General features: G+C 43.1%; 47 protein-coding genes and 1 pseudogene (1 of these 48 running past the window's edge). 37 read left to right on the top strand and 11 right to left on the bottom strand.

The window, feature by feature from the left end:
- Together DMB71_RS01590 and DMB71_RS01585 are read right to left on the bottom strand one after the other, a co-directional pair.
- Positions 1–357: the 5' portion of a DUF4411 family protein gene (locus DMB71_RS01590; protein ID WP_111363079.1), read on the bottom strand. The gene continues 150 nt to the left of window position 1, outside the view; only the first 357 of its 507 coding nucleotides appear in the window; its start codon is at positions 355–357; the stop codon falls past the left edge of the window.
- Positions 354–1,532 carry an XRE family transcriptional regulator gene (locus DMB71_RS01585; protein WP_111363078.1) on the bottom strand — a complete coding sequence of 393 codons (1,179 nt, stop codon included), beginning with the start codon at positions 1,530–1,532 and terminating at the stop codon, positions 354–356. The genes DMB71_RS01590 and DMB71_RS01585 overlap by 4 nt, the downstream gene beginning before the upstream one ends.
- Positions 1,533–1,896: 364 nt before the next feature.
- On the opposite strand from DMB71_RS01585, the gene DMB71_RS01580 reads away from it, so the two are divergent.
- Both DMB71_RS01580 and DMB71_RS01570 read left to right on the top strand, forming a co-directional pair.
- A complete protein-coding gene (locus DMB71_RS01580) occupies positions 1,897–2,889 on the top strand; it encodes a hypothetical protein (protein WP_162614755.1) in 993 nt (330 codons plus the stop codon).
- 248 nt (positions 2,890–3,137) lie between these two features.
- Positions 3,138–3,980: a hypothetical protein gene (locus DMB71_RS01570; RefSeq protein WP_111363073.1), complete on the top strand. Its 843-nt coding sequence runs from the start codon at positions 3,138–3,140 to the stop codon at positions 3,978–3,980.
- A 54-nt stretch (positions 3,981–4,034) separates the two neighbouring features.
- Here DMB71_RS01570 and DMB71_RS01565 read toward each other — a convergent pair whose 3' ends face one another.
- A complete protein-coding gene (locus DMB71_RS01565; RefSeq protein WP_111363071.1) occupies positions 4,035–5,144 on the bottom strand; it encodes a DUF4238 domain-containing protein in 1,110 nt (369 codons plus the stop codon).
- A gap of 490 nt (positions 5,145–5,634) precedes the next feature.
- Between DMB71_RS01565 and DMB71_RS01560 the strand changes: the two genes are divergently transcribed.
- From DMB71_RS01560 to DMB71_RS01545, 4 genes are all read left to right on the top strand, one after another.
- On the top strand, positions 5,635–6,057 hold the full coding sequence (locus DMB71_RS01560; protein WP_111363070.1) for a single-stranded DNA-binding protein: 423 nt from the start codon (positions 5,635–5,637) through the stop codon (positions 6,055–6,057).
- A 29-nt stretch (positions 6,058–6,086) separates the two neighbouring features.
- Positions 6,087–7,148, top strand: coding sequence for a DUF932 domain-containing protein (locus tag DMB71_RS01555; protein ID WP_111363068.1), 1,062 nt, complete (start codon positions 6,087–6,089; stop codon positions 7,146–7,148).
- Between the two features lie 308 nt (positions 7,149–7,456).
- On the top strand, positions 7,457–8,980 hold the full coding sequence (locus DMB71_RS01550; RefSeq protein WP_111363066.1) for a MauE/DoxX family redox-associated membrane protein: 1,524 nt from the start codon (positions 7,457–7,459) through the stop codon (positions 8,978–8,980).
- Positions 8,981–9,073: 93 nt separating this feature from the next.
- On the top strand, positions 9,074–9,346 hold the full coding sequence (locus DMB71_RS01545) for a DUF6520 family protein (RefSeq protein ID WP_111363065.1): 273 nt from the start codon (positions 9,074–9,076) through the stop codon (positions 9,344–9,346).
- A gap of 62 nt (positions 9,347–9,408) precedes the next feature.
- Here the strand turns inward: DMB71_RS01545 and DMB71_RS01540 are convergent, their stop codons facing one another.
- From DMB71_RS01540 to DMB71_RS01530, 3 genes are read right to left on the bottom strand one after another with little or no spacing between them, the layout of a single operon-like run.
- Positions 9,409–12,045 (bottom strand): alpha/beta hydrolase family protein, encoded by a 2,637-nt coding sequence (locus DMB71_RS01540; RefSeq protein WP_111363063.1) that lies wholly within the window; start codon positions 12,043–12,045, stop codon positions 9,409–9,411.
- 22 nt (positions 12,046–12,067) lie between these two features.
- Positions 12,068–13,471, bottom strand: coding sequence for a RagB/SusD family nutrient uptake outer membrane protein (locus DMB71_RS01535; protein WP_239452900.1), 1,404 nt, complete (start codon positions 13,469–13,471; stop codon positions 12,068–12,070).
- 10 nt (positions 13,472–13,481) lie between these two features.
- Positions 13,482–16,505: a SusC/RagA family TonB-linked outer membrane protein gene (locus DMB71_RS01530; protein ID WP_111363062.1), complete on the bottom strand. Its 3,024-nt coding sequence runs from the start codon at positions 16,503–16,505 to the stop codon at positions 13,482–13,484.
- Between the two features lie 485 nt (positions 16,506–16,990).
- Here DMB71_RS01530 and DMB71_RS01525 point away from each other — a divergent pair, with 485 nt between their 5' ends.
- A complete protein-coding gene (locus DMB71_RS01525; protein WP_111363060.1) occupies positions 16,991–17,302 on the top strand; it encodes a hypothetical protein in 312 nt (103 codons plus the stop codon).
- A gap of 157 nt (positions 17,303–17,459) precedes the next feature.
- On the opposite strand, the gene DMB71_RS01520 is transcribed toward DMB71_RS01525, so the two are convergent.
- Positions 17,460–17,636 carry a histone H1 gene (locus DMB71_RS01520; RefSeq protein WP_111363058.1) on the bottom strand — a complete coding sequence of 59 codons (177 nt, stop codon included), beginning with the start codon at positions 17,634–17,636 and terminating at the stop codon, positions 17,460–17,462.
- Between the two features lie 74 nt (positions 17,637–17,710).
- Complete coding sequence (locus DMB71_RS01515) at positions 17,711–19,408, bottom strand: helix-turn-helix domain-containing protein (RefSeq protein ID WP_111363057.1); 1,698 nt, start codon at positions 19,406–19,408, stop codon at positions 17,711–17,713.
- A 323-nt stretch (positions 19,409–19,731) separates the two neighbouring features.
- Between DMB71_RS01515 and DMB71_RS01510 the strand changes: the two genes are divergently transcribed.
- The 4 genes from DMB71_RS01510 (at position 19,732) to DMB71_RS01495 (ending at position 22,868) form a co-directional block, all read left to right on the top strand.
- Positions 19,732–20,424 (top strand): hypothetical protein, encoded by a 693-nt coding sequence (locus DMB71_RS01510; RefSeq protein ID WP_111363055.1) that lies wholly within the window; start codon positions 19,732–19,734, stop codon positions 20,422–20,424.
- Positions 20,425–20,448: 24 nt separating this feature from the next.
- Complete coding sequence (locus DMB71_RS01505; RefSeq protein WP_111363053.1) at positions 20,449–21,321, top strand: helix-turn-helix domain-containing protein; 873 nt, start codon at positions 20,449–20,451, stop codon at positions 21,319–21,321.
- A gap of 42 nt (positions 21,322–21,363) precedes the next feature.
- Positions 21,364–22,554: a hypothetical protein gene (locus DMB71_RS01500; RefSeq protein WP_162614754.1), complete on the top strand. Its 1,191-nt coding sequence runs from the start codon at positions 21,364–21,366 to the stop codon at positions 22,552–22,554.
- Positions 22,555–22,667: 113 nt separating this feature from the next.
- Positions 22,668–22,868, top strand: a complete 201-nt coding sequence (locus DMB71_RS01495; RefSeq protein WP_204251755.1) for a YqaE/Pmp3 family membrane protein — start codon at positions 22,668–22,670, stop codon at positions 22,866–22,868.
- A 366-nt stretch (positions 22,869–23,234) separates the two neighbouring features.
- On the opposite strand, the gene DMB71_RS01490 is transcribed toward DMB71_RS01495, so the two are convergent.
- Positions 23,235–23,414, bottom strand: coding sequence for a hypothetical protein (locus DMB71_RS01490; protein ID WP_111363050.1), 180 nt, complete (start codon positions 23,412–23,414; stop codon positions 23,235–23,237).
- Between the two features lie 257 nt (positions 23,415–23,671).
- Here DMB71_RS01490 and DMB71_RS01485 point away from each other — a divergent pair, with 257 nt between their 5' ends.
- From DMB71_RS01485 to DMB71_RS22145, 6 genes and pseudogenes are all read left to right on the top strand, one after another.
- Complete coding sequence (locus DMB71_RS01485) at positions 23,672–24,583, top strand: PorP/SprF family type IX secretion system membrane protein (RefSeq protein WP_111363085.1); 912 nt, start codon at positions 23,672–23,674, stop codon at positions 24,581–24,583.
- Between the two features lie 14 nt (positions 24,584–24,597).
- On the top strand, positions 24,598–26,541 hold the full coding sequence (locus tag DMB71_RS01480; protein WP_111363049.1) for an OmpA family protein: 1,944 nt from the start codon (positions 24,598–24,600) through the stop codon (positions 26,539–26,541).
- A gap of 45 nt (positions 26,542–26,586) precedes the next feature.
- Positions 26,587–33,666 (top strand): Ig-like domain-containing protein, encoded by a 7,080-nt coding sequence (locus DMB71_RS01475; RefSeq protein WP_111363047.1) that lies wholly within the window; start codon positions 26,587–26,589, stop codon positions 33,664–33,666.
- A gap of 813 nt (positions 33,667–34,479) precedes the next feature.
- On the top strand, positions 34,480–35,094 hold the full coding sequence (locus tag DMB71_RS01470) for a class I SAM-dependent methyltransferase (protein WP_239452899.1): 615 nt from the start codon (positions 34,480–34,482) through the stop codon (positions 35,092–35,094).
- A 122-nt stretch (positions 35,095–35,216) separates the two neighbouring features.
- Positions 35,217–35,795: a PhnA domain-containing protein gene (locus tag DMB71_RS01465; protein WP_111363045.1), complete on the top strand. Its 579-nt coding sequence runs from the start codon at positions 35,217–35,219 to the stop codon at positions 35,793–35,795.
- A gap of 59 nt (positions 35,796–35,854) precedes the next feature.
- Positions 35,855–36,256: pseudogene (locus DMB71_RS22145) on the top strand (DUF983 domain-containing protein).
- Here the strand turns inward: DMB71_RS22145 and DMB71_RS21920 are convergent.
- Entirely contained in the window at positions 36,188–36,463 is a 276-nt protein-coding gene (locus tag DMB71_RS21920) for a hypothetical protein (protein ID WP_162614753.1), read from the bottom strand. The pseudogene DMB71_RS22145 and the gene DMB71_RS21920 sit on opposite strands and share 69 nt — an antisense overlap.
- Before the next feature lie 291 nt (positions 36,464–36,754).
- Here DMB71_RS21920 and DMB71_RS01450 point away from each other — a divergent pair, with 291 nt between their 5' ends.
- From DMB71_RS01450 to DMB71_RS01370, 18 genes are all read left to right on the top strand, one after another.
- Positions 36,755–37,438, top strand: coding sequence for a Crp/Fnr family transcriptional regulator (locus DMB71_RS01450; RefSeq protein WP_111363042.1), 684 nt, complete (start codon positions 36,755–36,757; stop codon positions 37,436–37,438).
- A gap of 151 nt (positions 37,439–37,589) precedes the next feature.
- Positions 37,590–38,351, top strand: a complete 762-nt coding sequence (locus DMB71_RS01445) for a YoaK family protein (RefSeq protein WP_317048392.1) — start codon at positions 37,590–37,592, stop codon at positions 38,349–38,351.
- A gap of 147 nt (positions 38,352–38,498) precedes the next feature.
- Positions 38,499–40,046: an alkaline phosphatase family protein gene (locus tag DMB71_RS01440; protein ID WP_111363040.1), complete on the top strand. Its 1,548-nt coding sequence runs from the start codon at positions 38,499–38,501 to the stop codon at positions 40,044–40,046.
- 229 nt (positions 40,047–40,275) lie between these two features.
- Positions 40,276–40,719 (top strand): hypothetical protein, encoded by a 444-nt coding sequence (locus DMB71_RS01435; protein ID WP_162614752.1) that lies wholly within the window; start codon positions 40,276–40,278, stop codon positions 40,717–40,719.
- A 210-nt stretch (positions 40,720–40,929) separates the two neighbouring features.
- Positions 40,930–41,193 carry a DUF4134 domain-containing protein gene (locus DMB71_RS01430; protein WP_239452901.1) on the top strand — a complete coding sequence of 88 codons (264 nt, stop codon included), beginning with the start codon at positions 40,930–40,932 and terminating at the stop codon, positions 41,191–41,193.
- Positions 41,193–41,507 carry a DUF4133 domain-containing protein gene (locus tag DMB71_RS01425; RefSeq protein ID WP_111363035.1) on the top strand — a complete coding sequence of 105 codons (315 nt, stop codon included), beginning with the start codon at positions 41,193–41,195 and terminating at the stop codon, positions 41,505–41,507. Before DMB71_RS01430 ends, DMB71_RS01425 begins: the two co-directional genes overlap by 1 nt.
- A gap of 27 nt (positions 41,508–41,534) precedes the next feature.
- Positions 41,535–44,024, top strand: a complete 2,490-nt coding sequence (locus tag DMB71_RS01420) for a TraG family conjugative transposon ATPase (protein WP_111363033.1) — start codon at positions 41,535–41,537, stop codon at positions 44,022–44,024.
- Positions 44,021–44,704: a conjugal transfer protein TraI gene (locus DMB71_RS01415; RefSeq protein WP_111363032.1), complete on the top strand. Its 684-nt coding sequence runs from the start codon at positions 44,021–44,023 to the stop codon at positions 44,702–44,704. The genes DMB71_RS01420 and DMB71_RS01415 overlap by 4 nt, the downstream gene beginning before the upstream one ends.
- A 13-nt stretch (positions 44,705–44,717) precedes the next feature.
- A complete protein-coding gene (locus tag DMB71_RS01410; RefSeq protein WP_111363030.1) occupies positions 44,718–45,332 on the top strand; it encodes a hypothetical protein in 615 nt (204 codons plus the stop codon).
- Between the two features lie 11 nt (positions 45,333–45,343).
- A complete protein-coding gene (locus tag DMB71_RS01405; protein WP_111363029.1) occupies positions 45,344–45,979 on the top strand; it encodes a TerB family tellurite resistance protein in 636 nt (211 codons plus the stop codon).
- Between the two features lie 3 nt (positions 45,980–45,982).
- Entirely contained in the window at positions 45,983–47,194 is a 1,212-nt protein-coding gene (gene traJ, locus DMB71_RS01400; protein WP_111363027.1) for a conjugative transposon protein TraJ, read from the top strand.
- 12 nt (positions 47,195–47,206) lie between these two features.
- Positions 47,207–47,827: a conjugative transposon protein TraK gene (gene traK, locus DMB71_RS01395; protein WP_111363025.1), complete on the top strand. Its 621-nt coding sequence runs from the start codon at positions 47,207–47,209 to the stop codon at positions 47,825–47,827.
- A gap of 7 nt (positions 47,828–47,834) precedes the next feature.
- The gene (locus tag DMB71_RS21915; RefSeq protein WP_162614751.1) at positions 47,835–48,086 is read left to right on the top strand and encodes a hypothetical protein; all 252 of its coding nucleotides are present in this window, start codon (positions 47,835–47,837) and stop codon (positions 48,084–48,086) included.
- Between the two features lie 4 nt (positions 48,087–48,090).
- Positions 48,091–49,383, top strand: coding sequence for a conjugative transposon protein TraM (gene traM, locus DMB71_RS01390; RefSeq protein ID WP_111363023.1), 1,293 nt, complete (start codon positions 48,091–48,093; stop codon positions 49,381–49,383).
- Between the two features lie 12 nt (positions 49,384–49,395).
- On the top strand, positions 49,396–50,241 hold the full coding sequence (gene traN / locus DMB71_RS01385; protein WP_111363022.1) for a conjugative transposon protein TraN: 846 nt from the start codon (positions 49,396–49,398) through the stop codon (positions 50,239–50,241).
- Positions 50,242–50,271: 30 nt separating this feature from the next.
- Positions 50,272–51,408, top strand: a complete 1,137-nt coding sequence (locus tag DMB71_RS01380) for a hypothetical protein (RefSeq protein WP_111363020.1) — start codon at positions 50,272–50,274, stop codon at positions 51,406–51,408.
- Positions 51,409–51,430: 22 nt separating this feature from the next.
- Complete coding sequence (locus DMB71_RS01375; RefSeq protein WP_111363018.1) at positions 51,431–51,742, top strand: hypothetical protein; 312 nt, start codon at positions 51,431–51,433, stop codon at positions 51,740–51,742.
- A complete protein-coding gene (locus tag DMB71_RS01370; RefSeq protein ID WP_111363017.1) occupies positions 51,739–52,071 on the top strand; it encodes a helix-turn-helix domain-containing protein in 333 nt (110 codons plus the stop codon). The genes DMB71_RS01375 and DMB71_RS01370 overlap by 4 nt, the downstream gene beginning before the upstream one ends.
- A gap of 453 nt (positions 52,072–52,524) precedes the next feature.
- On the opposite strand, the gene DMB71_RS22140 is transcribed toward DMB71_RS01370, so the two are convergent.
- Positions 52,525–54,075 carry a helix-turn-helix domain-containing protein gene (locus DMB71_RS22140; protein WP_239452898.1) on the bottom strand — a complete coding sequence of 517 codons (1,551 nt, stop codon included), beginning with the start codon at positions 54,073–54,075 and terminating at the stop codon, positions 52,525–52,527.
- A 454-nt stretch (positions 54,076–54,529) separates the two neighbouring features.
- Here DMB71_RS22140 and DMB71_RS01360 point away from each other — a divergent pair, with 454 nt between their 5' ends.
- The gene (locus DMB71_RS01360; protein ID WP_111363015.1) at positions 54,530–55,222 is read left to right on the top strand and encodes a hypothetical protein; all 693 of its coding nucleotides are present in this window, start codon (positions 54,530–54,532) and stop codon (positions 55,220–55,222) included.
- Between the two features lie 13 nt (positions 55,223–55,235).
- Positions 55,236–57,671 (top strand): DUF7507 domain-containing protein (locus DMB71_RS01355; protein ID WP_162614750.1); only part of this gene is annotated, 2,436 nt, incomplete at its 3' end.

The raw sequence follows: 57,671 nt of genomic DNA, 5'->3' as shown, positions 1-57,671 counted from the left end.
TGCTTTATCATTTATTGCATGCGCAATAACCCATGGATCTGCTAAAGACCTTCCTTTGACATTGTCAACTAAATTTTTGTGTAGGGGATTGTTAGAATATATAGACTGTAGACATCTAGTGACAGGTTCATCAATTTTGCGAACAGTAATATTGCTTTTTTTTAGCCAATCAGATAAATCATCGTCAGTACGGATAATTTCTTCATAAACAAGCTCTGGAATAAAGATTCTTTTTTGAGTACCAAGCGTATTTAGCACCTCCCAGTAGCTAGGACAGAATTTAGGAGAATAATATTTTTGCCAAGCTTGAATAAGTACGTTGGCATCTAAACAATATATAGGAGCCGTTGAAATCATTTATATAGTAATGCTTCTAATGATGAAAATTTATTTACTGGTGTGTTCAATAAAGAGCTTGCTTGTGTTGGCTCAACAAAACCACCGCGAAAAGCATCTAAAACAATCTGAGTGAATAATCTACTGTTTTTGTTTAACTTAAGTAAATAAGGATTTGGACCTCCTGTGTTTGTCTTTTCTTTGTTTTTTAGTTTTTTCTCGGCTTCCTTTTCTAAAAATGCATGATAATTTATATCAGCTTCTTTTTTTAGTTTTTGATAATTACTTAGGTTAATAACATTTAAATTCAAGGCTCTAACTAAAAGCGCTAAGGAACTAACGCCTAAATTTTTCGAAACTTTAAAAACTTCTTTATAATCAATGAAAGTGGTGTTATTTAAGCTATGGATTATTTGTTCTGGCATTAATGCATTCGCTGCAACCTGATTGCAGAATAATTCAACCGGATGAAATTTATCTTTATTTTTTAACTCTGGTTCAATTTCATTCGAAATTCCTGTTTCAGCAATCCAAATATGAGCTAATTCATGAACTAATGTAAATAATTGTGGAGCGTTCCAGTCATCCGAATTGACAAATACAAATGGGGCATGAGGGTCAGCGATTGCAAATCCTTGAATTTCTTCCGAGTCTAATGTTAATCTTGAATGGATAAAGCTCGTTCTTGATATAAATATTCCTTTAGATTCCGCTTTATTAATCCATTCTTTAATTGGATTATCGGTACTATAGTTAGCCGGATTTATATTTAAAGTAGTCAATATGTCCTTTGCGACAATTGTGGGGTTGTCTGATAATTTATACTTACCTACAAACGTTAATTGGTTTTCTTTATTATCTATATTTAAATCTCTTATCCAAGATTGTTTTTGCTGAATTTCACGGATTATAAAAATTGATGCTGTCCCGAGGGTTTTAGAATCTTTTTTTCTAAAATCTTGAAGTGGCATAAAATCTCGTGGAATTTCTGGGAGAAAAAATAGTGCAAAAGGTCTTTTATATAGTTTTGCTAATATTTGTGCTTGACTTATTGTAGGTTGGCTTGAACCAATTTCCCACTCTCTTAATCTATCAGTAGATATTTTAAGCTTAGACGCAGCACTTTCTTCGGTGATTCTTGCCGATTCTCTTGCCCACTTTAAAACGTTAGGTGTTATATATGCTTTATTTGCCATACAGCATCAAATGTAGGAATAAAATTTAAATTAGATACATATCAGTGTAATAAAGCACATTAGGATTCCAGCAAGCGTTTTTAGATCAGCAGGGGCGATATTAGATAGATTAACCATTATAGGATTTATTTACAGACAGTAGCTATATGGTGAAAAAAGTCTAAGAAATTTTACATAAAACTTTTTTAAGGTTTTATAAAAATTGGAAATTTACGAAAAAAAAAGAATTCGATAGTGATATACAATTATTTGCACGTGAAATATTATATTTGACTTCACACAGTTGATAGAGCTATATTTGAGTATTGCTTTATCTGCAATAGAATCTGTTAGAATTAGTTCAATAATAAATATTAATAGATTAATGGAATTCATTTTTAAAATACCTTATCTGAAAATTGCCTTAGTTTTTTTCGTTATAGTTAGCATTCCAGTTGTTTGTATAATGTGGAAAAACCCATCGGCAGAAGGTAATTCGACCCATATTTTCACGTTATTGGGCGCAGTTCTTTTAGTTATTATCTCGGTTGTTCCATATCTTCAGATAGATAAAAAAACTGAGTTTGGAAATATAACGATATTTAGGGATAATACAACTCAAAAGATTGTTTCTGATCTTTTTGAAGATCCATATTTTTTAATATATACGCAGCTGTTCAATACTGTTGAAGGAAAAGGGACATTCAAGCAGATGGAATATGAAAGCCCAAAAGAGGCTGAAGATGATTTAGTTGAAAAAGCAGTTTTGTTTCAGCTTTTAGCTGATTTTAACGGACGTGATTGGGACTCAGAATTTGTCTACTCTGAAGGGGTTTATGGAAACGGATCCAGAGGATCAATGGCTATAGGAACAGGAAGCGAGAATAAATTAGTTGACGGGGCTGAGCTACACAAGATATTTTCAGGAAATAGTTATTTAAATGATCAATCAAAATATCAAAGTTATGCACTGCGGATTCCTGCTGATATGACTATTAAAAGAATTCATAATGGTTCGTGGGCTATCATTTTTGAAAACTCAGAATTTAAAATGGTAATTCAACAGGCTGGTATTTCATCTTCATCACTGGTGCGTGGAGCTTGGGGAATTTTTAAAGGTGATCCTGAAGTTTTAAATAGATATACCCAGACACAGTATACAATAATGATTCATGCGGGAACGAAATTCGGCAATAGATACACGGAACGTACAGCCTCGTATTGGAAATGGTTTGAAGGAGTTTCCGAATCAATAAAAAAGTACAATTGGCAGAATGTAGATAAAGCTGTTTTAGAAAGAAAAATGCGCGATTCAGTATGGCAAGACGTCAGTAAATATCCTCCTGGATTTTTAGAAGGGAAGGATGTTGTTCATTAGATTGCAGTTTTATAAGAGTGGTTTTTAATCTATTCTTTTTATTTATTTTTTTGTTTCCAGAAATTATAGAAACCCATCATCCTTTACAAGGAGAATATATAATTCAAAGAAATCTTGAACTCAATAAATTCAACTATGAAGGATTAAAACAAAAGGATAGTCAAAATTTTGTAATGTCTCAATGGTTTGAAGGCGCTCCAAAATCAAAAATGATTTCTTTTATAAACAGTAGATATTAACTTCAGAAAATGTTAGAAAAAATCTTTCCAATAGATAATATATTTTTTGTTTTTTTTATAGCAATTTTAACTATCTGGCTTACTTTGGTTACCTCAGGTCTAATTGACGCACGGTATAGTAGTTGGAAGAATAGATTAAAAAAGAAAGGCAGAAGTGCTTTAAAAATAGGTGGTGCAATTGCCTTGCTATTAACAATGCAAGAAGTGAACAATCGAGCAATATCCAATAAGAAAGACAATCAGCTACATAATGAACAGAAATCTAGAGACAGCGTTATCTCTGAAGGCGTAAAAAAAGCTACAGATAAACTTTTTCAAGATTTATCTCTAGCTTTTAAAAAACAAGGCTTACAATATGACAGCATAAAAAAACAAATATTTTATATTAAGGATTCGATTCGAACTAATAACGCCAGCATAATTCCTCCTTTACTTCGTATTAGAAATTTGGAATTTAAAGATAGCTCAGCAATAACGAGAAGAAATACAATTTTATATGAAATTATATCTGATAATGCCGTTAGCTATAATTGTGATCTGAAATTCGATGTATTTGGCTTTACTACTAATGTCACTCCCACTTCTATAGATTTTAATTTAAGAGCATTTTATAAGAATATAACAATCGCTAAGGATCAAAGACTATCTGCATATCTATCGTTTATAGATAATTTCCATTGCAATACATATGTTCTAAGGTTAAAAGGTTCTTATTATTCCAGTGATAAAAAATTAAAAACAATTGATGACTTATATCTTTTAAGAAATAATGGTGAAAAATTCATATTCGAACTTCCTTCTGAGTTTCATGATAAAGTATTCAGAGATTATATTAGAGAAAATAAATTTTAATTTGTAATTCCGAAAACTTCCCAACATAAAATTAAGGAGACTTCTTTAATTTTTTTATATAGGAGTTATTGTATAGACAACATGCATGTAACCTTTGAATTTTACATCTTTTCTGTATAGGTCTGAAATGGTATTCAGTTTAATCGCGCAGGATTTTGAAATGAAATTTAATTTTTGAAGTGATAACTTAATATTTAAATCTGACACTCCCATTTCGATCATTTGCGCAGTCAAATTTTCTGATTCTTTTGGAACTTTCATTTCATGTACGCTAATAAAGTCCTCGTTGGCTTTTTTAAACTTTTTTGATTTTTCATGGATTGTCCGAATATAATGTTCGGTTGCCATATGGCTGAAGTTGACGGTAGTTTCAGAGTTTAGAAACTGTAGAAGATTAAGCTGGTCGATGCTTCTTTTATCATTTATGGTTACTACATGCTCTTTTTTATTTCCCAATTTATATATTTCGGAATCATATACAGCTAGCATATATGAATCGTTTAAGGGCAGAAAAAATTGCAATCCCTTTGTTCCAAAATCTCTTTGGCTGCCGAATTTGGTTTTTCTTTTTTCTAAAAACTGGTTATACATAATAAGCGGATTATCCGAGATGATAAAAGGGTTTGAAGTCGTATTTTTTATGAGTTTAAATTTTAGGTTTAATAGATCCCCTACCAATGCTTCGGCAGATTTTAGGGAATGCAGTTTTCCTTTGTCAGATTGCTGTTCCTGCAATCCAGGAACCATATCTGCCGAAACGTTGCCTTCGCTGATTTTAGATTTAGTGCTGGGGAGCTTTTTCTCGAAACTATTCAGGATTTTGAATCTGATGGGGTTTCGAAGATCCAAAATGATAAGGAAATGCAGCATTTTTGAATGGTCTTGACTTTGTGCTATGGGAAGCTTTTCTTTTTCCCACATTGTTCTGAAGATTGGCGCTGAATCTGCTTCGAGCTTTGAGAGCCACTTTTCGAGTTCTCCGTCGCTGCCATATAAATTATCGCTGCTTAGCTGTGACGGAATAGGCACTTGTGTTTTAAATTCATTAAGCTTTGTATTGAACATTCCAATAGTTTTTCTGTTGTTTTCATAAGAGAAGAAACGCTGGAAAAACTGGGGCACAAAGTGATGGTTTTTTGGTGTGTTTTTTTTCTGCTGCGCCATTTTTCGTATTGTTTTGATTGCACTGTTTGATATTTCTAAATTACAATTTTATGCCGTTTTTATATCAGTGTAATTACCTGTTATTGATTTTGTTATTAGAGCTGTTTTACTTTTTGAACTATTGGCAGGAAGCTTCACTAAGTTTTATTAGAGGAGGATGAGAATCTTCAGCAAATGCATGTTTTCATTCGAAACGGATAAAAAGGCAGCCAAGATAGCGCCAGCAAGTCTGCTGCATGCGCATAACGGATTCCACTCTCTTTCCGTCCGCCCTTCGGGACTTATAGCACTCCGCATCCTTTAGCTTGCGCTTGGTCTCTTGCTTTCTTTTTTCCGTTTTTCTTTTGAAAACAATTTTTTAAAGGGCGGAGCGGGAGTTAAGGGAAGCTGGTAGTCTGGGCAATGGCTATTGGTTAAATGTTTCATTTGGTTAATCATTAGTTTTTGTGGTCGGCTAGTACTTATTTATTCACAATTAAATTTTAAGGTTATGGAAGTTACAGGAAGGGTTACAAAGGATGCGGAAGTGCGCAGAGCGGGTGAGAAAGAGGTTTTGAGTTTCACCATAGCGGTTAATGACCGCTATAAGCCTGCGGGAAGTTCAGAGTATAAGGAGGTGTCGACGTTTATCAGATGTTCGTACTGGATAAGCATGAAGGCGGGGCAGTGGATTAAAAAAGGAACCGTTGTACTGTTAAGCGGTAGGCTAGGCATGCATGTGTATATCGACAATGATGGAAATCCGATCGGAAGCATTGACTTTCATGTCAATGCATTTAATATTTTGGCTTTTGCCAAAAGAAGTGCGGATAAGGAAGATGAAGCTGAAAGTGCAAGTATTGCCAAGAAGGGAAACAGCAGAACTGCCGTTAAGAAGGATAACGGCAAGGCTGGAGATGAAGTGCCTTTTTAGTGGCATGCTTAATTTAAAGATCAGAAATCATGGCGCATCATATTTATTTTAACGAGCAGACAGGAAGGCACAGTTTTTTCAGCGTGAAGGAAAAGCCTTGGCACAATCTCGGGAAGATAGTGGAAGACTATCCGACAAGCGTCGAGGCGATAGCGCATGCGGGGCTGGATTTTGAAGTGGAGAAAAGAAGGCTTTTTACGCCTTCAGCTCCGATTGTAACGCAGGACTTTATTTCTGCTGGAAGGCTGGATGTTCCAGATTACTGCAGTACGGTGCGGACTGACACCGATACTGTGCTGGGTGTTGTCGGGAAAGATTACCATATAGTGCAGAATAGGGATGCATTTTCGTTTTTTGACAGCATAGTGGGCGGTGACGGCATACTATATGAAACCGCTGGCGCTCTTGGGAACGGTGAGAAGATCTTTATCACGGCAAAGCTTCCCGATTATATCCGCGTGGGAAAGGATGATCTGATCGAGAAATATCTTTTTCTCAGCACCTCGCATGACGGGAGCGGAAGCATTACGGCAGCTTTTACGCCGATACGAATCGTATGCGCCAATACGCTTAACGCTGCCATGCAGTCTAAAACCAATACGGTGCGCATCCGCCACACATCAAATGCTAAAGACCGTTTGGAGCAGGCGCATAAAGTAATGGGGATATCAGATACATTGGCACACAGTCTGGAAGCTGTTTTTAACTACTGGACAAAGGCACGCATATCCGATAAGGAGGTTAAAAAACTGATCCAGCATGCTATGGCTCCCAGCAGGGAAGTGCTTAAAAAGCTGCAGGAAGGGCGAAGCGAAGATCTCTCTGCCTGTTTCAATAATATGGTGGACAATGCGTTCGAATATGCGATGGCCCATCCCACCCAGCAGACAGCCACAACCCAGGGAACCGTATTTGGCGCGTACAATGCCGTGGCGGGCTATTTTCAGAATGTGAGAAAATATAAGGACGATGAGGCAAAGCTTTCTTCGATTTTAATGGGAGGAACGGCGCAGCTTCGCGGTCAGGCAGCATTTAATTTATGCCTTGACTTTGCTGTTAAAGGGTTTAGTTCTTATATGGTGCAGAATTAAGGTTTTTTAAGATTGTGGACACAGGCGGTTATAGACTGCCTGTATCCTTATGCCAGTTGCGCTGCAAATCGCAGATTTGCAGCGCGTTTTTTCTGAAGATATGTTAAGATGGGAGTTTGAAAATCAGAATCTGCAAAGTGAAGGCTCTTAAAAGAATCTTTGCAAGGATAATGGAAGGGTTTTAAAAAATTTTGGCTCTGTTTTTATAATCCGTTGTTTTCGATCTGTTTATACTTTTGAAGTAATTATTTTAAAGAAATTATTTAATCCGAATGCTTGCGTAAAAAGTTTAACCAAAGAAAGAAGATATGAAATTATATTCAAATGTTAAGTCCGCCATTTTTGAAGCCGCATGTCTGCTGTATATTTTTCTGCTGGTTTATGCCGCTATGAATAAAGGGCTTGATTTTGAAAAATTTAAAGTTGAGCTGGGCCAGTCTCCGTTATTAAGCGCTTTTGCAGGCTGGATCTCTTGGCTGGTTCTGATAATAGAGTTTTCAATCGCCTTTTTTCTTTTATTTCGCAAAACGCGGGCTAAAGCGCTTTATGCAGGATTTTGTCTGATGTCCATGTTTAGCGCATATATATTTATTATGCTGAATTTTAGCTCCTTTCTGCCGTGTTCCTGCGGAGGAATATTGGAAAAGATGAGCTGGAAGCAGCATTTCCTATTCAATCTCTTCTTTGTGCTGCTGGGAGCATGGGCGCTCTGGCTTCATAACGGCAATAATGATTCTAAAAATAGGAGGTTTGGAATCTCTTATGGTTTCGGCTTATTGTTGAGTGTTCTTGGAAGCACAGTTGTGTTGCTTGCCCTGTTTTTCAGTTCAGAGGAAATAATGCAGCATCAGAATCCTTTTATACGCCGCTATCCCCATCATCCGGCAACGCTAACCGATACGCTGGATTTGAAATACAATTCGTACTATTTTGCAGGTTCGGGAAATGGCAATATCTATCTTGGCAATCTGACAGTCCCTTTATATCTATTGTCCATCGACAGTCTATTGCATCAGCGGAAAATAAGAATAGCCTTGGACCAAAGCAGCTTTACTTTTAAAGAGATCAAAATAAACGTGGACCCGCCATTTTTTTATCTGACTGATGGCAGAACTCCTGCTGTTTTTAAAGGTGCGGTAGACAATTGGAAAGCGGAGCTGCAGCATGCCCGAGCGCCTTACTTTACAAATGCTGTTCCTATAGACAGTTTTGCTGTTGCATTTAATGGGATAAGCAGCAAGACGGGCGACAATACTTTGGGCATATTCGGTTTTGGGAGCCAGCCGAAGGCGCATATGGCGCCTGAGCTTCTGCAGAAGCAGATTGATGGCGTGTTTGATACCGAGGGCATGCTTCATTACAGTGAGGAAATGAAAAGGATAGTATATCTCTATGCCTACAGAAACCAGTACATTGTTGCAGATCAGAACGGAAGGCTGGACTACAGGGGCAATACGATTGACACTATTTCTAAGGCTCAGGTAAAAGTGGCTTATCTCAAAGGGCGGTCTGAACGCACTATGTCAATACCAGCTTTAAATGTAAATAAAAGCAGCAGCGTCTGCGGGCATCTGCTATTTGTAAATTCAAATGTTCCCGGGCGGTATGAGCAGAAAGAAGTCTGGAAGCAGGCATCGGTCATCGATGTTTACGACCTAAGGAGAAAAAGCTATCTGCTCAGCTTTCATATCTATGGAATTGGAGATCAAAAGCTTCGAAGCTTTATGGTGACCCCAACCCATGCCTATGCGCTTATCGGCAGCCAATTGGCGGTCTATAGACTTGGCGCTCAAATAAGGAAAGAAATGGGGCTTAATGGAATAAGAAAATGACATGGAATAATATACTAGCGCGCAGTGTCAGGAATCAGATCGAACACCTGTAGAAAAAAGTAGATCATGTTTTAACCTTAAATTATAGAAATTATGAAATCAATCGTTTTGAAAAAAATGATGCCTGCAGCAGTTTTTATGCTGGGCATCTCGGGAGCATTTTTCACTATGTCAATGCAGAGCGCTGCAGAGGACGTGGTTCCGATCATCGGCTTTGTGCCAAGCGACGATGACCCTTGCGATATTCCTGTTTCCTGTGATACCGCCCAAGGACAGCTTTGCCGTCTTTTTGGAGCAACAGGCCCGCAGGCTAAAGCAATGGACAGTCCCACAACCTGTAACAGGGTAGTGTTCCGTCCGCAATAAACATTACAAATAATCCTTAAAAGGCAAATGCAGCTCTTTTAGAGCTGCATTTGCTGTTTGTATTATTGAAGGCCTTTTTTTATCCAGTTAGCGGGCGGAACGCCTTTTAAATGATAATCAAACCATTGATGGATCCTTTCTGAGAGATCCAGCTGATTCTCATAGGACGCCAGATCGTGCCCTTCTCCTGAATATACGAGCATGATGTTCGCTTTTCCAAGACGGCGCAATGCCAGATAGTATTCCCTGCTTTGGTTCCAATTGACATTTTCATCAGCGTCCCCTGTCCAGGAGAGCAGCGGGGTGGTGCAGTTTTCGGCATATTCTATAGGTGAATTTTTCCTGTAGCCCTCACGGTTTTCAAATAGCGAGCTTCCCATGCGGAACTGGTGGTTTTCAAAGAGCCACATCAGAGGCTTGCCGAACAGCCCTACTGAAAGATAATGGCTTGTAAGATCTGAAATTCCCGAACCGGAAACAGCGGCCGCAAAAAGAGGGGTCTGGGTAATGATGAAATTGGCCTCATAGCCTCCGAAGGAATGGCCGATCAGTCCGATTTTATTTTCTTGGATAAGGCCGCTTTTCATCACTTCCTGTGTTACAGCGATCACGCAGTCCGCTGCGGATAATCCCGGATTGCCTTTCTGATACGCAATATCGGGAAGAAGCACGAAGTATCCCTGTGTTGTATACGCTGATATGTTGAATCCTTCTGCATCCGATTCTGAAGGGCTGACATAAGTATGGATTTTGTCTGAAAACTTTTCGTAAACATGCACGATCATGGGATATTTCTTCTGCGGATCAAAATCTGCGGGATAATATAAAATGCCTTTCAAGGAATCTCCAGCGCTATTTTTGTAATGAATAATTTTTGCCTTCCCCCAATAGAAAGACTCCTGCTGCAAGTTGCTTTGGAAAATAAGTTTAGGCCCCTGTTTTCTGCTCCTTTTCACCATCAGACGGGGAGGCAGCTCGTAATTCTGCTCCATATACATATATGCGTTAGCAGACGATGCCTTTGCCATAAGGCTCAGGTTTGAATTATGGGAGTATGCCAGTTTTTCCATTGATCCTCCCGACCAACAGTAGTAGCCTGAACCGCCATCTTTGTCTGAGGCTTCCAGCAGTAATTCCTTATCAAGATTTATGGGATCCAGTATCCAGCCGTCGTAATTCAATCTGCCGGCTATGATTCTGGAATAGCCTGCCAAACGAAATCTGGTTTTGGTTTCCCGGCCACGGGTCAGGCGCCTTGCAGAAATTCCATCCGGGGTTACAGCCCAGATATCATATTCATCGCACAGGACTATTTCATGATCAAGGGGCGTGAATCCTAATAAAGGATAGGATTCTTCCGCATTGGGATGCTCGCTTTTATTATGGGAAAAGGATTCTCCCATATTCTTTGTGATATTAGTGCTGGTTTTCTTTTGGATGTCATAGATGCACCAGCCTCCTTCTTGAAAATATGCTATGTATTTCCCTGTTGGGGAAGGGATGGTGTAGAGGAAAAAATCGGAATGCTTCTTTAGCATCAGCTCTTTTTTGCCGCTGGCCAGATCAAGGAGGTAATAATCTCTTGGCCCTTCCCTCATATACTGGGGTTCATACTGTCTGGTATTGGAAATTACGGCATGCTTCTGGTCTCCAGAGAGCATGGCCTGAGGCAGTGAATCGTTTGAAACAAGCCTGTAGCGGTCTTCCTGCGGATGCCATAATCCAAGATAGACTCCTTCAAACTTTTTTTGTTTTTCTTCCGTTGGATAGATCCATTTGGCATTTGCATTCCAAAGCTGCACATTTTCTCTTTTATTCGGGGCATTAGGTCTCTCTTTTCGCTGCAGGCCGAAAAATACGCTTTTCATGTCTTTTGAAATCTGCACTTTATAGCTGGCTTTTGGGATAGCAAGCGTATCTCCGAGGAAAATCTGTTGCGTCTGCCTATTGGAACGATGCAGCTTGGCATTGGGAATATCATATAGAAACAGCTGGCAGCCGGGATCAGCATCTGTTTTTTCCGTAAAAGCCAAAGCATTTCCTTCCCTTTGCCAGGTTAGATTGTCAAATGTGCCAGCAGTGGTGCATAAAACCGTATTTCGCTCCGTTGCAGGATCCAGCAGGTTAATGGAGCATTGGCTACCATTTTTTGAGGTATAGAGCAGCAGACGTTTTGTAGGGGCGGAAACAAAGTCTTCAACTCCTGTAATATGATATTCTCTCTTACCGTCGGGAGATTGAATGGAAAGTGTTTTCTCTTTTGTAATTTCTTCTTTTAGAATTGCTATTTTATGGATTGAAGGCAGATGAAAATGTTTTATGACTCCGTCTATTTTCTTTTGAGCGCCAGTTTTTAGATCTATCAGATGGAGGCATTTTTCTGTTTTGTAAGCAAACCAGTCTGAAGAAATGAAATTGCCCCTCTGGCCCAGAGCAAAAGAATATTTTTTTGAAGATGCCGTGTTTTTTAGAAAAAGCGTATTGGCTCCGTCTTGCCGATATACGGTATAGCTTACCCAGTTTCCGTCAGGGCTTATCTTTTCAGGATACAGTTCTTCCCATTTTTTATAGTCGGCCGGGGTCAGATGCTTTTTCTGCAATGCCTGCCCCGTTAAGGGGCAGGTCACTAATTGCAAAATTAAAACTAAAAAAAAGACTGCCTTGCGACAGGGTAACGGCATTTTGATATGTTTTTTCATTATGGCTGGATCAGTATTAAGGTTAGTAGCCTGGATTTTGAGGCTGAAGATTTGGATTGAGATTGAGTTCGCTCTCTGGCAGGGGCAGCAGCTTGTCGGTATCGTTCCAGCCCGTTTTGGTCTGCAGCGCGGCGTTTATTCTGGCTGTGCGCTTTAGGTCAAAGAAGCGGTGTCCGTACTCGGTGAAGAGCTCTTTTCTTCTCTCGACTATGATGGCCTCGATTATCTGATCTTTGGATTCTGCCTGCAGGCTGTCGAGCCCCGCTCGGCTTCTTATCGCGTTGAGGTCTTCCAGCGCTCCGGGAAGATTTCCAAGATGCGCGCGCGATTCAGCTCTTATGAAATACTGTTCCGCCAGACGCAGAACCATAGAATATTCTTTTGAAGCGCCGGTAGATTGCGATTCTCTGTATTTAAAGGCATGATGCCATATTCCCGTTTCATTTGAAACTTCAGCTATCCAATGCGTTTTTCGAAGATCCTGCATATCAAATGAATTAACCAGAGATTCATTCAATGCGGCTAGAGGGGGAGTGCCGGAACTGAAAATAAAGACGCTGGCCTCATCCGTGTTTTTTCCGGTGAGTGAGGGCATGAACTGCCAGATAGCCTCGTTTGAATTTTTTAAAAACACCTGATCCAGGTCTGTTTCCAGATGATAGAGGGATTTCTGCTGCAGCACTGCCGTGGCCATGGCTTCAGATTCTTCCCAGTCCCCTTTATAAAGATGCACCCGGGCTAAAAGCGCCTGTGCCGCAAATGAATTCGGACGCACTCGATCTGAAGTCAGGTAAGAGGAAGGGAGCATCTGAGTTGCGGCTTCTAAATCTGCTATAACGCGCTCATAAGCTTCACTTTCGGGCATTCTGGCCACTTTGCTGTTTTGCATGTATTGGGTTGTCTCAATATAGGGAATGCCGCCAAACAACTGGAGCAGATAGAAATGGAGAAGCCCTCTTACGAATAGAGACTCACCCTGCAGCTGTCTTTTCTGCTGTTCATCAAAATTGGCAGACTTGAGGCCTTCAAGAATGGCATTGCAGGCATAAATCTGGCTGTAGGAGCTGTTCCAGAACAGAGCGATATTGCTGTTGGAAGGTAAGACCGTATTGGTGTAGAAAGCAAAGGAAGCATCGCTTGAGGCATCATACCAGTCCAATTCGTCGGTGTAGTATCCCAATTGGACCGATAATCCGAATTGCGTGCCTGTAAGTATGCCTGAGTCGCGCATTTTAGCGTAGATATCCGCCATGGCGGCATTGGCTGTCGTATAGTCTTCAAAGACAGCCTGGCTTGAGAGCTGCGATTTTGGAAAACCGGCATCCACAAAAGAATCGCAGGCTGCGGCGGAAAAAAGCAGAGCCAGAAGAAATATTTTTTTAGGCGCGAACCAAAGGTTCGGCTTGCTGTTATACATTGGTTTCATAGGACAGATTTTAAAAGGTTAGCATAATTCCTGCTGTAAAGATTTTTAAGGGCGACAGATAGCCTGACATGCTGAATTCAGCGTCTCCATCCTTGTAAGGAGTAATGGTCAGAAGGTTCTGTCCCTGCAGCGAAACGGTGCATTTGAGTTCTTTTGCGTTAAGCGGGACATCGTAAAACAGCGCTACGGTCTTTAGTCTTATATATGACGCATCGACAATTGAGCCGTCGCTCATCGCAAAACGGGATTGCGCCAAGATTGCCGCAGGATTATACCCGGCAGAATAGATCTGATAGGGGCCTGCATCTCCCTCACTGGTCCAGCTTTTGATCATCCTTTCAGGCTGATTGCCCATATATCCCGCTAAGCCATTGTCAAAGCTCTGGTTGCGCTGTTTGACAAACTGAAAAAGAAAATCCAGTTTCCACTGCCTGTATCGGAACTGGTTCTGGAAACCTCCAAAATAATCCGGATTAAGATTGACTGCAGTCTGCCTGTCATCGGGAGAAGAGATTATGCCGTCATGGTTCTGGTCGTGGAACTGGTAGATGCCTGTTAGGGGATCCAGTCCTGCATAGCTGTACCGCAACTGGATATTCAGCGGTTCTCCGATGCGGTATCTGTTCTGATAGGTGGAGCCGTTGAGGTTTGGGAATGCCAAGAGCCTGTTTCTGGAAAAGCTGATGTTGATATTGCTGGTCCAATTGAAATTTTTTCTGCTGAAATTAACTGTGCGGAGCGTGAATTCCAATCCGCTGTTCTGTACTGTTGCCGCCAGATTCGCCTGAATCTGCGAGAACCCCGTGGTGCCGGGCAGAGGAATTCCCACCAGCTGGTTGGATGATCGGTTCTGATACCATGCTGCGGTAAGAAAAATGCGGTCGCCGAAGAATCCAAGTTCTGCCGCGGCCTCTAATTTCCTGTTGATTTCCCATCCGAAGTTTGGATTGTACAGACGGCTGGGCTGCAGTCCGATTATATTGCCATAAGTGGCGCCTGAAGAGATATAGGTATTGAGATACTGGTAATCGCCAATCTGATCGCTTCCCGTAGTCCCGAAGCTCGCCCTTAGCTTTCCGAAGCTGAGCCATGAATTTTCAGAAAGGAAACTTTCATTGGAAAACAGCCATGCCAGACCCACAGCGCCGAAGTTCGCAAATTGATTGCCGGGGCCGAACCGGCTCGATCCGTCACGGCGAGCGGTAAGATTTAAAATGTAGCGGTCCTTCCAATTGTAGTTGGCTCTGCCGAAAAATGCCTGATAGCGGTACAGCAGCCCATCGCTCAAGAGCACCTGCTGGTAGGCGGCAGAGGCAAGATTGTAAATAAGGCTGTTGGAGCTGAAGCCTGTTCCAGACTGGAAAAGGCGGGTGGTATTTTGCTCTTGGAAAGTCCCCCCTAACAGAATTTCCAGTCTGCCCCCGCCGATTTCTTTTTTCCAGCTGATCTGCGGTTCTATAATCCAAGAACTGCGATCGGTATTGTTGAGTATTATGTTTGAAACCGCACTGGTATAGCCATAGGATGGATTGTATATGGTTGAGGGATTAATGCGGCTTTCGGTATGCTGCAGGTCTGTATAGCCAAAACTGCTTCTTAGGATAAGATTGGGAATGATCTCATAAGAAAGCACGCCATTGGCCAGCAGATCGCTGGTCTTTGAGACATATTGCGATGCCAGAAGGCGCAGCGGATTTTCCCAAGTGCCGTTTTCCCAGTTTAGATTACCTTTGGAATCAAACAGGGCGGGAGCATTCGGGGCCAGCGTGCGGGAATCGTAAGTGAAGTCGTTTGCCGGCTGGTCATTGTTTTGCGAATTGTAGCCCGCTGATAGGACCAGACGGAATTTATTGTCGGTTGACTGGTGGTTTAAATTGAATTGCGCACCGCCCTTTTTATACATAAAATCTCCCGGAAACACGGTGGTTTCGGTATGGTAGGTGCCGCTTAGCAGAAATTGGGTGTTTTTGGAGCCTCCGCTCAAAGTTCCCTTTATGTCCGTGATAGAGGCAGTGCCGCCAATAAGCTCCTTCTGCCAGTCGGTGTATCTGCCCTGATCCCATGTTCCATTAATATCATAGTCTCGTTTAGGGTATTTGGTTCTGCCATCATTTATGAATGCCTGACGGCGCATAGAGAGGTACTGCTCGGTATTCATGAGCTTCATGAAACGGGTGACTCTTCCAGCTCCTGATGATGCGCTGAAATTAAAGCTGGTTTTCCCTTCTTTTCCCTTTTTTGTGGTGATCAGGACAACGCCATTTGCCCCTCTTGAGCCATAGATGGCGGTTGCATCGGCATCTTTGAGCACCTCTATGCTTTCAATTGCTGCCGGGTTGATGCTGTTAAGAGGGCTGGTATTGAAGGTGGGGAAGACGGTTGAGGTCTGTTCGTAGCCTATGGGGTCTGTGGCATAGGGAACGCCGTCTATGATGTAAAGGGGATTGTTGGCATCGGGCCTTATGCTGTTCTGCCCCCGTATTTTAATATCGAATCCTCCGCCCGGAACTCCTGTTGTCTGGGTTATTTCGACGCCTGCCATGCGGCCCTGCATGGTGGCAAGCACGTTGGTGACGGGCTGCGTTTCAATATCTTTTGAAGTGATCCGCGCGATGCTTCCCGTGCGCTCGCTTTGCTTGACCGAATAGTAGCCTGCATTGACCCGGACTTCCTGCAGTTCAGTGGTGGAGGAATGCAGGACAATATCCATAACAGGTTTTCCTTTTACGGGAATTATGGCCGTTTTGAATCCAATAAAGGAAACCGACAAGGTGTCTTGGGCAGAAACCAAAATGGCATACTGGCCTGTAAAATCGGATACCGTGCTGGCCTTGACCCGTCCCTTGACTGCTATGGTGACGCCAGGAATCGGACTGGTTCCGTCGGAGACGGTTCCGGTGAGCATATAAGGTTCTGATTTTTGGAAGAAGCGCCGGGAATTTTTGGCTGAAAAGGCGGAGAATGAAAGGAGCATTGCTGTAAAAAATAGGCAATAAAGAGCCTTTCCATCCTTGGAAAATGAAAAATAATTCATAATATTGGGATTGGTTAGTTAAATGGTATTTGATTAGCTAAGGTCCTCTGCTCTAGTTTGGTCGCTGCAGCTGAGGGCCATTTTTTATGTATTTGAATAAGATTTTTAATAATTCATTGGCAGTGTTATTTCATTTTTTAGACATTTAATAAAATGCGAGAATTTCTGATTAATGAGAAGGATTGCTTTGAATTATAAGAGAGTAGAAATAAAAAAGGCGCGGAACTCATCTTAGACGACTTAAGGTACTGGTATACCCGCACACGAATAAGTGAGCCCACGCCATAAGACGTGAGCATACTACTTATTTTCCCGTGTGCAAAAATTACCAGTTTTTAAGTCGGGATTCTAAGCAATGCTTCATATAATTTATTGAAGAATCGCAAAAGTACATTAATAAAAATGTAATTACTAGTACAAATATATAAAAAATATTTACACATGTGTAATTGTAAGCCTATTTTTTTATCATTCCATTTGTTTATATGAAAAAACAAATAAAAATTGAAGAATTGACTATTGCAATCTCTAATGTTATCAAAAAGCTCTATAAAGATCGAGATGGTGCCATTCTCACCGAAAACAATGAGTACTTTGCAGAGATAGGTATAAACTTAGGATTGGAGAGGTATACAAGTGATCATAATGTTACTTGTAGTAAACTTTTCGCGATTTGTGATTTTCTAGAAATATCATTGTCGGATTTTTTTTTATTAGTAGAAACAGAGAATGAAAAGCTGAAATTTAGAAAGTCAACTAAAGGATATTTAGTAAAAAAAGCTTACAATAAGCTTTGATAGTATTTGTAATTTTTATTTAAGTTGCAATAGCAAAATCGATAAATTTTAGTTTATGATTTGCCTATTAAATAGTTTTCCTTGATTTAAAAAAAATGTATACTAAAAAGCCTTTCAATTGAAAGGCTTTTTTTAATAAAGTAAGATTAAAGGATTATTATTTTTTAGATTCTTCAATAGAAACTTTTCTGAATTCTTTCAAAAGCTTTTCAATCTCTAAAGATGATTTGCGTGCTCTTGCTCCGGCAGCTTTTACTCCTTTTTCTGCAAGTGAGTCTGATTCAGTTTTGAATGTTTCGATTTCAGCATTGATTTTTGCCAATAGGTCTTTCATGGTATTTCTTTTTTTAATTACAGCGGCAAAAATATGAAGTTAATTATTATATCCTAATTATGGCAGATAAAACATCATGGCTTTTCTTTTTTTAGCTGGCCAATGAAATAGGAGGGGGCTATGCCCGTTTTTGCCATAAAGGCTTTGGTGAAGCGCTCTGTGGTGCTGAAGCCGGCTTCCTGCGCCAGTGCGGCGTAGGTGTAGTATTTCAATCTGCTTTCACTCTGGAGCAGAGGTATAATGTAGTCGATGCGCAGTCCGTTAATGTATTCGTTGATTCCTTTGTGCCTATAGTGCTCCAGTATGTTTGCTAGATATTTGGCATTGGTGTTAAAGTCGGCCGCAAGGCTTCCTAGCTTCCAGTCTTTTTCGAGAAACCGTTTTTTGTTTTCGAAATTTTCCAGCTGTTTGAGTAGCTGGGAGGCTGTTTCAATGCTGATATTTTTTATGGGAGGGGTGTCGGTTTTTATTTTGGGCCTGTTTTTCTTTGCATCAAGCTCCTGAATCAGTAGCCGGTAATTCTTTTTATATATGCTTCTGGTTCGGTAATGGCGCCAGATTAGCGCAACGATGCTGATAAGCATGAGAAGGATGGCGGACGCCAAGATGCGGTCTTGCTTTTTTTTCCAGTCGAGCTTCTGTCTGATGGTTCTGTTCTCGGTGGCTATTTTTTCCTTTTCCAACAGAAGCTCTTTGGTGTCGTACTGCTTGTGGATTTTTCCCAGAATGTATCTGCTGTTTTCTGTCAGCAGGGTATCGGCTTTCAGCAGCTGGTCAATGTAATAGCTTTGCCTGTTTAGATCTTTTGCGCTTTTGGAATAGTGGATTAAGAGTTCGAAGGCCTGCCTTAAATCTGGACGCAGATATTTCTTTTCATTGAAGATCTTGTCTACCAGTTCGAAATAGCTGGAAGCTTTTTCCTTTTGGCCTAAAGACCAGTAGCTTTTGCCGATGTAAAAGTATGCAACGGCTTCATTGCCGAAATCATTATTCTCTTTGATGGCTTCAAGGGAGGATTCAATATTTTTTATGGAGGCGCCGTAGTTCTTTTTGAAATGCTCGTTGATTCCTTCAGAATGCCTGAAGTACGGGATCATCTCTTCGATGCCGAGCCTTTGGCATTCTTCGATTCCGAGCCTGTTGATGTCGGAGCACCGTCCGTAATCCCCTAGTTTGTTGTAGCAGAGTCCGAGCATATGCAGCGAATTCAGATAAGGCCTCGGCTGCCGGCTTTTGTAATAATCGGCGCATTGCCTCATCAGGGAAGCTGCGTCTTCATAAAAACCTATATAGAATTTGGCCAGTGCAATGCAGTATTTTACCTTATGGATAAGATACTGGTCCTTGGTTTTGGCGATGTAGCTGTTGGCTGCCAGATAATTGTCCAAGGCTTCCTGCTGCTTTTTCATTCCGTAGAATACGGTTCCCCTGCTCAGATAGGCGCCGCCGATCAGTTTGCCGTCATTGGATTTTTTGGCCGCATGGATCATGCTGTCAGCATAGATAATGCGCTGTTTTGGCGGCGAGATTAAAACCAGGTTCTGAAAGCCGTTTATTATCTCCTTCCAGTTCTGCTCCCTGTGGGCTTTTTGCAGATGGGAGTAGGCATACAATGCTGCGTTTGCGCTGTCTCTTTTAAGATCGTAGAACCGGTCATCAAGGTATTGGTAATTCTTATTTTTTAGAGAATCGGGAGTTTTCCAAATGCTTTTTTGGGCTGAGGCCAGATAAAAGAACAGGAGGAATAATAAAAGCAGGTTCTGTCTATTCATAAGTATGGTGGTTTAGGGAATACTGATGATGGGAATATTGGGCATTGCCTCTGTGATGTGGGAATAATTTTACTTTAAAGTATAAATGTAGCATAAACAATTGGATAATAGCGGATTATTTGTGGGAAATGCACTATGGATTTCGCGAAAATCCGTAGCGGAAATAAGGAAAACCCGAAGACAAGAGGTTGCAGGGGATTTTTAGACGGAATAGCTTTGCCCTGAATTCAAAAGCAAATGCCAGGCAGAGTGCCGGGCATAAGTTCTGCTTATCCGGATGAAATGGACGGGGAGGATTCCCATTCACTTTCAAATACAAAACCATGAAAACCATTTTATTATGCATCATCACATCATTTTTTTTTATTTCATGTTCAGCCGATTCAGATTTTCAGGCTCAGGAGAAACAATCTGGCGCTGCCGGAAAACAGGATACCCAAGTCCAGTATCCTGACAACCTTGAAAATCCTTTCGATCAGCAGGGAAGAGAGATTTACCACCTCTTGGATCTATACCATCAAAAGAATAAATCTCCCAATTCGGTATCGGAGCTTGCAGGTCAGATCCGATTTCTTTTTCAAGAGCTAGACGGCAGATCGGGCAATACCGCACGATTAATTCCTTTTACAGATGAATCGGTGCAGTCTATCATGGATGATCCCGACAGCAGCATGATTTTAATAGTCCAAGGCAGTGTCCTGCAGACCTATGCAAAGACAAATCTTATTGTTTTCCTGCAGGAGCTTATCGTAAAGAGGCAGGAAGCATTTAGCGTTACCTACAGCTATATTGCGGGCTATGAGGCTCAAGTGCTAGCTGATGGCGCTTTGACTTCAGATGAAACGGAGACCATTCTGACTATAGCCTCCATTGCCAGATATTCGCTCTATTCGGAAGAGGAACGCAAGGATAAGGACTGGGATATTCTTGTGGGCAATAAGTCAGCCCGTCCTTTCTTTGGAGCTAATGAAGCCCCGCTTATCAGGATAATCAGCCTTCTTGGCAGGCTGATTTAGGCTCTTTCCACATCAGATTTTATTATGCTGAAAGATTTGATTAAGTGTGGAGCGGATCAGCTTTTTTTTTCTGGGTTTGCTGTTGATATCGTTAAAAAATATATATCCAAGCCTCCTTCAGATGAACCTTTTATGCTTCATTATCCAAGCATTATACTGATGAAGTCCGGAAGATTTAAAATGAGGACTGGAGAAGGCGCCCATGATTTGAAGAAGCATGATCTGCTTATGCTTCCGCCAAAAACCACCTTCACAGTAATGGAATCAGATGGACCCCAATTTTTCCTTATTGGGATTTCTCCCAGCAAAATGAATCGGGGATCCAATTGCCATCATGCAGATTCTCTGTTTTATATGGCTGACCGGGAAGCCGTAAAGATAAGTCTGCAGGTAGGAGAGTATAAGGTATTGTCACTGATATGCAGGCTACTTTATGCACAGGGGAAAAGCTCTGAGCCTAATGATTTTGATGCGGAACTGAAGCGCCTGAGTGCTGATCTGCTTTCTTTTGAAATGAAGCTAATCTATTCCAAGTATTTTAAATTGGCAGCCCTTCATGCTTCAAGAGCACACAGGCTTTCGCTGCAGTTTTTAGCGGTGCTGGCCATTCATAGCCGCACGCACCACAATGTTCAATTTTATGCAGGGGTTCTTTATGTCACTTCAGGCTATCTGAATAGGATGGTGAAGCAGGCGACCGGAAAATCTGCCAAGAAAACAATAATAGAAGCGGTGCTTGCCCAAGCCCTGAATCTGCTGGAAGATTCCAATTTCACCATTGCCGAGATAGCGGAAGAGCTGGAGTTCAGCTCCCTTTCCGCATTTGATATTTTCTTTAAGAAACTGATGTTCTGCACCCCGTCCGAATACCGTTTGAAATATTGCCGAGAGATTTAAGAGTCGTTAGTTTTTTTTATTAACTGCAATTAAAACATGAGAATGATGAACAATAAATATCCTTTAAAATGGCTCGATAATCTGATACTGGAGCGTTTGAATCCCAATGTGTCGGATGCAGGCCAATTGTCAGAATCGGATCTGGCTTTGATTTCAGAAGATTTGGAAAAAGAGTCCAAACGGATCAGGATCCGGATCAAAAATGAGATATTCGCTCTTCACCGGAAGAGGCAGATCCGGCTTCAGGTCCGAAAGTACCATTCTATGCTGATATTTCTATTGGATGCTATGGCAGACAGGCGGCAGAATAAGGCTTTTGATATGGCTCTTCTGTCCGAATGCTGCAATGCGGTCATGAGCTGTCTGGATGGGCTGCTGTCATTTTTGGAGCAGCGCTACGCTAATTACTTGAGTATGGATGAAAGGGTGCCGGTGACCTATCTGATGGTTTTGAAAAAAGAAATGCGGCTGAAGGCAAAAAGCCTGCAGAAGCTCAAAGCTGCTGATGGAGAAATAGGGCAGGTTTTGGATGCGGTAACCCAAGAGCTGGCCAGTCCAATTGCTCTGAAGAGCAGGAGCAGGGTTACCTTCCGCCAGATGCTTTATGAGCGGACGCTTTTAAACGAACTTTTGCGCATTGGCGGTTTTGGGGAGGGCTTGTTTTCCTTTCTGGACCAGAAGCTGATTGCCCTGAATTTTAATAGCGCTGCTTATATCCATCTGCTGGCAAGACGCATTGGATCAAATCTGGAAAAATTGGAAGGTCTTTCGGAAAGGTCCAGCCAGCTTGGCTTTTATTATAAGGAATTCGCGCAGATCCATTCCAATGAAAAGCTGTTTTTCAGTGCAGAGCTGCCGCCCCTCAAGAGCGTTATGGAAAACTGGTTCGCCCATGAGCTGTCTTATCTGGAGAAGCAGATTGAGCTTGCGACTGCTTCAGATGATAAGCAGGTAGGAGCAGGCGCTGCGGAAAAGCATGAAAACAAGGTCGAGTGCGATCTGTCGGCAGATCAGATTGGGATAATCCTTCGCGCTGCCGATGAGGCTCGCGTGGTAAAATCCAGATCAATGAGCCTTGTCTTCCAAAGGATAGTGCCCCATCTCTCCACCGCTTTTAAAAGGGATCTGTCCTACCAGTCCGTTCGCAGCAAATCCTATAACGCGGAGGAGAACGATAAGAATATCGCCATACTGACCCTGGAGAAGATGATTAAGAAAATAAGGTCGTATTAGATCTTGATTGCACTATCTGCCATTCTTTTGAAACAAAATACATAGAATGGCGTCTAATCATTTGTGATTAAAATTCCATTGCCGCTAACCGCATTACATTAAAACTGAAAACCATGATGACTTTAATTGCCATATTCTTTCCCTCGCTTTCTTTTCTTCTCAGAGGAAAGCTTCTCACGGCTCTCTTGTGCCTTATCCTGCAGATTACGCTTATCGGTTGGATTCCCGCGGCCATATGGGCTGTGGTGTCGCTCCAGAATTCAAAAGCCGACAGGCGCAATGCAAAGCTGATTCGGGCAATGAGATCAAAATAAAAATCCCATTATCCAGTGGAGAGCCTCTGAAAGCGTCTTTAGCTTTCAGAGGCTTTCTGATTCCAGCTCTTTGCTGTTTTCAAAAGAAGATGATGTCCGCGCTGCTTTGATCAATTGATTCGGTCTGCAAAAAAGCAGATATTGGCAATTTTGTAGGCATTAAATTAGGAGAAATGGTCTTATTGTCAGAAAAATAAAATTTATTTTGGGATGAAATAAATGTTAAAATATTGGTTTTCAATATATTTTTTTTATTTTTGTAAGGCGTTTAATACTATTTGTACTTTTAAAATGTAAGAATTTATTTTTAAGGCATTTGGTTTCTCGCAGGTTCTTTTTAAGAGATGCTGGAATGTCCGACTGTTTTTATGGATCCGGTTTGGCAGTTGGCCTCTTATCGGAACAAAAGCCTTTTTCCGTCTGATCAGCGGATAAGGCCATGTAAAGCAGATTCTCTGCTTTGCATTTATTTTCCAATTCTGCGCCCATAGACAAATCACAGCCTTTTTTCTTCTTTGCCCTATGCATTTTTTCTGTTGTTTCCATTCTATTTTTTAGGATCCGTTTTTGGATCTGCTATACGCCAGACCTTTTGACAGCTTTACGGCTGAAGCGGCCAGACTGGATTGCCGGTCTTTTTTATTCTTTTGGCCGCCCCTGCAGAAAGCCTGTTCCCGCCGATATTCAAGATGCCGCATTTGAAGCCTCTTGAATCGGATTCCCCATTTATCGGTTATAATGCTAGAGAATATGTTCTCTATCAAGACCTAATGCCTATATGCGAACCATTAAAAGATGAGAATATGAGTCGAAAATTACTTTTACTTTTCCTATTGTCTGTCTGTTGCGCCACTTATGCGCAGCAGGATGCGCAGTACACCCAATACATGTACAATACCATAAACATAAATCCGGCCTATGCTGGCTCTCGGGGCGTTTTGAGCATTTTTGCCCTGCACCGGGACCAGTGGGTCGGATTGGACGGCGCCCCCAAAACCAATTCCTTTTCTGTAAATGCGCCCATAAACGGCAGCAAGCTTGGACTTGGCGTGTCTCTGGTCAATGATAAGATCGGGCCCACGACGGAGAACCAGTTTTCCGTAGACCTTTCCTATACCGTTCCCACTTCAGAAACCTGGAAGCTTTCATTCGGTATTAAAGGTACTGCCGATATTTTTAATCTTGATGCCTCGAAACTCAACCCTGCCGATCAGGGAGATCCCCAATTCCAGAACTTGGACAATGATTTTTCTCCTAATGTTGGAGCCGGAATCTACTGGCATTCCAATAAAGTCTATATCGGATTTTCAGTTCCAAATTTCATCCAGACCAGCCGCTATGACGACAATGATGTGGCCATCTATAAGGACAAGATCAATTATTATTTGATGGGAGGCTATGTTTTTGATTTTTCTCAGGAAGTGAAATTCAAGCCCGCCGCGCTGATGAAAATGGTTGAAGGGGCTCCGCTGCAGCTGGATGTTTCCGCCAATTTTCTATTTTTTGAAAAGCTGACCCTGGGAGCTGCCTACAGATGGGATGCCGCAGTGAGCGCCATGGCCGGATTCCAGATTACAGAAGGCTTGTATGTGGGCTATGGCTATGACAGCGAGACGACCCAATTGAGGCATTACAATTCAGGCTCGCATGAAATCTTCCTGCGCTATGAATTCTTATCAAGCAAAAGCAGAATCACAACTCCCCGTTTCTTCTAATAAAATCAAGTGCCATGAAAAAAACAATACTTATCCTATTTGCAATTGCCGCTTTTTTTTCATTTGGACTCCATGCGCAGCAGTCAAAAGTCAATTCTGGCGACAAGAAATATGACAGCTATGCCTACATCGATGCCATAAAGACCTATGAAAGGGTTGCCGCTAAAGGCTATAGGTCTGAGGACCTGTTCAAAAAGCTGGGAAATGCCTATTACTTCAACTCCGATTTCCAAAACGCCGGAAAATGGTATGCAGAGCTCTTTTCCATGAACGCGGATGCCGAGCCGGAATACTGCTACCGTTATGCGCAGTGCCTGAAATCTGCGGGAGAAACTGAGAAGGCCAATAAACTTCTGGATGAGTTTAATGCCAGATCAAAAAATGACAGCAGAGCAAGGCTTTATAAGGAAGATGTGAATTACATGGATCAGATTAAAGCCAATTCCGGACGGTATAAGATCCAAGACGCTGGAGTGAACAGCAGGTACTCGGATTACGGATCATTTGTTTACGATAACAAACTGTACTTTGCTTCTGCCCGCGATACGGGCAGCTTCATCAAACGCAGACATACCTGGACCGGGCAATATTTCACCAATATTTACAATGCCGATCTGGATCCGCAGACCGGAACCGCGTCAAAGGCGAAGAAATTCAAGTCGGCCATCAATACCAGATTCCATGAGGCTTCCCCTGTTTTTGCCAGCGACGGAAAAACGGTGTACTTCACCAGAAACAATTATATCGGCGGAAAAAGGGGCAGAGATGACAACAGAACCACTTTAATAAAGATTTACAGGGCGGAGCTAGGAAAAGACGGCAAATGGATAAACATTGCCGAGCTTCCCTTTAACAGCGATAACTACAGCACGGCCCATCCAGCCTTAAGCCCCGATGGGAGAACGCTGTATTTCGCTTCCGATATGCCCGGATCTGTCGGACAGTCCGATATATATAAAGCAAGCATTAATCCAAACGGAGGATTCGGAACGCCAGAGAATCTCGGAAATGCCATTAATACCGAAGGGAAGGAAACCTATCCGCATGTGACTTCAGAAAACGAAATTTATTTTGCCTCGGATGGGCATCCCGGCCTAGGCGGATTGGATGTTTTTGCCGCCAATATCGACAGCGGCGGAAAAATAAGCAATATCCAGAACGTCGGAGCAGATGTCAATTCTCCCCAAGATGATTTTGCCTACATCATTGATCCCGAAACAAGAAGGGGTTTTTTCACTTCCAACAGAGACGGCGGACAGGGTTCTGACGACATCTATGCATTTTTGGAAACCAGAAGGCTCAAATGCATTCAGGAGCTCGAAGGAATCATTACCGATGCCAAAACAGGAGCTATTTTATCGGGAGTGAAAGTCACGCTGCTGGGCAGCGACATGTCGGTTAAAAATGCCGCCGTTTCTGATGCATCCGGCAGATACAGCTTTTCTGTAGAATGCGGAAAAATGTATTACGTTAGGGCTGAAAAACCGGAATACAGCACAAAAGAAGCCAATGTAACCATTGGAACGCAAAGCGGAAAAACCACTCTTCCGATCCAATTGGAAAAATCCATCTGCAAAGTTGCCGTAGGGGATGATTTGGGAAAATGCTTCGGCATCAAGATGATTTATTTCGATCTGGACAAATCTGACATCAGAACGGAAGCGGCTATTGACCTGGAGAAAATATTGGATGTATTGAATAGCCATCCGACGATGAAGCTGGATATCCGCTCGCATACGGACAGCAGGGCATCGCATCAATATAACGAGGCCTTATCTGAACGCAGAGCAAAATCAACCGTCCAATGGCTGGTTAAAAACGGAGTTGCGCCAAACCGCCTGACCGGAAAAGGGTATGGGGAAACGCAGCTTGTAAATAAATGTTCGGATGGCGTTCCCTGCACAGAGGAAGAGCATCAGGCAAACAGACGCAGCGAATTCATCATTACAGCTTTGTAGCATGAAATTGCTCTTAAATGATATATCTGTTATTAAAATTTTTAGATGATGAAAAAGATAAAGATAATTTTAGCATTTAGCGCCTTGCTGCTGATAACGGGCGTATCGGCGCAAACCAATTACAGCTTTTCCATTGCCGATATTTTAAGCTCCATGCCGGCAGGCAAAAGGCTTCCAGACGGGACGGTGGTAAAAGCGCAGCTCATCACTACAGGCGGCGCGACGCATTCCACGGGGCCTTCAGGTTCGGGAACCGCAGGGCCCGATATAGGAGGGCTTTTTACGGGCAACACCCTTCCGGCATATGTCGGAGACCGCACCCCAACCAATTTTACGAAAATCCAGATGGCCAATACGCAGAATGCGGATAACGGCATGGGAAACAACTGCTCCTCAAGCATTGGCTTTAGGATCTATTTTGACAGGCCTATAGAAAGCATCAATTTTCTTGCTCTGGATATTGACGGGGTTCATGGAACTCCAAACGGAAATGCCGAATGGGTCGCCTTTTTCGGCTACAACGGGAACACTTTTGTGCCTTATGCCATCAGCGGGCCGACCACGCAGCTGGTGAACCAGTCCATCAACACTTCTTCGGCAACCCACAGCTGGAGGACACTGGTTGGAAACTCAATAGGCGCAGCCGCCGCGGCGGCTTTTCCCACCGCGATGACCATAAGAAGACAGACCACAAATGGAGGTTCGGGAACCCCGGACGATTTAAACCATCAGGTGCTTTTCACGCCCCCTTCATCCAGTACCCATGTGACAGATTTTTTCCTGATGACGGGCATTTGGAGCGTCACGGGCCAAGCCAACGTCCAGGCATCGGGATTAAGCCCGATTGTCATAACCATCAGCTCTGATTTTGGAGATGCGCCGGACAGCTATAAGACGCTTCTGGCATCGGGCGGGCCTTCCCACGGCGTGGTGGGAACCCTCCTGCTTGGGGCCGCCAATTTCTCTGAACCGGACGGACTGCCTTCCGTTTTGGCTGATGCGTCCATAGACGATGACGGAGTTCCAGTTATTCCGCCAATAGCCAATAACGGCCAGATTATAAGCAGCTATACGGTGGCGGCAAATTTCACCAACAATACGGGGCTTCCTGCCAATTATGCCGCTTGGATAGATTGGAATAATAACGGCATTTTTGAAGCTTCCGAAGCGGCAACAGCGACTACTCCAGCGGGCACTGTCTCAGGAAGCGTGAACCTTACCTGGAATAATGTCGCCTTAACCAATACGGCCGGGCATGCGCAGACTTATCTCAGGGTAAGGGTTACTACAGAAGCCATAACAGCATCAGATTTTGGAGGCGCTTTCATTAATGGTGAGGTAGAAGATTATGCAATCGGCATTCCCGCGGCAACGCCTGATTTTGCCTGCTTCAATGCCGGACTTTCCTCAGGATGGCTAGATGTTCTGGCAAACGATACAACGGGAAGCGCGATAGTTCCTGCATCTGTGGGTCTTGTAGATCCAGGCAATGGAACTAATCTTGTCATAGACGGTTTTGGCGATATTGTCGGGATAACAATTCCCGGAGAAGGAACATGGAAAGCAAATTCGGCTGGCCAGGTAAGTTTCGAACCCTTGTCGGCAAGCGTTATAAGTCCGACGCCAATGGCTTACCTTGGCAGAGATGCGCAAGGAAACACCTCAAACAGCGCACTGGTTACCCTGACTGCGGCAAGCATTCCAATTAACACTACTGCGGCAGCTCAAGGATGCTTTCCGGCTGCATTGGCCGCAACAGCCTCTGTTCCAACAGGACAGTCGGTGGTATGGTATGACGCTTTAACGGGAGGAAATGTTGTGGCATCTCCCGTTTTAAGCACGGTGGGTACCGTAACGTATTATGCGCAAGGAAATAACGGAACATGCACCAGCGCCAGAACGCCGGTCACTTTAACCGTTACGGCACCGCCGATCCCAGGAAACCTGTCGGGAACACAAAATATCTGCCAAGGAAGCACAACTCCTTTTGCTTCAGACGGAGACGCAGGAGGAACCTGGTCAAGCAGCGACACCGCAGTAGCAACGGTTGATGGAAGCGGAATTGTGACAGGATTAGCGCCGGGAACAGCTATTATAACCTATACGGCAATTGGAGCTGGAGGCTGTTCAGATGTCTCGGCGACCCGGGCAATTACTGTTGAAGATGCCGCTGAGTCTGGCAATTTATCCGGAAACCAGAATATCTGCGTTGGCGGCACATCTGCCTTTTCATCAGATGGAGCCCCTGCCGGAATCTGGTTAAGCGATAATCTGGCTGTAGCTGCTGTAGATCCGGTAACCGGTTTGGTGACAGGGGTTTCTCGCGGCACTGCAACTATTCAGTATACCATACCGCAAACGGGAAGCTGCGCCGTAATTCCTTCAGCAATAGCGGTAACTATTATAGAATCTAATCCAGGGACTTTATCAGGAAATCAGAATGTCTGCGTTGGAGAAACAACAGCATTTGCCACTGATGGAGATTTGGGAGGGGATTGGACTTCAGATAACAATGGCATTGCTTCTGTCGATGCAAATGGCGTAATAACGGGTAATGCGACCGGAACCGCAACCATAACCTATACCGTAAACGGTTCAAGCGGATGTCCTTCGGCATCCACTACAAGAACAGTAACGGTAAATGTGAATGCGCCGGCCACAGCCGCCGACATTACAGGCTCGGATAGTGAAATTTGTCCGGGAGCCGCCGCCATATTAAACGTGAGTTCTGTTACGGTAACCAATCCGATATTTACCTGGTATGCCGACCAGACCACTGTGGCAGCGCTTAATAGCGGCGCTTCCTATAGCGTTTCGCCAGCGGCAACCACAACATATTTTGTGAGCGTAAAAGGAGACGGGGTTTGCGAAAATGATCCAAATACAAGAAAAGCAATTACAGTTGAGGTTAATGCGTTAGGAGCAGCTTCTGATATTGCTGCTGCGGATGCCACAATCTGTTTGGGCTCTTCGGCATCTTTAACGGCTTCTTCATCTACAGTTGCCAATCCCGTTTTCAGATGGTATGCCGATCAGACTTCGACAACGATTTTAAGCACAGGAGCTTCATACAGCCCATCTCCATTAACTGCAACAACCTATTATGTGAGCGTGAGCGGCGATGGGGTTTGTGAGAATGCCATAAATGCCAGAAAAGCGGTGACGGTCAATATTACTCCGCTGGCAACTCAAGCAGAGATAACTGCCGATAGCCAGACAATATGCAATGGTTCGCCGATTTCGCTGACCGCTTCATCTTCTAATGTGACAAATCCCGTTTTCAGATGGTATGCCGATCAGACCAGCGCAACGGTTTTAAGCACTGGAGCTTCGTATACTGTCACGCCAGCGGCTACGACCACCTATTATGTGAGCGTGAGCGGCGATGGATTCTGCGAAAATCCCATAAATGCAAGAAAGGCGGTGACAGTAACTGTAAACCCATTAGCGCAAGCATCAGACGTGACGATTTCAGATGCTGCGGCCTGTCCAGGTGCAGGAGCTGTTCTTACAGCTTCATCTGCAACCGTAACAGCGCCTGTTTTCAGATGGTATGCCGATCAGACCAGCACGACGATTTTAAGCACAGGCGCAACATATAGCCCTTCGCCAACCGTTACCACAACCTATTATGTAAGCGTAAGCGGAACAGGAGTATGCGAGAATGCGCCTAATGCCAGAAAAGCGGTAACAGTGACGATGAATCCGCTGGCAACAGCGGCAGATATCAATATATCAGACCAGACCATCTGCCAAGGCAATACAGCATTGCTCATTCCAACATCGGCAATTGGTAGTCCAGAATTTATCTGGTATTCAAGCCAGACTTCAACCGATCCGCTTTTTATTGGAGATTTTTATGATCCTGCACCGATGGCCACTACAACCTATTATCTAAGCGTAAGAGGGACTAATGTCTGCGATAATGCCATTAATGCAAGAAAGGCAGTAATAGTAACAGTAAATTCTTTAGCGGCCGCTTCAGACATTGCTGCAGTAGATCAAACAATCTGTTCGGGTTCTCCCGCATCATTGACAGCTTCATCTGCGACGGTTACAACCCCGGTATTCACCTGGTATGCCGACCAGACCACCACAACGGCATTGAGCACGGGAGCTTCATACAATCCTTCGCCAACTGCTACCACAACGTATTATGTGAGCGTGAGCGGAGACGGGGTCTGCGAGAATCTTCCGGGCACAAGACAGCAGGTTACCGTGACGGTTAATGCTTTAGGTTTGGCTTCAGATATTACTGCTGCTGATGCGACAATCTGTTCGGGCTCTGCAGCCTCGCTGACAGCTTCCTCTGCAACGGTTACAACTCCAGTATTCACCTGGTATGCCGACCAGACCACCACAACGGCATTGAGCACGGGAGCTTCATATACCGTTTCGCCAACTGCTACCACCACGTATTATGTGAGCGTGAGCGGAGACGGGGTCTGCGAGAATCTTCCGGGCACAAGACAGCAGGTGACCGTGACGGTTAATGCTTTAGGATTGGCTTCAGACATTGCTGCAGCTGACACGACAATCTGCTCGGGTTCTTCAGCTTCGCTTACGGCTTCTTCTGCAACAGTTACCACGCCAGTGTTTAGATGGTATGCCGATCAGACCTCTGCGACAGCTTTGAGCACGGGAGCTTCATATACTGTTTCGCCAACGGCTACGACCACGTATTATGTGAGCGTGAGCGGAGACGGGGTCTGCGAGAATCTTCCGGGCACTAGAAAGCCTGTGACGGTGACGGTTAATGCTTTAGGTTTGGCTTCAGATATTGCTGCTGCTGACACGACAATCTGCTCAGGTTCTTCAGCTTTGCTTACGGCTTCATCTGCAACGGTTACAGCGCCGGTATTCATCTGGTATGCCGACCAGACCACGACGACAGCTTTGAACACGGGAGCTTCATATACCGTTTCGCCAACTGCTACCACCGCGTATTATGTGAGCGTGAGCGGAGACGGAGTCTGCGAGAATCTTCCGGGCACAAGGCAGGAAGTTACGGTAACAGTAAATGCTTTGGGATTGGCTTCAGACATTGCTGCCGCAGACACTGTAATCTGCTCAGGCTCTTCAGCCTCGCTGACAGCTTCATCTGCGACGGTTACCACTCCAGTGTTTAGATGGTATGCCGACCAGACCGCCACGACGGCATTAAGCACGGGAGCTTCATATACTGTTTCGCCTACGGCTACCACCACGTATTATGTGAGCGTGAGCGGAGACGGGGTCTGCGAGAATCTTCCAGGCACTAGAAAACCTGTTACGGTAACGGTAAATCCGCTGGCAGCAGCTTCAGATATTGCGGTTGCTATTTCAAATGCAGCTGTCTGTACGGGAGGCACTACCACCATTACCGCATCCAGCGCCATTAGCAATCCAATATACAAATGGTATCAGGATGCCAATTTATCCGTATTGCTTTATACGGGAGCTGTATTTGTGACGCCAGCCCTCACTGCAAGCACTTCTTACTACGTTACCGTTCAGAGTAATGCGGTTTGCGAAAACCCTATTGGAAATGCGCTTAAAGCAGATATTAATGTTATTTTGTGTTCTGATATTGCACTTGCTAAAACAGCCGGCAATCTTTCTCCTTTTGTTGGAGACCGGATTGATTTTACAATTACGGTAACCAACTTTGGGCCTGATAATGCAACAGGGGTACGCGCCAATGATGCGCTTCCTTCGGGATACACTTTTATAAGCGCGGATAGCGGAGGCGTGCTGACTGGCAATACCATTGCCTGGCCTGCATTGGATATAGCAGCCGGAGCATCAGTACCGCTTAAATATACCGTGAGAGTCAATGCTTCTGCAGGAGCGGCGGGCGAGTATAAAAATGTGGCTCAGATCACCGCTTCAGATAATTTCGATCCGAATTCGACTCCAAACAATAATGACCCTTCAGAGAACGATCAGGATAGCGAAATTGTAACGCCAATTGTGCCAATGCCTGCAATTCAGGTTCTTAAAGATGGCACATTTTCGGCGGCAAATGACACAAACGGAAATGGTTTTCCGGAAGCAGGCGAAACGGTCACGTATGCATTTAGCGTAAGGAATGCCGGAAACATCAGATTGGAAAACGTAAAAATAAAAGATTCTTATATTGGCATTACAGATCTTGCGGTGACGCCAAGCACACTCGAGCCTGGCCAGACTGGAAGCGCGCAGATAAACTATACCATCACGCCGACAGATATTGCAAATGGCGCAGTTTATAATAGCGCAATCGGGCAGGGAAATACGCCTCCTACGGCAGACGACCCTGCTGGAACCATTGTCAATGACACTTCAACGGATCCCACAGACCCGACTGATCCGAGTGATCCATATTATGATCCCGCCTGTCCGGACTGCACTGTAGTGCCATTGCCTAATAATCCAAAAATCGCACTTGTAAAACAAGTGGAATCTTTTAGCGGTGACCTTAGCAATGCAAAAGCTGGAGATGTGGTAAGCTATCTGTTTACGGTTACAAACATTGGAAACACAGCATTGGACAATGTTCGGGTGAGCGATCCGATGCCCGGATTATCGGCTCCAGCACTTGATCCTGCAAATAATGCCAATGGCACTGGAGATTTTAATGGAGACGGAAAACTAGATGTAAATGAAATATGGCTGTACAGGGCAGATTATTCCATTACCGCAAATGATATAGCCAAAGGCCAAGTGGTTAATCAAGCCCTTGCGGAAGCTGTAGGGCCGCCAACTCCTGCAGATCCAGCTGGAAAAGATGTTTCAGACCTCTCTGATAATTCTTCACAAACAGGCAACGGTCCAACAGTGCTTGATATCCAAGGATGCCAGATAATCGCGCACAATGCCCTATCTCCAAATGGAGACAGCCGCAATGATATTTTTAAGATTGACGGAATCGAATGCTATCCGCAGAATACCGTTGAGATTTACAACCGATGGGGGGTTATCGTTTTCCATACCGACGGCTATGATAATCAGTCCAATGCATTTAACGGCTATTCCAACGGAAGAGCGGTTGTAAAGCAGAGCGCAGGACTGCCGACGGGAACCTATTACTACATAATCAGATATGTCGATTCTGACAGCAGGCAGCAGAGCTATGCGGGCTATCTTTATTTGAGCGTGCAGTAAAGGCCTCTGCTGTTTAAACTGTCATCCAAGCATTGGACACAAAATAAAAATAGGGGGTGACGGGGGGATTTTGGCTTTAGGCCCTTATGAGCCATGGTGCAGATTATGATCTGTGCCATGGCTTTGCAATTTTTGCCCGCATGGAAAAAAATGCAGTTTTATCCGGTTTATTGAAGACATAATTCAGCGGAGTGTGATCCTCGGGATAAAGGATGTCCTGTTGCCGCAGCACAAAGATCATCAGGGAAACCTTCGGCGACGCTATTTTGCAGAGCCTAAAGGTTCCGTTAATGCCTGCAGCTATCGGCTGGAGGACGTTTTGCTTCGCAGCTGAAGAATCGGGTCTTTTTTTGTAAGATGCTTAAAATCTGAGGTATATGTTTGCTTTGGGAAATGTTTATTTGATTTTAATCAAATTTTTAGCATCGCATTTAATTGTATTTTGGTCTTTGGAGACTCCTAGAATTGAGCGGCGGCTATTATCAGGATTTTAGTAGGATTTATTTGTTATGGAATTTTAGGGCCAGAGATTAGCCGCTAAATCTCTGGTTTTTTATTTGGACAAAATATGATGTTGATTTTTTAACATGACCCGGCTATTTTAAGCGGCGCGATTTTCCCCAGAAGGCTTTTTCTCAGTTTCGGCAAGCTATTTGAATTTCTGGGGGCTTGCTACATTTTCTGGTCCTTTTTTTTTGATTTAAATCAAATTTTATAAAGATATTAATCAGTTAAATATATTTTGACTCTCTATATTTTTGCCCCTTGTCAAATTATTCCATTTAGCAGGGAAAATTAAGCCAACTGCAGCAGATGCAAAGTATTTATAAAATGATTTTTGAACAGCTCAAGCAAAATAGATCTATTGATGATAGCGAGTTTAACCAAGTGTACCCTATTAGGATAAAGAAGCTGGCGGCCCGCCATTGGACACCTGTAAAAATAGCCGGAAAAGCGGCTGGTTTTTTGGTGGACAAACCCGGTAAAAGGGTATTGGATATAGGCTCGGGGGCTGGAAAATTCTGCCTTGTGGGGGCCGCTTTAACCAATGGGATTTTTTATGGGGTCGAGCAAAGGGAATCGCTTATAAAATTATCGCGGAAAATTGCCGAAAAATATAAGATTGAAAATGCTGAATTCATACACTCAAATATTATGGAGATATCTTTTTTGGATTATGACGCTTTCTATTTTTTCAATTCATTTCAGGAAAATATAGATCTGACGGCCCGCATTGACAAATCAATTGATCCAAGTGAGGAACTGTATAATCTATATACGGCTTATCTTAAAGATCAGCTGGAGAAAACTCCCATTGGCACAAAACTGGTTACCTACTGGAGCAATTGCAGAGAGGTTCCGAAGAGTTTCAGCCTTGAATCCGTTTCGTACGGCGGGGTATTAAGCTTCTGGAGAAAAACGGCTTAAATTGGAGCATGAAACCTATAAACGCTGCCAAATAAAATCAATTAAAATAGAGAGGGTGAAGAATGTATGGATTTAGAATATGTTCTGAGAAGCCTTTAAACTTTATTTCCAAATGCAATAAAATGAAATTAGAGGAATTATTAAAAAAGAGAAGCGGAAATGTCTGCGAATTGAGCGACATCAATAAAAATCTAGTTGCTTATGAAGTTCCGCCAGGCCAAAATAAAGGGGCGGACGGTTGGATTTTAATCAATGAGAAGTGCCTTCGCCAAATTGAAAAAAAAGAGGAATTGGATGATGCTTTCTGGAAAAATTTTCTGCCGATATCAATGTGGAGCGAAGTGCCGGCCGTACAGGTGGTATCATGGCGCATGCTTAACCGGTTTCGCAACGAAAGCTGGGCTGCCGATGCGCTGGATATGATGTATTTGGACGATGAAAATCTGCAATGGGCAAAAGCGACCGGAGACCATACCGGTGACGGGGCCATTAATTTCCACAAAGACAGCAATGGCAATATCCTGCAAAATGGCGATACGGTGACCCTTATCAAAGATTTGGATGTTAAAGGCTCTTCTTTAAATGCGAAAGTCGGCACGGCAGTTCGAAACATCCGTCTGGTCCATGATAACCATGAGCAGATCGAAGGGAAAATAGAGGGGCAGGCTATTGTGATTTTAACCAAATTTGTAAAGAGATAATCCCTGAGGGCATCCATAAATTTAAAATTAAACCATGGCTCATGGATTTGGAGCTTTAAATGGATATTTCGAAAATGAAGAAAGGAAGCAGATTAAATAGCATTTTAACGGGAAGCTGCCCTAAATGCCAGAATGAGAATAGGTACGCGGATAAAAACCTGCTGCATTTGGGCTCTGTTTTAAAAATGCATGAGAAATGCAGCCATTGAGGTCTGAGATATCAGATAGAGCCTTCTTTCTTTTTTGGCGCAATGTATGCAAGTTATGGGTTGAATGTCGGTGTTGGAATTGCTGTTTTTGCCATCTCATATCTTATTTTTGATTCCGGAATAAAAACATCGTTTCTTGCAATTACCGCAGTGCTGGTGGTTTTGTTTCCGATATTGCTGCGATTATCCCGAAATATTTATATCAATATGTTTGTCTGCTATGATCCGAAAGGGGCAATAAAAAAAGAATAATTTAAAAAACTCCTGACCGGAAAAAGGAAGAGCGTTTAACTGATGCTCTTCCTTTTTTTTTAGATTATCAGATATGGCATTGGCAGTGGCGGCAGCCTTTCGCCTTATACGCTTTGATAGCGCACTTGTTTTGCATTGCCGGTTGCCAAGTTTTATAGCTATAGCGCTTGCACTGGCTGTTTCTTCTGTTTTTTTATCGGCCAGCATTCAGATTAGATAGGATTTCTTTAAATGCCCTTATGGCTCTTTCATTGGGCAATAGGTGCGCCGCTGGAGATTTCTTCATTGGCAGATCCGGTAAAGCTTTTAAAATTTGCGGCGGACCGGTCTGCAAGGCTTCGCGGCACGGCGGCATATGCCAGTTTATCATTTCAGGGGTCAATGCTGCTAAAGCAAAGGGTTTTGAAATGGATCCAGCGGATTGGAACGGAATGTAAAACTTGATTTAAATCAAGTTTTATATGGGGTAGGGAAAAATATTGTAGCTTTGAGACAGCTATGATTTCAAAATTCATCTTTAATAACCAGTATATTTTAAATGAGCTGCCCCAAAGCGATAGGGACCTGCTTGAAAAGGTGATGCAAAGCAGAAAGTATGCTAAAAACCAGACAGTATTTACCGAAGGGACGCTGCCTACAGGCATTTTTTATATCCAGTCAGGCAAGATCAAAAAGCACAAGGTCGATAATGACGGAAGGGAGCAGATTATTTACATCTACAGTTCAGGAGAGTTTTTCGGCTATACGGCCATACTAAGTGAGAAGGCATATGGAGATAACGCTGTGGCCATTGAAAATTCAGTCATTTCATTTATATCCAAAGAGGATTTTTTTAATGTTCTTAATAATTCCGCAGTGTTTTCGCGCCTGCTTTTAAAATGCCTCAGCCATGAGTTTAGCGTAGTGGCAAATCTAATGGCTGTTTTATCGCAGCGGACCGTAAGGGAGCGCGTAGCGCTTAGCCTATTGATTCTGCATGATAAATATAAAACAGATGATGGCCAGAAAAATGTTTTTATTACCCTTTCCAGGGGGGATCTGGCCAAAATGGTAGGCACTGTAAATGAAACCCTGGCAAGGGTGCTCCATGATTTTAAGAATGAAAATCTTATATGGATGGAGGGGCGCAAGATCCAGCTGGTTAATTTCCAGCAATTGATCCGCATAGCCAATTTTTACTGATGGCAATGCTATGAAGATTAACCGATCTGGCTAGGCTGGGACAAAATTTTGCTTGAAGAGAGGAAAGCAGCCCCCTCTTTGCGGCGATATGTTAAGGCGTGGCAAAGAGAGAAACTGCCCTATTTATAAATGAAAGGCATTTTTAAAAGTAATGCTTCGCCAACTTATAAAAGCACTGCTGGAAATGTTTAGACACCAAGGAAAAAAAAGAAGTTTGAGGCACAATCTAAAAATTGCCGCCCTTCTCTCGTCTGTTGCCGGCATGGTAAATGTGGCAGGTTTTTTTTCAGTCCAGACCCTTACCACCAATGTGACGGGCCATTTTGCGTTTTTCGTAGATGAAATCTTCAAGCTTGATCTCTTAGCGGCATTGATGTGCTTTGGCTATATATTTTTCTTTTTTATGGGCTCTTTCACATCGAGCCTTCTAATGGAGCTGGTAGTGCGCAAAAGAGAAAATATCGTGCATCTCATCCCTGCATGCATTGAGATTGCAATTTTATTTTTTATAGCCTTCTTTGGAGATGCCTTAAAGGACGGTTTTCCAAATTTAATTGCCTTTATTCTGCTTTTTGCAATGGGAATGCAGAATTCTTTTGTTACAAGAATCTCAAATGCCGTAGTGCGGACCACCCATTTAACAGGCCTGTTTACCGATTTGGGCATTGAGCTGTCCCAGCTTTTCTTTTATAGGGAGCAAAATAGGAAAGCTGAACTTTCCTCTTCAATTAAGCTGCGGATAATTATTATCAGTTTTTTTTTCATTGGAGGCATTACGGGAGGCGTTTTTTACTCAAAAATAGGCCTGCAGGTATTATTTCTTGGAGGCCTTATATTGTTTGCGGGCTTAATTTATGATAATATTAGGCTGAATGTAATCCTGCTGGCGCGCAAATTAAAAAGAAAGCAATAGCAGATAAAATCCAATCCATTCTAATTTCAAACTGGGATAAGTGCGCCTCTGGGGCCAGTTTTTATAAAACAGGTAGAACTACTTGTATAGGCTTGGTTTTAATTGTCGTAATTTACTTATGTTTAATGAATTAAAAACGGCTGGAATATGGAAAATGCAAACCAATCTGACGGACTGGAAACTTTTGAGCATATCGTGGTGCTTATGCTGGAGAACCGCTCATTTGACAATCTGTTAGGCTATCTCTACAAAAACGGGGAGCTGCCGCCTGAAAAGCCTTTTGACGGGCTTTATAATCCCAATATTGACTATGCGAACCCCATTCCCGCCAGAGCGGCGGGTTATCCCGAGAAAACGGGCATTTCCCCCTCGCGTGCGGTGAGCTATTCGATGCCCTATCCGGATCCGGGAGAGGAATACCCCCATGTCAATACGCAACTTTTCAATTCCATTATCCCAGAGAGCAATATAGGGGTGGCTGACTATAAAATGGCACCGCCTTATAATCTGCCGGCTTCAGCGGGTAAGCCCTGCATGAATGGCTTTGTCAACGATTACGAAAATACGCTCAGGTCAGCCTACAGCATTGGCAATCCTGCCTATGAACAGTATGAGGTGATCATGCAGTGCTTTGAGCCGGACCAGATTCCTGCAATGGCGACTTTAGCCAAAGAGTTTGCGGTTTTTGACCATTGGCACTGTTCGGTGCCGAGCCAGACCTACTGCAATCGGGCATTCTGGCATGCTGCAAGCTCGGGGGGGAAAGTGATTAATCCACTTGGCGAGGATGGAAGCGGTTTTCCAGGCATTGATGGCGACCTGCATAATATGGATTCGTGGATAAAGGACGTCTGGTCGCTGCCGACCATCTTTGACCGCATGAATGATAATAATATTTCATGGAAAGTCTATTCGCCTATTGCGCCTTTGAGCCTGACCTATATAGTCAATGGAACCGGTGAGGGAAAAAACAATACGCACGGGCATCTCGATTTTTTCTTTGATCTGGAGTTTGGCACCCTGCCGCAATACTCCTTTGTGGAACCCCAGTTTCTGCATAAGCATAATGACCAGCATCCATCGGCAGTGAACCATGAGTTGGCTGTCGGGACTGTGAAACTGGGAGACGAGCTCATCGGCGAATTGTACAATGCCATCAGAAAGAGCCCTAAAAGGGACAAGATACTTTTGATCATCACCCATGACGAGCACGGAGGCTGCTATGACCATGTGGCGCCGCCCGATACGGTTCCGCCTGCTGCAGGCATGAAGGGGGAGTGCGGTTTCGGCTTTGACCGTCTTGGGGTGCGCGTTCCGATGATAATGGTGTCTTCCTATATCCAGCCGCAGACAATAGTCAGCGGACAGTTTGAGCACGCATCATTCATAAAGACGGTCTGCCAGAAATGGCAGCTGGATCCGCTGACCGATAGGGACAGGGATCCCCAAGTATTGCCCTTTACAGAAGTCTTTTCCAATCAGAAAAGGGCAGATTGGCCCGAAATTCCATCACAGATGGATTTAAGGGAGCTGCTTCCCGAACCGGACACCAGCGGCGATCCCTTAAACGGGCTTCAGAAAGCCATGCTCAATAGCCTTCTTCATATTGAAAAGATGAAAGCGCTGGGCAATACCCAAAAAGAAGAGATACAGACCATTGGCGATATGATGGAATTTATAAAAAGGTTCCAGTGAGACCGATTGCCGGATGTTTTTAATCTGTCAGGTCCCTGAAAGCGTATGTTTTCAGGGCTTTTTTATTTATGGGCCTCATGGAGCATGCCGGTTTTTCTATGGGGGACAAAAGGGTACGGAAAAAGTTGTGCTTGCAGGGGCTCTTGCATAACTGTTCCTTTGTCCTGCAATGAAATCGGAATGGGTTCCGGTTTTCTGAAAGGATGTCTAATGTTTAAATGGGATGGTTATGCTTGGAGATATTTCATGGAAGGCTTTTATGATTGCGGCCGCTGTTTTTCTTTTTTTGTGGTACGGGTATGTGTTTTTCAGGTATTATCCGAAGAATTTCATTTCGAATTTAAGGGGCGGCTTCAGGGGCCGGTCTTCCGCTGCAGAGGACATGAAAAGCGATAGCCCCTTTGCAGAATTCAAAGAGTCTTTCAGTACGCTTGAAGATGCAAAGGAGTTGTATTCCAAATTGTTGGAATCATTTATTGAAAGCGATGGTAGAAATATATCTAAAGCCGAGTTCAAGCATTACGTGCAGTTTCTGCTTGCTGAATATCCCCATGTGAGACAGTCCGTTTTGCGGGATAAGATCAATTCTCTCATGGTGCTGCAGAGCGATAGATACCCTTCGCTTCAGCTCAGCGCTCAGGAGATGGACAGCTTATGGGAAGAGGAGGTCTAAATCTTATGCAGAGAAATTTCCCCTGTTCGCTCTAGTGCGGTATGGCAATTGTGACAAGGAGATAGCAGCTGTAACAGCGGTATTTCTCTGCTTTTAATTCAAGTGACGGTTTAATTTAAATGATGGGAGATGAAAAGGTGGAATTGGAGATTGAAATTCTTATGGAGAAGGCTTAAGAACATATCGGGCGCTTTAGCGCTGTCCCTGCTGATGCTTTATTCAGGGGCTCTTTACAGCCAGGACGGGGTGGCGGGCATCAATGAGGCCAACCAGAAGGTGCGCAGCTATTTTGATGCGGGCACTGAGCTGATGTATGCCGTGGGGGCCATATTGGGGCTTATCGGAGCGGTGAAGGTGTACCAGAAGTGGAATGCGGGAGATCCCGATACGGGAAAGGTTGCGGCCGCCTGGTTTGGCAGCTGCGTGTTTCTTGTGGTGGTGGCTACGGTCATTAAATCCTTTTTTGGGGTCTGATGGCAAACAGCGTCTACAGGATCAATAAGGGCATTAATCAAAGCATTGAATTCAAGGGTCTCAAAGCGCAGTATATCTGGTATTTAGGTTTTGGAATAGTGGTGCTTATGGTACTCTTTGCCGTGCTTTTTATTGTGGGCGTGCCTTCCCTTGCATGTGTTGGACTTATCGGAATTGCAGGCGCCTTTCTTGTCTTTAAGATATACAGGATGAGCGCCAGATATGGAGAGCATGGCATGATGAAGGCCATAGCCGCAAAACGCATTCCCAAATGCGTGAAGGTGCGCAGCAGGGGCGTTTATATAAAGTTATAGCTATAGAACGTTAATTTGTGGGAAGACATGGAGAAGAGGATGGAAGAGCTCCTGCCTATTATGGCGGTGGAGCATGACTGCATATTGTCAAAGCAGGGGGATATAACTTTAGTTTTTAAGGCGGAGCTGCCCGAGATTTTTACGCTTTCAGACCAGGAGTATGAGGCTTTCCACCAGTCGTGGATAAAGGCCATAAAGGTGCTTCCGAAGTTCTGCGTTTTCCACAAGCAGGACTGGTTTTTAGATAGGAAATATAAAGCTGATTTCTCAAGCGGGGACAGCAGTTTTCTGACCCGAAGCAGCGAGCATTTTTTTAGCGAAAGGCCCTATCTGGACCATTCCTGCTATATTATGCTGACCAAGAAGCCTCAGGGAAAAAAGAATGCAACCTCGCTGTTTTCCAATCTGCTTAGGAGTTCAATAGTTCCCGAGGAAACTTTAAAACCCCGGCTGCTTGAGGATTTTGTGGATGTCTGTGGCCAGTTTAAAAGGATTATGGAGGACAGCGGATTTATAAAGCTCGTTCGCCTGAGAAACCAATCGCTTAAAAGCGGGAGCAGAAGTATCGGGCTGGCGGAAAAATACTGTCTGCTATCAGAGCAGGAAGATTCATTTGTTTATAAGGACATCAAATTTGATGAAGGGCTCGAAGTGGGAGATAAACGCTGCCAGCTTTTTACTCTTGGCGACGCGGCCGATCTTCCGGGGCTATGCGGATCCAGAATCAATTTTGACCGCTATTCGACTGATAAAACCAAATTTAGCGTAGGGTTTGCCTCAGCTTTAGGGCAGCTTTTGTCGTGCAATCATATTTACAGCCAGTACATTTTTATTGAAGATGCGCAGAAAACGATCCAAAAGCTGGAGAGCAAAAGATTAAGGCTCCAGTCGCTGTCGGCTTACAGCAGGGGAAATATGATTGCCAGAGATGCCACTAATGGTTTTCTGAATGAAGCCGTGTCTGAGCAGAGGCTTCCCGTAAAGGCCCATTTTAATGTGCTGGCGTGGAGCACGGATAAAGAAGAGCTGAAGGACATTAAAAATAAGGTGTCATCAGCGCTTGCCCAGATGGATTCGGCGGCCAAGCTGGAAACGGTTGGAGCCCCGCAGATCTATTGGGCTGGAATTCCAGGCAATGGAGGGGATTTTCCAATGAATGACACTTTTGACACTTTCACAGAGCAGGCGGTTTGTTTTCTGAACATGGAGACAGGCTACAGATCTTCGCTGAGCCCTTGCGGCATAAGGCTTGGAGATAGGCTGACCGGCAAACCCGTTCATGTGGATATCAGCGATGAGCCTGTCCGAATGGGGATCTGCACCAACCGGAACAAATTTATATTGGGGCCTTCGGGAAGCGGAAAGTCCTTTTTCACCAACCATATGGTGAGAAGCTACTACGAGCAGGGAACGCATATCGTGCTGGTGGATGTCGGGCACAGCTACAAGGGGCTTTGCGATATGGTGGGAGGCTATTACTTCACTTACAATGAGAAGAATCCCATATGCTTTAACCCTTTTTATATTTCAGAAGGGGACTCTCTGGATACCGAGAAAAAGGAAAGCATTAAAACGCTGCTTTTGGCCCTTTGGAAAAAAGATGATGAAACCTTTAACCGCAGCGAGTATGTGGCGCTTTCAAATGCCCTGCAGCTGTATTATGAAAAGCTGGATGCCGATTCGGATATTTTTCCATGCTTTGACAGCTTTTATGAGTTTCTGAAAGGGGAGTTTGTTCTGATCCTATCGGATGATAAGGTAAAGGAGAAGGATTTTGACGTGAATAACTTTCTATATGTGCTGCGTCCCTATTATAAAGGTGGCGAGTTTGATTATCTGCTCAATGCAACGCAGAACCTCGAGCTGTTAAAAGAAAGGCTTATTGTCTTTGAACTGGATAATATAAAAGACCATCCGATTCTTTTTCCAGTTGTGACCATCATTATTATGGAAGTCTTTATCAGTAAAATGCGAAAACTCAAAGGCGTCCGCAAGATGATCCTCATTGAAGAGGCGTGGAAGGCCATTGCCAGGGAAGGAATGGCGGAATACATTAAGTATTTGTTTAAAACGGTGAGGAAGTTCTTTGGAGAGGCTATTGTGGTTACGCAGGAAGTCGAAGACATTATTTCTTCTCCAGTGGTAAAACAGGCCATCATCAATAACAGCGACTGCAAGATTCTGCTTGATCAGAGCAAATACCAGAATAAGTTTGATCAGATTCAGGAGCTTCTGGGACTGACCGAGAAAGAAAAAGCGCTTGTGCTTTCGGTAAATAAAGCCAATGATGCCGATAAAAGATACAAGGAGGTTTTTATCTCGCTTGGAGGCATGCTTTCCAAAGTTTACAGAACAGAGGTATCCTTGGAGGAATATCTGGCATATACCACTGAAGAAAGCGAAAAAGTGAAAATGAATGCCTACGTGAAAAAATTTGGCGGAGACATCAGAAAAGGAATAGCCGCAATGGCTCAGGATATAAGGGAAGAAAAACAATTAAATGAAAAGGAAAAATGAAAATGAAATTAATTGCCAGTCTGGTCTGCCTGCTGCTTATCAATGCTCCGGCAAGGCCTGCAGATAAAATGGTGGCATTGCCGATACTGGAAATCGTAAAGGCCGTTACGAAAAAAGTGATCAAAGCAATTGATCTGAGGATTCAGAAACTCCAGAATAAAACCATCTGGCTTCAGAATGCGCAGAAAAAAGCGGAAAACGTGCTCTCCAAATTAAAGCTTGATGAAATTTCGGACTGGACCCAGAAGCAGAAAGACCTATATAAAGGCTACTATGAGGAGCTGGCCAAAGTAAAATCCATTATTACCTATTACCAAAGAATAAAGGAAATTACCAAGAAGCAGACCCAGCTGGTTCAGCAGTATGAAAGAGCCTGGAATCTTTTCAGGCAGGACGCGCATTTTAAGGAAAGTGAAATCCAGTATATGGAGCGTGTTTACACTGGAATACTAGAGGAAAGTGTGAAGAATATCGACCAGATTTTTTTAATTCTGGATTCATTTGCCACCCAGATGAGCGATCTCAAACGTCTTGAGATCATCAACAAAGCCGCAGATCAGATTGATGTAAATTACGATGACCTTACCATGTTTAACCAGCAGAACATACTGCTGAGTCTTCAGAGGGCCAAAACAGAGGCAGATGTAAAGCAAGTGAAACAATTTTACGGAATTCCATAATTCAATAAACAACATGAAAAAGATAGCTGTAATACTAACAATGCTCTGTGTTTTTAACCATAGTATGATTGGGCAGGCAAAGCAGAGAAAGGAACTTTTATTGCAGATAGCCGCACTTCAGGTTTATATCGATTATGCAAAGAAAGGATATTCGGCGGTATCGAAGGGACTCAATTTTATTGGGGATGCGAGAAAGGGGGAATTCAGCATGCACGGTGATTATTTTACCTCACTTTTAAAGATCAATCCAAAGGTCCGGAATTATTATAAAACCGCTGAGATTATTTCCATGCAGTTTAAGATAATGAAACTGTGCCGAAAGACTTTGGCAGAGCTTAAAACGGCAGATTTGTTTCATGGAAGCGAACTGGACTATATAAAGAGGTCTTTTGATAAACTGCTTCAGAACTGCAGCCAAACTCTCGATGAGCTGCTGGCTGTTACCACAGCTGCTGAATTGGAACTAAAAGATGACCAGAGAATTGAGCGCATTGATCTGCTGCACAAGACAATGCTGGAAGATTATAATTTCTGTCTTTCTTTCAGCAATGAAGCGAGACTGCTGTCGATTTCAAAATCTTCAGATAAAAAGGATTATAGAGGTGTAAATGAATTGTACGGATTATAAAATAAATGACGATGAATAAGATAGTATTGTTTGTGGCGGTTATCTGCATGTTTCTTATTCCTGACCAATCAAAAGGGCAGTCTGCAGAAATCCAGCAGCTGATTTTGAATATTGAAAAGCTTTCGCAGTTCAAGAAAATTCTTAATGACATGAAAAAGGGATATGAACTGCTTTCAGGAGGATACAAAACAATTAAGGATATGACCCAAGGAAATTTCAGTCTTCATAAAACCTTTCTGGACGCGCTTATGCAGGTAAGTCCGGCGGTCAAGAATTACAAAAGAGTATCAGAGATCGTAGAATATCAGATTTTAATAGTCAAGGAAAGCCGCAATGGGGTGAATCGATTTATAAAAAGCGGGAATTTCAGCGGACAGGAAATAAATTATTTTGAAAAAGTATACGGAAACCTGCTTAATCAGAGCCTTCGAAATCTGGATGAACTAACGATGATCATAACCGCTGATAAACTTAGAATGTCCGATGATGAGAGGCTAGAGGCTGTTGACGGAATATATGAGCAGATGCAGGATAAACTTCTTTTTCTCAGAAATTTTAATGCATCATCCAATGTGCTGGCTCTTCAGAGAGCGAAGGAGAAAAATGATGTTGACGCGTCAAAAGCATTACAGGCATTTAAAGACTGAAGAATGATGATAGCAGTAAATATAAAAAGATTACCAGCAGTGCTTATGATATTGCTGTTTCCGTTCAGAATCATGGCGCAAGGACTTGGTGATGATATGAGCAGTCTTCATGGTGTTTTAGACCAGCTTTATGATGAAATGATGCCTTTGTGTTCTAATCTAATAGCAGTAGGGCAGGGAATAGCGGGATTTGGCGCCATATGGTATATAGCTTCCCGAGTCTGGCGTCATATTGCAAACGCTGAACCTATAGATTTTTATCCCCTGTTCAGACCTTTTGTAATAGGATTCTGCATTATGATTTTTCCTTCGGTTCTGGCACTTATCAATAGTGTTATGAAGCCGACTGTAAAAGCCACCGCCGCTATGGTCGAAGGTTCCAATAATGCTGTGGCGGTTCTTTTGAAAGAAAAGGAAAAAGCAGTCAGAGAAACCGATCCATGGAGGATGTATGTAGGGGTTTCCGGTATTGGGGACCGTGATAGATGGTACAAGTATGCGCATGACGGAGCAGATCCATCGGATGAAAGCATGCTGGCAGGCATAGGAAACGATGTGAAATTTGCCATGGAAAAAGCATCCTATAATTTTAGGAACTCAGTGAAGGAATGGATGAGCGAGGTGCTTAGAGTATTATTTGAAGCGGCGGCTTTGTGCATTGATACCCTAAGGACTTTTCAATTGGTAGTGCTCTCAATACTTGGACCTCTTGTATTTGGAATAGCAGTATTTGACGGGTTTCAGCATACGCTCACCGTCTGGCTTGCCAGATACATAAACATTTATTTATGGCTTCCCGTTGCGAATATTTTTGGAAGCATCATTGGGAAAATTCAGGAACTGATGCTGAAGCTGGATTTATCGCAGGTAGAGGCAAGCGGAGATACCTTTTTCAGCAGGACCGATATGGCTTACCTCATTTTTATGATAATCGGAATCATAGGCTATTTCACTGTTCCGTCAGTTGCCAATTATATTGTCCATGCAGCCGGGGGCGGAGCTCTTGGCCAGAAAGTGACAAGCATGTTTGGCAATTCAGCCAATACTGTTGTGCGGGCTTCTTCAAACGCGGTTGGAATGGCTGCCGATGTAATGGGAGATGCCGATAGGAGAATGAGCAGCAGCATGGCTGGGACAGCAGGAAGCAGCCCATATTTTCAAGATAAAGGAAACTATATGAATGACAGGCTAAAAGGAAATTCCAAACAGATTTAAAACCAACATCCCATGTTTACGAAAATGAAGAACATAGATGCCGCTTTCAGATATGTGAGAGGTTTTACAATGCTTGTAATTGCAGGCTGCGTAATTGTAAGCTGTTATGCTGTCTGCAAAAGTTTTCAGACAGTCAGCCTGATGCAGGATAAAGTATATATTCTGGCCAATGGCAAAGCGCTTGAAGCTTATGCGTCAGATCGAAAGGATAATATTGCTGTGGAAGCAAGGGATCATGTGAAAGCCTTTCACAAGTTTTTCTTTACACTTGACCCTGATGATAAAGTGATTAAAGCCAATATAACAAAAGCGCTGTATCTGGCAGACGACAGCGCCAAGCGCATTTATGATGGCCTGAAGGAGAATAATTTCTATTCGGGAATTATATCAGGGAACATAAGCCAGACCATCCAGATTGATAGTGTGAGCATTGATATCCGAGAATATCCCTATCGTTTTAGGTGTTATGCCGGGCAAAGCATTATCCGCACCACCAGCATTATAAAAAGAAGCCTGCTTACGGAAGGTTCTCTTCGAAATGTTTCCAGAAGCGACAATAATCCTCACGGTTTTCTGATCGAACGTTTCAATACTATTGAAAATAGGGATATCTCGGCTGAATCCAGAAAATAAAATTCATATGAAATCCTTATTTAAAAAACGGACTGAACCTTTTGCGTATCACAAGTATTATCTGCTGCTGCAGAAAAGATGGGCAGAAAAAATGCAGAGAGCCACAGCTGGGCTATCCAAAACAAAACTGATATGTGGACTTCTGTTCTTTACGGTTCTGGCATCGGGTTATTTGATCTATAACCTGTACAGGACATTTTATAAAGAAGCTGGGGTTCCAGAAGTTTCAAAAACAAAGAAAATCAACTTAAAAAACTAAAATTATGCAAGAGAAAATAGTATCTCCGAAGGAATCTAAAAGGAGAAAACTGCTTTTAGTTCTGCCTCTTATTACACTTCCATTTCTGACATTCCTGTTCTATTCCTTGGGAGGAGGAGGTATGGAAGCCAAAACAGCAGAGAATGGCGAAAGTAGAGGATTTAATTTTAATCTTCCTCTGCCTAAATTTAAAGAGGACTCGGCATTGGACAAGATGAGCTATTATGATCAGGCGGCAGCTGATTCTACAAAACTGCGTGAGCAGATAAAAAAAGATCCCAACTATTTTGACAATAAAGGCTCTGAAGATAAAGCCAGTCCTTTTTCTGCGGATGATTTTGGATCCGGCATGCTTCCAAAAAGCAGATCGGTTTTTAATCCGCAGTCTTTTCAGGACCGCAATGAGCAGAAAGTTTATGAGAAGCTCAGGGCTCTTGAAAAAGCAATCAGCCAGCCGGCTGTCCCTAATGCTTATGGTCAGGATATGAGGGAGTTTGAAAGCTATGGATCATCAAAAAGCGGATCAGATGCGATAAAAAATTTGGAGCAGATGATCTCGCAAATGGGCACTTCTGAGAAACCTGATCCTGAACTGAAGCAGCTTGGAGGGATGTTGGAAAATATTTTGGATATACAGCATCCGCAGCGTGTGCAGGAACGGCTTAAAGAATCATCTGACGGTAAAAAAGGGAAAATATATCAAGTGCAGAAAAAAGCGGCAGAGAACATCATAAGCTCGCTTGAGCAGAATGCCAATCCGCAGAGCTTGCTAAAAACAAATGCATTTTATTCTTTGGATGAAGAACAGCCTTCTGAGGCGATGCAGAATTCTATTGAAGCGGCTGTTCACCAGACCCAGGCCATTGTCAATGGATCGGTGGTTAAATTGAGGCTGTCGAATGATATTTTTCTGCAGGGAACAGCGATACCCAAAAATACTTTCCTGTACGGAACTGCAGCTTTAAAAGGAGAGAGGCTGGAAGTGAAAATCACCAGCATCCAGTATAGCAATTCCATATTTCCAGTCGAATTGGCTGTTTATGATATTGACGGCGGTGAAGGCATCTATATTCCCGGAGCCATTAGCAGGGACGCTGCCAAAGCATCCGCCGATCGTTCCATCCAGACTCTAGGCCTTGCCAGTGTTTCGGATTCATGGGGAGCGCAGGCAGCAGGTATGGGCATCGAGGCCGCTAAAAGCCTTCTGGGCAAAAAGGTAAAACTCGTAAAGGTGGTGGTAAAAGCGGGGTATCAAGTGCTTCTGTATGATGAAAAACAAAAAAATGTAAAACCTTAAAAGTGAGAAAAAATGAAAAAACTGGATTATTTGTTTTTAATCAGCTGGGAGCTGGTTTGCCTTTCTGCTTATCCGCAGCCAGATCAAAGAGAAACTGCCCTTTATGAAGACCAGTATAAGAATCTGCAGGTCGGCTTCTCGAAAACCACAAGCATTGTTTTCCCCTATCCAATCAAGAGCATAGATAAGGGAAGCGCGGATGTGCTGGTCCAGAAAGCAAAAGGAGTGGAGAATATACTGCTTGTAAAGGCGGCTAAACAGCATTTTTTCCAGACCAATCTGACCGTGGTGACTTCAGATGCGAGATTATTTGTGTTTGTGCTCAATTATGACGATTCCTGCCCCGACTTAAATTTTAAGGCTGAAAATGCAGTGGCAGCGGGTAGGGATGTTCTATTTTCTTTGGAAAACGAAAATCAGAAAAGGATAGAACAGAGCGCTTCACTTGCATTATCCAAAAAGAAAAAGACCAGCGGTCTGAAAAAATCAAAAGATCAGATCAGTCTGGAGGTAAACGGGATCTTTATACGGCAGGACGTTTTATATCTGCGCTTTGTTTTTGAAAACAGATCAAAGATTAGCTACGATATCGATCAGCTGCGCTTTTTTATCAGAGACAGGAAAACACCAAAGCGCACCGCATCGCAGGAAATAGAACTCCAGCCGCTGCATGCCATTGCATCTTCTGGCGTAATTCCCGATGCGTCTGAAACGGTGAGAGTCTATGCATTGGAGAAATTCACCATTCCCGGGAGAAAGTATCTGGCAATACAGCTTTTGGAGAAAAATGGGGGAAGGCATATCGAGGTAAAAATCGGCAATAATCTGGCCAGAAAAGCGGTTCCGCTGTCCGAATAGCGGCTGGGCCATTAAAGAATGTAAAAGGTTGTGATAATTGATTTAGCCGACGCCGAAATGCTGCTGTCCTTTAGCAGCGAAATGTCCGATCTGGGCTATCGCTTCTGCGCCTATAATGTGGAGAAGGTTTACAATAGCGAGAATGTGGAGTTTTTCAGAAGCGAACTCGATGCGCAGGAATACTGTCTTGTGATGGCCAATGATGCCAACCATTACCAAAGCCTGCCCATAGAGCTGCTGCTGGATGATCTAAGGGCGCTTATGCGCAGCGCAATAGACACTTCCTGCAATGAGGCATTTGATCTTACGGGATATGCCCAGTGGGAAAGGGAAAAGAGGGAAATAATGGAAAATAATTTAAATGGAAATATCATGAATCAGAAGAATTTAGAATTTTTGGCAGACCAGATCAAGTACACTGGTTTTGGGGAAGCGCTGCAGCCCATATTAAAAGAGCAGCTGGAAAAAGGGGAAAAGGAATTTACGGTTCTCCATGAAGCCAATTTTGAGAAGAGCGCCTTTAAATGCGAGCTGAGCTTTAAGAAATCGGACCAGAGCGATATGTATTTCTTCAACTCCTATAAGGCCATGCTCTCCAAGGAAGGGGCTCCCCATACATTGGAGCAGATTTTCTACATGGGAAAAGATAATAATTTTACAATGAAGGAGGCTTTTAATCTGCTGGAAGGAAGATCGGTCAATAAGGATCTTATGACCAAGGAAGGCGAGAAATATAATTCTTGGATTTCTTTGGACTTTAAAGATGCCGAGCCAAACGGAAACTTTAAGATGAACCATTATCACCACAATTATGGCTATAATTTGGAGGCGGCTCTGGAGAAGCATTCCATTAAGGAGCTTCAGACACCCGAGTCCAGAGAGAGTCTGCTTGGTTCGCTTAAAAAAGGGAATATCCAATCGGTCACTTTTGTTGTCAATGGCGAGGAAAAGAGAAGGTTTGTGGAGGCCAATCCGCAGTTCAAGACCATCAGGGTGTATGACGAATCGATGCTCCGCATCAATGACAGACAAAGCAGAGAGCAGAAGCAGAAGGATTCCAAGGAGGATATTTCCAAAGGAGAGAAGAAGAACGCTGATGGGCAGGGAGATGATGATTTGGGGGAGAAGAAGGAAAAGAAGGCGAAAAGAAGATCGCAGTCGATTTAGCTCAGGTGATCATTGATGGATTATGGAAAGCGCGAAACCCTTGGCAGACTTCTTTTCTGCCATTGGAAAGGACGGGCGCATCGGCACGGCGCATATAGCCCTTTATGCGGCTCTTCTGCAGTTCAGGTCGGCCAAAGGCTTTGCCAATCCCGTTGAAGTCTTCAGAAGGGAACTGGCGCCCATAGCCAAGATATCTTCCGCATGCACCTACCATAAATGCCTTCGGGAGCTTGACGAGTACGGATACCTGCGCTATGAGCCTTCTTTTAAGAAGACAAGGGCAAGCCGGATATATTTTTTTGATTTTGAACTGCGTAAATTAATGGAGCCATGAAGCCTTTTGCTTTTGAGGATCTTCCCGATATATTGGGAACCCTTGTGATGCGTGTGGAGAGCATTGAGCGCATGGTAAAACAGATCAGGGACAATAAGCCTCCTGAGGATTTTGATCCGGGCCTAATGAACATTCTGGAGGCCTCAAAGCTCGTGAATCTCTCGGTAGCCACCATCTATTCGAAAGTATGCCGAAAGGAAATGCCCGCCAGCAAGAAGGGCAAGAAGCTTTATTTTATAAGGTCGGAACTGCTGGAATGGATCAAATCCGGAAGGATCAAAACCATGTCGGAAATGCAGCGGGAAGCGGATCAGAGATTTAATAAATAGGATTATTTTGAAAAGCCTGCACAAAATTTGCAGGCTTTTTGTTTTGTATTTTATTTGTACCCCGACATTGCTTAAGCCTTATTAAATAAGAAAAGTTAATTTCAGATTATCATATTGATAAAGAATATAATATTATTTATGATCAGAGAGCAGGATTCGAACTTTAGTGCTGAAGCCCTCTTTATGCAGGTTTTATATAATGCATTTGACCAAAGTGCACCGATTCTGCACCCGCCATATCTTTTTTGACATCTTTTTTACCACTTTAGATATAGACTGCCTTAGCTTTTAGTCGCGAAAAAAGGCAGCGACTCCAGGTTTAATACAACAGAAAGCAATAAATTGCTAATATGAACCCTTATGATGCGCATGGAGAGCATTGAGCCATTTCAGAGCTGCAGTGTGAGGTGCAGCAGAGATTGAAGAGCAGGGATTGATGTCCCTGCTTTTTTTTTAATGCTCTTTCTGAAGCGGCTCCGCTGCCGCTTTATTTTCCAGCTGCCTTATAAAATCAACGGGAGAGAGCCCCGTGACTTTTTTAAATGTGGTGGTGAATCTGCTGTGGGAGGAAAAGCCGCAGAGATCGGCAAGATAGCTTATCTTATATTTAAGATAGCTTGGATCGCTGCGCAGGCGCTCAACGATGTAGTTGATTCTCAATTCGCTTATATAGCCCGCAAAATCTTTTTCCGTGTTTTTGTTTATCACATAGGAAAGATATCTATGATTGATGCCGAGCTCTGCTGCCAGAGTGGTTAGAGAAGCTTCGCTGTTGAGATAAAACTGGCTTTTTTCAGATTCTTTCAGGCTCTTTAAGATGCTGTTTTCTGTAGCCTCAGACATATACTCTCTGCCATTGTCCCTGCGCTGGGAAGAGCCTTTTTTAGAAATGGCATTGCCGATTATGCTGTTGAAGTTTTTAAGATCCTGTCTTCTTTTGTAGGTAAAAAAGGCAATGGTGAAGAGCACTAGAGCAATGAAGGCCATTGCTAGGGCAACCGTACTTTTTTTATATTGGGACTGGCTTTTGATGTGATCTTTTCGGAGTGTTTTAATCAGATCGTCGGCAATGATTTTTCTGTTATGCTCCTCATCTTGATTGAGCTTTAGGTTCAGCTCATTATAGGCGATGTATTTTCTGCTGTCACTGTTTCTGTAAAAATCCATCATTGAATTGTATACTTCCTGCTTAAGGATGAAAAAATTGGACCGCAGGGCGATTTCTTCAGCCTTCGTGTAGTTTTCAAGCGCTCTGCTTCGATCGCCTTTTGCAGAGTAGACATTTCCAAAGCCGTTTAGGATAAAGCCTTTCAAAGGGCTTTCGGAAGACTGTGATGCCTCAAGTGCCTTTGCGGCCGTGGAGTAATAGAATAATGCTGAATCCGCTTTTTTTAAGGAAAGATAATTTTTGGCAATGAGCTCGTCATTTACCGCGGTATTGAAATTGACGTCTATCTCAGGGCCTGCTTTTTTAAAGAGGACGTTCCCTGCCTTAAGATGTCTGATCGCCTTTGAAAAGTTTAGAGAATACATTTCATAATAGGCAATTTCCTGGGAAAGGTTTCCCTGAAACTTATACATCTCCGATTTGTTTGCAATTTTTCTGCTTGCCTGTACCGCTTTATTGAGATAGGTTTTTCCCAGACTATAGATCTCATTTTCCCTATGCAGGGTGGATAGAAAACCGTTAATTCTGGACATCTGCGTATAGTCCTGGTCTGCCGATGCTATGCTGTCGGCCTTTTTTAGAACAGAAATCGCCTCATTGCGCAATCCGTATTGGCGCAGAAGAGTTGCCTTAAGCATGCCTGCTTTAATGCGTTCGCTGTTGTTCTGCGCTATTTTATAGAGATAATCGGTGTTGCCTAATGCTTTTTTAGGATTAGAGCCTAATAGAACCTGAGCGGTTTCGGCAAATACTTTATCGTATTGTGAGTTTTGCGGGTAGCTGGGCCGGCAAAAAATAAAAATAAATAATAATAAAAGAAAGGATCTTAAGTGCATATAAATAAGTGAAAATGTTAATGGAAACTGCGAATAGTGATCCAAAGCAGGGTGGCGCTTCGGCGTGGTAATATTCTAAAATATTATGGGTGGCTAAAATATTAAAATTATCGGAAATTATGCAATTCTTGATTTTGAAATTAATATTAATTCGCTGCATCGCAGATAGCCAGATCCAAAAAAAGGTGAAAGGCATCTTTTTTTTTCTTCAAAAGTCGGCTTCCTTTATTAAGATTAGCTGAAATATGGGATTGTATGCTTAATTATCCGGATTTTGGCCTATAAGATGGGGTTTTGTTTAATTAACTGTTGTTTAGTGTGTTATGGTTTTTGTAAGAAAGAAAAGCTTTCATTTTTGCGCTATAGTGAAAGCATAATGCTTCTCGCCGCTCTTTCGAAATGGTATTTTCGCTGCCAATTAGCGAACAGCCCAATTAATTAAACTTTTATAACCATGACCAATTACCTGAGATCTTTCAGAAAAGAAAAACTGTTACTTTTTCTGCTGCTGTACAGTTTAATTCATTCTTACAGATCGGCAGCACAAAACATTAATACGGAGCCATCGGATCAGTTTTACAGAACAGTTTCATTTGGCGAAAAAATTGACTTTGGGATGCTTGATGAGTCGATGATTTGGACAGTCAGCAGTTTAAAAAATAACATCTTCGCTACTCTGCATGGCAAGGAAATTAATAATTACATATTTCAAGAACCAGGAGAGTATGAAATTAATTTTCACGAAAGCAAGAAACATGACGGGGAATGCGATCATCAGCAGTTTCCCGAAAAATTTCAGATTAAGGTGGAAGGTGTTAAAATGTCTTTTGATTTCTCAAAAATTTCATTTTCTGAAAAAATAGCAAAAGGAAGAAGCTACTCGGATCTGATTGTTGCTGTTCCTGTAAAAATTGCAGTAAAAGGAACTTCTGTCGCAAAGCTGCCAGCTCCTGGCATGTCAATTACGGGCGTGGGAGTTTCAATGGCAGCTGAAGCTGTGGATAAGGAAATCACTTTGAATGGCAAGGTCCAAGTGCTGAAATACAGAATCTCAGGTATAGCTGATAAAGAAGCCTATCTGATGTTTGATTTTTATGACTTCAACAGACAGGTGCAGACTTATAGCCTTCCTCAGATAGTAAAATAACAAACCGATGAGTATGATAAAAAACTACTTTAATTTAAATAGCGGACTGAATTTACAAAAGGCAATTGCTTTGTTTTTTGTGTTTTTTATATTCAGCCAGTCGGCAGATGCTCAATGCGCCACTCCAATTGCTGGTTGTCCTAATACGGATCTTTCCAATTTTGGGGCAGCATCTAACAGCAATGCTGCCACAATTGAGTACGATAACTTTGTTTCGAGCTGGCACACCACTGTGGTAAGAACTTCTGACGGTTCATTCCAGACATGGGGCGAAACAATTTCTAGTGCAGGAACCAACCAGTTATCGCCTGTTACAATTAACAAGGCTAATTTTCCAGCATTATCTGCTGGAGCTGTTCCTTTGAAAGCCGCTTTGGGAAGCAGTTCCTCAGACAATGTCCAAGGAATACTTTTAGCCACAGATGGTCTGTATGCCTGGTCTAAAGGAGGAGCAGTTCTAGATGCGTCGCTAACAAGCAGCGCCGTTTTTCAAAAGCTTACGATAGGAGGCAATGCCAATGGGCTTCCAAACGGGGTAAATCCAGGCGATGTTAAGATGATGTTTGGAACCTACAAAACGCTTGCCATTACAACCTGCAGCGGAGATGTCTGGGTAATTTCGCAGACTGCAGCTGTTAGGGGGAATGGAGCAGCTGGAAACAGCACAACATGGTACAGAGTGAGAACTTCTGAAAATAATAACCCATTTTTGACAGATGTTGTAGCCTGCAGGGGGAGCAATGATGCCCTTATGGCATTAAAATCTGATGGGACGGTATATGTATGGGGCGTTAACGTGTATTTAGGAAATAACAGCGCTGCAGGAAATCAAAATTATGCGAGCGCCATGACACTTCCTGCTGGAATTACGCCAAAAATGATTGGGTCAACAGGTACAGGAACAGCACAGTCTCATTACATTTTAGCTGCAAATGGGAGTTTATACGCCCTAGGAAACAATGCCAACAGACAGCTAGGGGATTGGACTTCTGCCGCTGAAAGGCTTGCATGGATTCAGCCAAGATATGCTTCTGCATCCGGCCCGTTTATGAATGATATAAAATGGTTCAGCCCTCAGGAGCATGATGGACGTTATGCGGCTATCAATGTACTGACAAACGCCAATAAAATATATGCATTTGGAAACAGCAATGGTTCACTGTTGGGTATTGGATCGACGACTTCAAATAATCCGACAGCTCCTGGCGGACTAGGTGCTTCTGATAATATTCTGGCAATTGAGACGGGTGGACACACTTCTATGCTCGTAAAAAGCTGTGAATCTAAGTTCGGATATGTAGGTCATCGAATCAGCGGAAGTATGGGTGACGGCACCAATAATACCACAAATGAAACCAGCTATACTTTTGCAACTGCAAATGTGCAGATCTGCGGTGCAGAATCTAATCCAGTGATCCAGCCAGTTTCTACAGGCGGCGGACCTGATTCAAAATATTGCGTTGATGATCCGGTTATTTTAAATCCGACTCCGGCTGGAGGAACATTAAGCATTGTGAGCGGTCCTGGAACATTAACGGGTAACACTTTAAGTTTTACTGGAGAGGGTACAGTTTCAGTGAAGTACTCAGTTATGACTTCATGCGGAGGCACTTCAGTGACAACAAGAAATTTTGATGCAGCGTTATGTCCTGCAGATTTAGAGATCACGAAAACTGCAGACAACCCTTCTCCAAGCGTTGGGAGTAATGTGGTATTTACCATAACCGCTAAAAACAAAGGCCCTTATAAAGCTACAGGCGTAACAGTAAGCGATGTGCTTCCTTCAGGATACACTTTTGTTAGTGCAGTGCCTTCAACAGGAACATGGTCAGCACCAGATTGGACAGTTGGTTCTCTTGCAAATGGAGCTAGCGCTTCTTTAGCAGTTACAGCAACAGTAAAATCAACGGGATCATATGCCAACACAGCAAGCATTTCAGGAAATAATCCTGATGGCACTGCAGGAAATAATTCAGCAACTGCCACACCTTTGGTTCAGGCAAATCTTTCGGTATCCAAATCAGTGGATAATATTTCACCAAATGTTGGAAGCACTGTGACGTTTACAATTACAGCTTCCAATGCGGGACCTAGTGCTGCAACAGGGGTGAAAGTTACTGATGTTCTTCCTTCGGGATACACTTTTATAAGTGCTTCGCCTTCAGTTGGAACATGGTCTGCGCCTGATTGGACTATTAACAATCTTGCAAACGGTGCCAGTGCTACTCTTACGATGCAAGCTACTGTAAATGCTTCGGGTTCTTATGCAAATACAGCTTCCATATCTGGTGAGCAGAATGATCCCGCTGGCGGCAATAATTCGGGAACGGTTACACCAGTGGTGAAACATAATCCTGTTGCGGTAAAAGATGTGTACACCGTAGCAGAAGACAATACGATTGCTCTGACGCCTCTTGCCAACGATACGGATGCGGACGGAGATGCGCTT

The organism is Flavobacterium tistrianum (assembly GCF_003254545.1).
Lineage (GTDB): Bacteria > Bacteroidota > Bacteroidia > Flavobacteriales > Flavobacteriaceae > Flavobacterium > Flavobacterium tistrianum.
Note: the sequence above shows the minus strand (reverse complement) of the source record. Positions and strands in the feature narration are given on the sequence as shown.

Excerpts from the sequence above, each read along its gene's own strand:
- DMB71_RS01585 (WP_111363078.1), bottom strand. The coding sequence starts at position 1,532 with ATGGCAAATAAAGCATATATAACACCTAACGTTTTAAAGTGGGCAAGA.
- DMB71_RS01580 (WP_162614755.1), top strand. The coding sequence starts at position 1,897 with ATGGAATTCATTTTTAAAATACCTTATCTGAAAATTGCCTTAGTTTTT.
- DMB71_RS01570 (WP_111363073.1), top strand. The coding sequence starts at position 3,138 with ATGTTAGAAAAAATCTTTCCAATAGATAATATATTTTTTGTTTTTTTT.
- DMB71_RS01565 (WP_111363071.1), bottom strand. The coding sequence starts at position 5,144 with ATGGCGCAGCAGAAAAAAAACACACCAAAAAACCATCACTTTGTGCCC.
- DMB71_RS01560 (WP_111363070.1), top strand. The coding sequence starts at position 5,635 with ATGGAAGTTACAGGAAGGGTTACAAAGGATGCGGAAGTGCGCAGAGCG.
- DMB71_RS01555 (WP_111363068.1), top strand. The coding sequence starts at position 6,087 with ATGGCGCATCATATTTATTTTAACGAGCAGACAGGAAGGCACAGTTTT.
- DMB71_RS01550 (WP_111363066.1), top strand. The coding sequence starts at position 7,457 with ATGAAATTATATTCAAATGTTAAGTCCGCCATTTTTGAAGCCGCATGT.
- DMB71_RS01545 (WP_111363065.1), top strand. The coding sequence starts at position 9,074 with ATGAAATCAATCGTTTTGAAAAAAATGATGCCTGCAGCAGTTTTTATG.
- DMB71_RS01540 (WP_111363063.1), bottom strand. The coding sequence starts at position 12,045 with ATGAAAAAACATATCAAAATGCCGTTACCCTGTCGCAAGGCAGTCTTT.
- DMB71_RS01535 (WP_239452900.1), bottom strand. The coding sequence starts at position 13,471 with ATGAAACCAATGTATAACAGCAAGCCGAACCTTTGGTTCGCGCCTAAA.
- DMB71_RS01530 (WP_111363062.1), bottom strand. The coding sequence starts at position 16,505 with ATGAATTATTTTTCATTTTCCAAGGATGGAAAGGCTCTTTATTGCCTA.
- DMB71_RS01525 (WP_111363060.1), top strand. The coding sequence starts at position 16,991 with ATGAAAAAACAAATAAAAATTGAAGAATTGACTATTGCAATCTCTAAT.
- DMB71_RS01520 (WP_111363058.1), bottom strand. The coding sequence starts at position 17,636 with ATGAAAGACCTATTGGCAAAAATCAATGCTGAAATCGAAACATTCAAA.
- DMB71_RS01515 (WP_111363057.1), bottom strand. The coding sequence starts at position 19,408 with ATGAATAGACAGAACCTGCTTTTATTATTCCTCCTGTTCTTTTATCTG.
- DMB71_RS01510 (WP_111363055.1), top strand. The coding sequence starts at position 19,732 with ATGAAAACCATTTTATTATGCATCATCACATCATTTTTTTTTATTTCA.
- DMB71_RS01505 (WP_111363053.1), top strand. The coding sequence starts at position 20,449 with ATGCTGAAAGATTTGATTAAGTGTGGAGCGGATCAGCTTTTTTTTTCT.
- DMB71_RS01500 (WP_162614754.1), top strand. The coding sequence starts at position 21,364 with ATGATGAACAATAAATATCCTTTAAAATGGCTCGATAATCTGATACTG.
- DMB71_RS01495 (WP_204251755.1), top strand. The coding sequence starts at position 22,668 with ATGATGACTTTAATTGCCATATTCTTTCCCTCGCTTTCTTTTCTTCTC.
- DMB71_RS01490 (WP_111363050.1), bottom strand. The coding sequence starts at position 23,414 with ATGGAAACAACAGAAAAAATGCATAGGGCAAAGAAGAAAAAAGGCTGT.
- DMB71_RS01485 (WP_111363085.1), top strand. The coding sequence starts at position 23,672 with ATGAGTCGAAAATTACTTTTACTTTTCCTATTGTCTGTCTGTTGCGCC.
- DMB71_RS01480 (WP_111363049.1), top strand. The coding sequence starts at position 24,598 with ATGAAAAAAACAATACTTATCCTATTTGCAATTGCCGCTTTTTTTTCA.
- DMB71_RS01475 (WP_111363047.1), top strand. The coding sequence starts at position 26,587 with ATGATGAAAAAGATAAAGATAATTTTAGCATTTAGCGCCTTGCTGCTG.
- DMB71_RS01470 (WP_239452899.1), top strand. The coding sequence starts at position 34,480 with ATGCAAAGTATTTATAAAATGATTTTTGAACAGCTCAAGCAAAATAGA.
- DMB71_RS01465 (WP_111363045.1), top strand. The coding sequence starts at position 35,217 with ATGAAATTAGAGGAATTATTAAAAAAGAGAAGCGGAAATGTCTGCGAA.
- DMB71_RS21920 (WP_162614753.1), bottom strand. The coding sequence starts at position 36,463 with ATGCTGGCCGATAAAAAAACAGAAGAAACAGCCAGTGCAAGCGCTATA.
- DMB71_RS01450 (WP_111363042.1), top strand. The coding sequence starts at position 36,755 with ATGATTTCAAAATTCATCTTTAATAACCAGTATATTTTAAATGAGCTG.
- DMB71_RS01445 (WP_317048392.1), top strand. The coding sequence starts at position 37,590 with ATGCTTCGCCAACTTATAAAAGCACTGCTGGAAATGTTTAGACACCAA.
- DMB71_RS01440 (WP_111363040.1), top strand. The coding sequence starts at position 38,499 with ATGGAAAATGCAAACCAATCTGACGGACTGGAAACTTTTGAGCATATC.
- DMB71_RS01435 (WP_162614752.1), top strand. The coding sequence starts at position 40,276 with ATGCTTGGAGATATTTCATGGAAGGCTTTTATGATTGCGGCCGCTGTT.
- DMB71_RS01430 (WP_239452901.1), top strand. The coding sequence starts at position 40,930 with ATGCTTTATTCAGGGGCTCTTTACAGCCAGGACGGGGTGGCGGGCATC.
- DMB71_RS01425 (WP_111363035.1), top strand. The coding sequence starts at position 41,193 with ATGGCAAACAGCGTCTACAGGATCAATAAGGGCATTAATCAAAGCATT.
- DMB71_RS01420 (WP_111363033.1), top strand. The coding sequence starts at position 41,535 with ATGGAGAAGAGGATGGAAGAGCTCCTGCCTATTATGGCGGTGGAGCAT.
- DMB71_RS01415 (WP_111363032.1), top strand. The coding sequence starts at position 44,021 with ATGAAAATGAAATTAATTGCCAGTCTGGTCTGCCTGCTGCTTATCAAT.
- DMB71_RS01410 (WP_111363030.1), top strand. The coding sequence starts at position 44,718 with ATGAAAAAGATAGCTGTAATACTAACAATGCTCTGTGTTTTTAACCAT.
- DMB71_RS01405 (WP_111363029.1), top strand. The coding sequence starts at position 45,344 with ATGAATAAGATAGTATTGTTTGTGGCGGTTATCTGCATGTTTCTTATT.
- traJ (WP_111363027.1), top strand. The coding sequence starts at position 45,983 with ATGATGATAGCAGTAAATATAAAAAGATTACCAGCAGTGCTTATGATA.
- traK (WP_111363025.1), top strand. The coding sequence starts at position 47,207 with ATGTTTACGAAAATGAAGAACATAGATGCCGCTTTCAGATATGTGAGA.
- DMB71_RS21915 (WP_162614751.1), top strand. The coding sequence starts at position 47,835 with ATGAAATCCTTATTTAAAAAACGGACTGAACCTTTTGCGTATCACAAG.
- traM (WP_111363023.1), top strand. The coding sequence starts at position 48,091 with ATGCAAGAGAAAATAGTATCTCCGAAGGAATCTAAAAGGAGAAAACTG.
- traN (WP_111363022.1), top strand. The coding sequence starts at position 49,396 with ATGAAAAAACTGGATTATTTGTTTTTAATCAGCTGGGAGCTGGTTTGC.
- DMB71_RS01375 (WP_111363018.1), top strand. The coding sequence starts at position 51,431 with ATGGAAAGCGCGAAACCCTTGGCAGACTTCTTTTCTGCCATTGGAAAG.
- DMB71_RS01370 (WP_111363017.1), top strand. The coding sequence starts at position 51,739 with ATGAAGCCTTTTGCTTTTGAGGATCTTCCCGATATATTGGGAACCCTT.
- DMB71_RS22140 (WP_239452898.1), bottom strand. The coding sequence starts at position 54,075 with ATGCACTTAAGATCCTTTCTTTTATTATTATTTATTTTTATTTTTTGC.
- DMB71_RS01360 (WP_111363015.1), top strand. The coding sequence starts at position 54,530 with ATGACCAATTACCTGAGATCTTTCAGAAAAGAAAAACTGTTACTTTTT.